Consider the following 47,308-nt stretch of genomic DNA (forward strand, 5'->3'; position numbering starts at 1 on the left):
AAACATCAACAACTGCACTTGTGGTTGGAGAAACGCAACCGTTGGCATCTGTAGCAAATACATCATAGGTAGTTTGTGTGGTTTGTGTAACATACACCGATGATGAAGTTGAAGCTGTACCTGTCCATGTATACGAATATGGAGGCGTACCACCCATACCTAATGCGATAAGATTAAATTCTCCGCCATTACAAGAAGTACCACCTTGAGGAGTCATGATATCGAGTACAGCAGGTTCCTGAACAGTAATAGTTGTATCAGCAAAACATCCATTCGCATCTGCGGCTTGAATGAAATAGGTTCCCGCACACACATTTGTAAATGAACCTGAAGCCTGGAATGTTGCTCCGTTGTCGGTACTGAAACTTGTAGCTGCCGGAGAGGTTACTGTAATTGTTCCGTCGCAAGCCGCATTACAGGTTACATCTGTTACTACAGTAGAAGTAATTATTACCTGAACAGGTTCAGTGATGGTAAAGGTGGTGTCGATAGAACATCCGTTGTCGTCTGAAATGGTAACAGAATAAGTACCATCACAAACTCCTGTTGCAGTTGCCTGAGAAGGACCAGCAATACCGTTCGACCAAATGAAGTGATATAATCCACTTACTGTTCCGCCGGCAGGGAAAGCCTGAATTTGTCCATCGCATACATCAAAACAGCTTGCGTTAACCGTTGCAAAACTTTGGAATACCAATGGAGTTGGTTCACTTACGATAGCCGTTCCTGTTACAGAACATCCATTGTTATCCTGAACTTCTAAGTTGTAAGTTCCTGCAGCAATAAAGTTATTGCTTGGGGATGCTGTAAATGTTGCACCTCCATCAAAACTATATTGATATGGAGCAGTTCCTCCTGCAGCAACTATGGTAAAGCTTCCTGTAAAATCATTATTACAAAGAAGGTTGGTTACGTTACTGCTCATTGTAAGAACAGCAGGATCCGTAAGTGTAAAGTTGAAGTTATCGGTACATCCATTTGCATCAGTAACGGTAGCGGTATGCGCTCCTGCACCTAAACCGGTGATGATATTCGAAGCTTGAGCAGCTCCTCCATCTACTGAAAACTGCAGAGGTGCTGTTCCGCCCGATACAAGAATTTCTGCCTGACCATCGGTTGATCCGTTACATAATGGATTTGTTCCAATCACCCCGGTGAGATCAGGTGAGCCGAGATCTGTTACAGTTACGGTTCCTGTAGCAGGACAGTTATTCGCATCTTCTACAACGATGTTATAGGTGTTTGCTGTTAAACTGTTAAATGTATTCGAAGCCTGGAAAGAAGTTCCGTTGTTGTCTGAATATTGATATGCACCTGTTCCTCCGTTTGCAGTAATCGAAATACTTCCGTTGGCTCCACCGCAAGTGCTGGATGTTGGAGTTGCAGTGAAGGTAACCTGTGTAGGTTGTGAAAGTGCTTGCGGAATCATCAGGTTACAACCATTCACATCTTTAATTACCACAGAATAGTTTCCTTGTCCTAATCCAGTAAACGTAGAAGAAGTTTGGAATGTTAAACCATTATCTGAAGAATACTGGAATGCCGGTGTACCTCCGTTTGCATTTACTACAATAGAACCATCTGTTCCGTTGAAGCAATTTGGATCATCCGGTGTAAGTGTTGCGGTAATGGCAGCAGGTTCAGTGATGATAGCGGTGTTGGTCATTGTACAACCATTCGCATCTGTTACACAAACGGTATAAGTTGCAGCAGCTAATCCAAAGAAAGAAGAGAATGCTTGCGATGTAGCACAGTTATTATTGGAGTATTGGTAAGGTGCAATACCACCCACGGCACCAATCGATAATGTACCGGAGTTGTTTCCGTTACAAGTAAGATTCGTGTGGTTTTCTGATACTACAATTTGTGTTGGTTGTGTAATGGTTGCTGTTGCAGTTTGCAAACATCCATTCGCATCTTTTACCACCAAATTGTAAGTTCCTGCCGCTAATCCTGTAAAGGATAAACCAGCCTGGAAAGTCGTACCTCCATTAATTGAATATTGATATGGAGCAGTTCCTCCACTTGGCGCATTGAACGTGATGCTTCCGTTGCTTCCGCCAAAACAAGATACGTTGGTGGTAGCTTGTGTATAAACGATAGCTGGAGGTGCAGTAACGTTGAACGTAACTACATACACACAAAATCCCTGGTCGGTCATTGCAATCGCATGTGATCCGTCGCAAAGTCCGGAGAAATCTCCCGATCCCAATTGTGTTTGTGATCCATTATCGAGGTCGTAAGAAATGGACCCGAATCCACCGGTTGCTATGGTAGAAACCGTTCCGTCGCAAGCGCCCGGACAAGTAGCATCGGTTACAAAGTTCAATACACCATTCATCTGAATATCGTTTACCCCAACGAAGTAGGTTTCCTGACATCCATGCGCATCGGTAACTAAAATTTCATAAGCACCTGCAGTGAGGTTTTGGAATAATCCGTTTGGATCGGAAAATCCTGCGGTAACGTTATTGTAAGTATAAGGTGCAAATCCGCCTGAAGCTACAACCTGGAAGTTACCATCATTAAATCCACAGTTCGAAGGATCCGTGAAAACAGTATCTACAGTGTAACCGGGAGGATTAGCTAAAGTTAAAGTTGCGGTTTGCTGACAACCATGCGCATCCTGAATAAGCATGTTGTGAACTCCTGCACAAAGATTGGTAAATGATGTGCTGGTTTGAAGTGCACCACCATCAATAGAAAACTGATAAGTTGGAGTACCACCGGTGCTGGTTGCAACAACAACCTGACCATTGCAAATTCCATTACAAATCGGATTGGTTGGTGTATAAGTAGCAGCAAGAACGGCAGGTTGAGTAATACCTACGTTGGAGTTTACCTGACAACCATTCGCATCTTTCACAACGACGTTGATGGTTCCTGCACAAAGATTGGTAAGCACATTGCTCGCCTGGAATGTTGCACCGGCATTTCCTGAATATTGATAAGGAGGCGTTGCATTGGAAGCAGTTACGGTAATCTGACCATTACAATCGCCATTACATAATGCAGCAGTTGCTACCGTTGAAATGGTAAGCTGAGTTGGTTGTGTAATGGTGAATGTTACACTCGAAGTACAGTTGTTTACATCTGTTACTACTACTGTATAGTTTCCTGCAGTTAAACCGGAAAATGAATTCGAAGCTTGTGGAGGAGGGTTAGGACCAACAGCTGGATTTAAATCATAGGTATAAGGACCAGTTCCTCCGGAAATTCCAATCAGTGCTGCGCCATTAACACCTCCAGCACATGAAACGTTGGTTTGTGATGTTACCGTAGCAGTAGGTTGTGCTAAAGCATTAATGGTAATGGTAATTGGTGTTGAAATGGTACAACCATTGGCATCTTTTACAACCACGGTATAACTTCCAGGTAACAGGTTAGGGAAGGTTCCGCTAGATTGAAATGCTCCACCATTAATTGAATAGGTATAAGGAGCAGTACCACCTGAACCTGTAACGGTAACGCTACCATTGGCAAATCCACAGGAAGCAGCAACGGTTGAAGTAACTGTACCCGCAACAGCAGTAGGTTGGGTAATGGTAGAAGTTAAAGTAATCTGACATCCATTCGCATCTTTAACGATGATGGTGTAGGTTCCTGCAGTTAGACCGGTAAATGTATTTCCGGTTTGGAATGCACCACCATTTAAACTGTATTGTAAAGGAGCTGTACCACCAGCACCATTTACTACAATTTGTCCGTTATTTCCACCATTACAAGAAACGGCAGTTGGGGTTGCAGTTGCGGTAACGGCTGTAGGTTGTGTAACAGAAACAGTAGATGTTGCGGTACAACCACCGGTTGCGGTAACTGTAACCGTATAAGTTCCTGCGCAAAGACCGGAAGCTGTTTGAGAGGTTTGTCCACCGGGTGACCATAAATACGTGTAGGGTGGATTTCCACCTGTTGGATTTGCAGTTGCAGATCCGGTACATGCACCATTACATGTAACGGCCACAGCAGATGATGTTGTTGATAATGCAGATGGACCGGTTACGGTAACTGATGCCGTAGCTGTACATCCGTTAGCACCGGTTGCAGTAACGGTATATGTGCCCGGACAAACATTCGTCGGTGCGCCTCCACTTAATCCGCCTGACCATGCAAAGGAATAAGGAGTAACACCACCTGTAGTATTTAAATTAATAGATCCGTTACATCCACAAGTTGCATTAACTACTGTGGGATTTAAAACCGGAGCAGCTCCTGTTGAGGTTACGGTAATAGTTTGAGTAGTATTCGGTGTACAGGAAAGTGGATCCGTAACGGTTACCGTATAGGTACCTGGAGCCAGATTAGAAATAGAGGAGGTGGTTTGTCCACCGGGTGACCACAAATAGGAAAAAGGACCTTGTCCACCCGAAGTTGTAACACCTGCTGCACCATTGCTTTGTCCGCAGGTAGCAGGCGTCATACTTGGTGTTAAAGTAAGTGGAGGAATTACACAAGAGAAACTCTGATATCCCAAAAATAAACCGGAGTCATAATTCTGGTCACCGGCATCGGCAATGATAATTTTGATATGGTAAGTTTGACAAGGAGTTACGTTAATGCTTGCGGTTAATCCGTCAGTATAACCATCATATTGCATCACACCTGTTGTATTGGTGTTATAGTAGGCTGCATTAACTCCACCATTTACGTTATCGATACTTACTAATTGTCCGTTTGGAAGTCGCGCAAAGTTGTAATTGGTATAGTTTCCACCCAATGGATTCGGCCCGGTAATAAACATGCCGAAACCATCATTATACGAAGAAGAAACGAACTCTGGATATTCTTCTGATCCGAATACAAATGCAACATTAAACTGAGCACAGGTTGGAACCATATCAAATTCGAGGATACAGTTGTCGAACGATGGTGCCGGGCTACCTGCACCAGGTTGAGTGGTTAATTGCGGATCCGAAAAATCGAAACCGGCAACTGATGCTCCTGCAGAACCAGAATTGTTTGGTCCATCCGCTGCTGCTGCAGATCCTGTAGTTAAAAGGATACCACCATTGGTCATACCCACACCACCTGCGCCAAGGTTTCCTGACCAGGTTCCGTAGGCCGTTCCACCACAGTTAATGACTACGTTAGAAACTGTAATACCAGCTCCCACCAGGTTACTGATGATGGTATTGGCCGATCCGCCGGGGGTAACTGTAATTTGGGCTTGCGATGTAGGTGCCAATAAAATACCTGCGCTGAGGAATAAAGCAAATTTCATCGCGGAAATTTGCAAGGCACGAGAGAGAAGTCCTTTGACCATGCTTCTTTTTTGGGTTCGTTTGGGGATTTCAAAAGGAGTTTAATCCGCTTGAAATTAAGGCGCAAAATACTAAAGCTTTTGCATAGATAAGATGAGGTAAAGTACTTAAGGTTGCCTGAATTAGAATAAAAAATCAGATAATCTCAGATTCCTAAATCTATTTAGTTGACACTGGAATATTGCGTCTGATTTTTAAGTGGTTGGGTAGATGCAATGACTTACCTTGTTTAGCCTTTTTTTCAAAAATCAGGAATTAATCTACTAAATAACTGTGCTTTATTTAGATTTGAAGGCAATGAGAAAAGGAAATCGCACAGATTGGGAACGTTTTTCGGAGATTATGAACCGGGCATATGCTACAAATCCATCGGTGCTTTGGGTCTTAAAAAATGATTCTGTGTACCCTCGGCGTTTGCGCATCTTAACCCGTTATTGCTTTGAAAAAGGTCTGGCTAACGATGGAATTTGGTTTACCGAAGATTTTGCAGGGGTAAGTGTGGTGTTTGAATTGCAACATGAAAAACAATCCTGGAGATCGCTGTATTGGGAAATAGTATTGGCAATGAAAGGAATTACAATTCCCCGATTAAAAATGGTGATGAAACGCGATGCTCTGATTCGAAAAAAAAGAGATCCCCAAACCGGATTATATTTTTGGATGTATGCAGCTGATCCCGACAAAATGGATGGTGTTGCAGCACGAAAAATGCGTGATTACTTTTTTCATTGGGCAGATGAAAGCGGACAATTCATTTTAGCAGAAACATCGGTGCCCAAAAATGAACGCGTGTACCGTTATTCCGGATTTGAGACTTATGATGAATGGCGCGACGAAAAGAGTGAAATGATCACCTGGATGATGCGTCGTGCTCCACGGCCAAAGCAAAATTAGAAATAAGCGTTACCGGCTTCTTTGGAATTAATAATTAAACAAGGAACCTTCTGTTCATTGGTAATCATCGATTGCGCGAAAGTGTCGAACTGCGGCAATAAGCTATCCGAGAAATAGGCAATGGCATACATATCAGCTTTTGCTTTTTTACCGTATTCTAAAATACCCGTAGCGTTTTTCGATTTTGGAATAAACTCAATGAGATGATTAACATTTCGTTTTTCCATTTGCTTTTTAATCACATCAATGTAAATGCTGATTTTTTTACGCAACACGGCATCTGTTTCATTCGGAGCTAAGATGACCAATTCAGCATTAAAATCGAGTGCCAGATTAGCTGCATCGTTTAAAACCTGCAGACTTTCTGAGGTTAAATCGATGGCTGCAACAATTTTTTTAATGTTATCTACGGGAGTGGAATCCTGAACAATTACAAATGGAATTTCGGTGCTGGTGATAACCTTTATGGCAAAACTTCCGAATACTTTTTGCATTCCTTTTGCACCATGAGTTCCCATTACCACTAGTGAACATCCGAGACTTTTTGCCATGGTTCCGATATCGGTAAAAATAGAACCGGTTTTTACATGCGTTTCTACTTTCGGATCACCAATGCTCAGTTGTAATTTGGGTATTACCTCTGCAAATTTCCGGTTAGCTTCCGCTTTTTCGGAGTCCGACTTCGTTACGTGCAACAAGTGAACAATTCCCTTGGTCTGACGTGCAATCTGTATGGCATGACGGGTAGCACTGTCTGCTGCTGATGTAAAATCATGCGGTACGAGGTAAGATAACTGACTCATGGTGTAACTGTTTTGAACAAATGTAATTTAACAAATTCAAACCAGATAAGAAAGTTTCCTAAGAGTTTTGCCCGTTGGATTGTGAAAAAACTATCGATTTATACCAAAAATCAACGAATTCTTACAATTCTACCGTAATGAAGACGGTTTCCGTTTTTAAATTTATACAGATAGGTCCCCGGAATGCAATTCCCTCCGCGAAGGTTGCTTCCATCCCATGAGATGACCGTACTACCAAATCCTGCCCCTTGCGTATGCGTGTAAACCAGCGCACCTTTTAAATCGTAAATATCGATTGTAACAGATTCCTGCGGATTAAGATTGGCTTTAAAATATACAGTACCATCAGAAGGATTCGGATAAACCAAAACCGGAATTTCAGCATTACTTCTTTCCGAAATACTCAATGCACTTAATGCCATTAAGCTATCGATGTTGAGGTTTTCATCACCTGTGACATAAGGGAGATATTGGTAATAAATTAAAAACATCTCATCGGTTGTGTTTAATCCTGCGCAAACATTTACGGGAGGAAAACTTGGGTTATCCGGATTATTGGTGGTGTTATCGTAAACGCCTTCACCGTAGAGGTGACTTCCCGAAGGTACTTTTACGGGATAGGGAAATTGATAAATACCCTGCCAGTGGAAATCCCAGTTGTTGATGTTGATTAATGGAATTGTGTCGTTGTTGTTTTTTACGGCATAGGATTTAATACTTTTTCCCAATAGATGCATGTGAGGGAAAATTCCAATGATAGAATAATTCCCCGGTGTACCTCCAACTATTGGAGGAAATGATGCAGTGACATATTGCGTATCGTTTGCGGGAACACAAAAACTCCAATTGTAAATTAAATCATCAATGGAAACTTCCCTTACGTTACTAACTGCCGTTGGATAAAAATAAAAATGGACTTTCGTTTGATCTTGTTGTCCACCCGATCCACTCGGATAATGCATGGCCAAAACTACATTTGAACCAGCTTGCATCGTTACCCCCATAAATACATTTCCTCCACCGGGATAAACAATGGGAACACTCCCCGGCGTGAATTCTCCAACGAGAGTTCCGTTATTCGGACCCACACAAACACCGGAAGTATCGGTGGTGTAAGTTCCTGCCTGATCAATAAAAATCAATGCATGATGCACAATAGCAGAATTGCCGGGTTCAACTTCAATGGCTTGAATTTTTCTGTCCTGCAATAAACCGGAAGGAATAGAAAAACACACATAATCATCAACGGTGTATGCCTTGCTGGTATAATTTAAAGAGGTGATGGTTAAATCGGGAGTTCCTAATGTAGGACCAGTGGAATTAAACGTTGGAAATGGAGGAGCGAGTGTAGAGTCTCCTCGTGTTGCACCTGTATTTACCCAGGTTAAAATGGTAGCTGCTTCAGCTTGTGTTAATACGCGTTCATGTCTGAATCGGGTATAGGAAGTATCCGGTGGCCATGGTGGCATTTCACCCATGTTAATCGCATCTTCAATATTTAATTGTTCTCCAAAAACTTCATCATAGGTAATAAGCGACATAGGTGCTATTCCACCGGGGTGATGGCAGGTTGCACATTTGTTGTAAATGATCGGAGCAACATGCTCGGAGAAATTAATGGTTCCGCGATTGTCCGGTTTTACTAAAACATTGCTTTCGTAAAGACTAAATGAAAACAAGCATCCGGCTGATAATACAATGGCCCATTTGGCAGAAATATGCTTCATGTTTTTGGTTTTGGAATTGAAATATAATTCCATTTGTTTACAAAGCCATAAAATGTGCAGCAAATAGTGATAAAAAGAAGGAAAATGGGGATAAAAAAAGTCCGCCTGATCAGAGCGGACTTTTTCTTGGGTTATATCAGGATGCTTGTACGTTACAACAAGGTTGTAGGACAAACATATTCTGTTCTTGGAATTGAAGTTTTCAGTATTTCAGTCATTCCCCCTTCTACATCCACAAAATTATCATAGCCTCTCGCTTTTAAAATGGAAGCGGCGATCATGCTTCGGTATCCACCTGCACAGTGAATGATAAAAGATTTTTCTTTCGGAAATTCGCTGAGGTTATTCATTAAAACATTCAAGGGAACATTTTTTGCATCCACTACATGTTCCGAATCGAATTCGCTCTTCTTTCTAACATCAAACAAAATACTTTCTTTGGTTAAATTCTGCTCTAATTGTTTAGCGGAAATACGTTGAACAGCATCGATTTCTTTACCGGATTTTTTCCAGGTTTCAAATCCGCCTTCCAAATATCCGATGGTATAATCGTAACCCACCCGCGATAAACGAATCATGGCTTCTTCTTCTCTTCCGGGTTCGGTAATCAGTAAAATTTCCTGTTTGATATCGGTAATTAATTCACCTACCCACATAGCGAAACTTCCATCCAAACCAATGTTCATGGAATTCGGAATAAATCCTTTTGCAAAAATTTCAGGTGCTCTGGTGTCTAAAATTAAAGCCCCGGTTTCATTGGCTAATACTTCAAATTCAATTGCATTCAATGCTTTTTTTCCGCGTTCCAAAATGGTATCGAGCGATTCATATCCTTTGATATTCATCAATACATTTTTTGGAAAATATCCGGGAGGAGTCGTTAATCCGGTGAGCAATTCTTTCATGAATTCTTCGCGGGTCATATCGGCACGTAATGCGTAGTTTGTTTTTTTCTGATTGCCCAGCGTATCGGTTGTTTCTTTACTCATTTTTTTACCGCAAGCACTACCTGCACCGTGATTTGGATACACGATTAAATCATCACTCAACGGCATAATTTTATTACGGAGCGAATCATACAAATGCGAAGCAAGTTTTTCCTGGGTTAGATCGGCAATGACGTGTTGTGCTAAATCGGGGCGACCAACATCTCCGATAAAGAGGGTATCACCTGTGATTAAACCATGTTCTTTTCCGTTTTCATCAATGAGAAGATAGGTGGTGCTTTCCATGGTGTGACCCGGAGTATGAATCACTTTCACTTTGTATTTTCCTATTTCAAACAGTTGATTATCCTCGGCAACTATAGCATCGAATCCCGGTTTTGCGGTGGGACCATAAACAATTTTAGCACCCGTTTTTTTAGCTAAGTCGAGGTGACCACTTACGAAGTCGGCATGAAAATGCGTTTCGAAAACGAACTTGATTTTAGCATTATCTTTTGTAGCACGATCAATATAAGGTTGAACTTCACGCAGCGGGTCGAAGATTGCAGCTTCGCCATTGCTTTCGAGGTAGTATGCGGCATGTGCAATACAGCCGGTATAGATTTGTTCGATTTTCATAATTCAGAATTTTTGATTGCGATACAAATTTAGTCGCTTTGGATAGTCTGGAATGTAACAGAAGTTACAGATTTAAAAAACAGACGAAAATCAGTTTTTAGAAAATAGAGAGTTGTCCCGATATCAGATTCACTTCATTATTCTGCAATAAAAACAACTTACTTTCATTGTAACGAGGCGCAATATCAATCCGAACCGACGTTTTTTCGTTTTCGAACAATTGCTGAACCAGTTCCGGAGAATTATTTTCTTTGGAGAGATGCGAAAGAATAAGATGACGTAAGTCAGTTTTTTTATGTTTTCTGAATAATTCAAGCGCTTCCATATTGGAAAGATGTCCCACCTCACTACGGATTCGCTGCTTTAAATAAAAAGGGTATTTACCTTTTAGCAGAAGTTCATCATCATAATTGGCTTCAATAAACGAAACCTGCGATTTAGAAAAATGTTCAATCACATTTTCGCAGGCATGCCCCACATCGGTGATCACACTTATACGAGCGTTACCATGGATAATTGAAAACGAAAAAGGATCTGCCGCATCATGCGATTTGCTAAATGGAATGATTGCTATATTTCCAATTTTTATTTCTTCATGATGAGCGATGGGCTGGGTATGAATATCACTTTTTCCAAAGAAGGAACGCTGCCATGTTCCGGGCGAAATATAAACCGGGAGTTGGTATTTTTTTGCAAGTTTATATACACCGCGAATGTGGTCGGTATGTTCGTGGGAAATGAAAATGGCTCTTAATTTCCGAATATCGAGATTTAGGTTCGACATCCGCTCTTCAATTGCTTTGCAATGAATACCCGCATCGATTAGAATTCCTTCGGTTTCATTGCCGGCATAATAGCAATTACCGTTTGAACCGGAGTTAAGCGAAGCGTAATAAAGCATGAATGCAAATATATCAGTGTTCTGCCTTTTTTAAAAGGCTATTAAGTTTTTCAAGTCCAGTTGCATTCTGTTCATCGCCTTCGCTGTGAAAGAAATCCAGAACAATTTGTTCGCTAGCACTGGGTTCCTGAAATACATCCTCAAGAGCAGTGAGGTCGATGTTTACACTTTCCCATTTTCGTTTTCCGGTGTTAAGATCAAATTCCATGTTTACGGCACCGATACAACACATTGCACAACTTTCATTTCTCACCTGATCGCCGTTATATTCTACATAGGCGAGTAAATCGGACATAGTAATACTTTGACTATAGATCAATTTTTCTTTGGTAAGCGAAGCCGATTCAATTCCATTGTTGCACCTATCGCCACCGGCTATTTCGCGTATTTTTTTCAGTGAATTTCCTTCCAGTTCAAATTCATAAAGGGAAGAAAACATTCCTGTTCCTCCTCCGCAATATAAAATATCGAGGAAATAGTTTCCTCCTTTATATCCAATTACACTGTAACGAAAAAATGGTTCGCGCATCAAAACTTCCTGGTCGGTATATACATATCCGGAACTGTCTTCATCAAACTGTATTTCACCCACCGAAAATTCCGATGTTAAATCGATTTCTTCCTGATCGCCATTCAATAGCATATCGACATACGCCGGATGAAACGGGAGATTATTATTGAACCATGAAATGTAATTTTCGCTTTCGTGCAATTCGAAGGGAAAAGATTTTTTACCTGTGGGATCGGTCCATGTTCCACTGAATGTAGTGCTGTCGCTCCAGCTTCCATTGAATTTACCTGTTTCGGTTACTCCATCGGTGAATTCAGTAAGCACAATTTTTCCATCTTCATGTGTATTTCCTTTGAGGGTAATCATTTCTCCAATGCTGGTATAGAAATATTGTCCAAGGACTTGTTCACCGCCGTTCCTTCTCAAATACATTTCTATGTTCAATTTCCCGTTGATTGTCCCCCGGTATTGCTTATGGAAATGGGAAGGTGGGTGGGAGCTTGGTGATTTCTCTTCAGATGTTTCAGTAGATGATTTATTTGTTTCTGTAGTGGAGCAGGAAATCAGTGAAAAGAATGCAAGAGTCAACAGGAAGATTCGCATAATCAGATTTTATTGAAAAATAATGATTTTAATAAAATCAAGGAATTCTAATTATGTAATAGATGTAAAATTTTTTAATGAAGTAATGTTGGAAATAGTAATAATCAAATGAACCTTGGTTTAATGATATAGGCGTTGATTACTTTTTCACCTCACTCTCGTTGTTCCAAAAATTCAGATCAGCCGTTTATTACTGAAAGTTTTTCCTGAGCCTGACTTAAAGTATTTTTCAAATTCATAAGCCTTGTACTTGTCGGAAAATGCGATATAGGTGATTAATTCTACCGGAAGTTTGGATGAAGTGTAGCTTACTTGTCCTGTTGAATGTCTTTCTTATCGTTGATTTAATTCAGAAGTGCATCCGGTATTTAAAGTGCCGTCATTGCATTTTAAGAAATAAACCAACCACGTGGAGATTTGTGATTGTTGATTTTGGAATGGTGATTAAATAGGTTGTTTTTGTTTTTTCAATTAGAAGCCCTCCTTCGCTTTACTTACTTTGTTCGTAAAGCTTCGGAGGGCGAAGGTGGAGGATGAGGATCTGATATCGAAACTCTTGGTGTGTAACTCGCTGTAATTGTACGTTTTATATTTTTGTGGGTTACTATTAATGATTTCTCCTCTGGCTATTGGTTGCTAAATCTTGTAAAGCTAGAAAACAGAGGAATATTACGCCGGTATCTTTTTTTGAGTTTGAACCATTATCCGCACTTAGTGTGTCCACAGCTTTTACATTTCAGACATCCTTCCTCATAAATCAAACCACTTTCATCACCGCATTCTGAGCATTTGCGTTCTGCTTTTGTGCCATCTGGGATGAATTTTTTCAATGCTCTTTCAACTCCTACTTTCCATGAGTTGATATTGTCAGAATCCAAATTGAGGTTTTCTACGATGTTTATTACGTGTGGTAAGGGCATGCCATGTCTGAGAACACCTGATAATAATTTTGCATAATTCCAATATTCCTTGCTAAAACAACGGGACAGACCTTCAATGGTAACTTTAAAGCCGTCTTTATCTTTGTATTGGAAGTCATATCGTTTTTTACCGTCTTCTGAAATGTTTTTGATAATATGTCCTCTCTCAATCCAATCAGGTATTTCAAATGCATCAATGGCTCTTCCTGTGAAGATTTCATATGGTTTTTGGTTAAGTAAACCAATAACCCCAATCCATTTTTCGTGATGATTGTTAAAACGAATCACCGATGCTTCAAGAGATTTTGGACGTTTTGGTGGCTTGCTTTCGAGGATATCAGATTGTTCTTTTGGTGTATCCGATATTAAAACGCCGCTTCGGGAACCATCTCTGTATACAGTAATTCCTTTTAGACCTTTTTTCCAAGACTGGACATAAATTCGACTTACATCTTCAAGAGTTGCCGTTGAGGGCAAATTAATGGTGGACGATATGGAGTGTGTGGTATACTTTTGTACAATTGCCTGAAGCTCTACTCTTTTCTCCCAATCGATTTCAGGGGCGGTAGATCCTGTATACGGAGATTTGGATTCGTCTTTTTCGCCTGTAATTTCCATCCAATTTTTCATTTTTGGATGGTATACAGTGAATTCTTGCCATGTGTCTCCGAGCTTATCAATGAAATCAATTCGTGCATCTTTATCCATTGCATTGACTTTTTTTCTCCGCTTATATGAGGTGAGAAATACAGGTTCAATACCTGAAGAGGTTTGAGCTAAAATTGATAGCGTTCCTGTTGGTGCAACAGTTGAAATAGAGATGTTTCTTCGTCCGTATTTCATCATGCGCTTGTACAATATGGGAAATTCATCTCTTAACATATCTACGAATTGCGATTGCTTTTCGTATTTGCTGTTGAAACCTGTAAATGCCCCTCGTTCAATTGCCATATCAATGGATGAATCGAATTCTGCCTCGCATTTGCACCTCATAATCTGTTCAATGGCATGAAGTGAATTATCGGAGTCAAATTTTATTCCAAGCGCAGCGATAGCATCAGCCAATCCTGTAAATCCGAGGCCAGTTCTCCTTCCATTTTTTCCATTCTCGTAAAGTAGTTTCCAGGTGTCAATTTCTACCTGTTTAATGGCTAGAGGTTCCGGGTCATTGTTGACTTTTTGTAAAATTCTTTCAATCGCTTCCAATTCAAGGTCAACCAAGTCATCCATAAGCCGTTGCGCTTCATAGGTGGTTTCATAAAGTTTCTCGAAATCAACTTTTGCCTTATTGGTGAATGGGTCTGAAATAAAATTATAGAAGTTAAGCGCGATCAATCGGCAACTGTCACCGCCCTGCATTCCTATTTCTGAACATGGATTGGTGGACACGTTTTTGTAGCCTGGATAAATACTGGATGTAGAATAAAAATGTTGTCTGTCCCAAAATATTACTCCTGGTTCAGCTGTTTGGTGGGCGCACTTAACAATTGTATTCCAAAGTTCTTTCGCATTTACTTCCTTCGAATAAATTGGCTCTGCCGAATCTATGGGCCACCTGAGTGTGTAATTCTTGTTTTTTTCAACCGCTTCCATGAATTCATCTGAAATTCGAACAGAAACATTTGCCCCGGTAATTTTGGAAAGATCCTGCTTAATGGTTACAAAGGCCTCAACATCCGGATGAGCAATGTCCATGGTGATCATTAAGGCTCCCCTTCTTCCATTTTGAGCAACTTCCCTTGTAGTATTGGAGAATCTTTCCATAAAGGATACTGCTCCAGTAGTGCTTCCTGCCGCATTACTTACCAGTGTGCCGGAAGGTCGTAATGTAGAAAGATCGATTCCTACCCCACATCTTCTCTTAAAGAGTTGCGCCATTTGCTGATCAGTGTAGAAAATTCCACCATAGGAGTCAAAAATCTCCGGAAGAACTATACAATTGGAGAGGGAGGCCATCATGTTTGGGTTGCCCAACGAGGACATTACGCTACCCTGTGGTATAACATATTTGAAATCTTTGAATAAAGAATAAATTTTTTCCTCATCCAGTTTGTTTCTGCGTGCTCCGTATGCGGAAAGACCTTCTTTAATGAGTAGATTTTTTGCAGAATATTTTTCTTCAATTCGACCGAATTCCTTGGCCATCCTCCTGTGCATATCATCCGGAGTTAGCTCGCAATAATTTCCTGAATTGTCCTTCATGGCATATTTTCCGAGCCATGTTCCGGCAGCCAGTTCATCGCCATTAAAGTAGTGTAAGCTTGCTTTTAGCACATGTTCCTTAGCATATGTTTTTTGCTCCCGGCTTAATTCGGGTTTTGAAGTTGTAATTGTTGAGTTTTCCATAAAATGAATTTTCGAGATGAAATTAAATCCGGAAAATTTCTACGTAAAAAATTGCATAACGCATTTTATACAATCGTTTTCAACAGGTAGAAAACTCATTTATAAAAAATTTAATAAACTGATGAATAACAGTTTTTCTATACATTGAAATTTGTAACAATTATCGCAGTAATTTTTGTTCTCTTCTCGCTTTTAGTTCTTCCTTTATCATCTGTAGTTCTCGTGAAGACTGTCCGGCAATTGAAGTGTTTTCCATTGCTCTTCTGATTAAATAAGGAAGTGATGATTTTATAGGGCCATATGGGACGTATTTTGTGACATTATAACCTTCGTGAGCCAGGTCATAGGATATGTGGTCGCTCATACCATAAAGTTGTGAGAAGTAAACTCTGTTATCGCTTTTTTCTATGCCATTTTGATGCATTAAGTTGATCAAATTTAATGTGCTTTCTTCATTATGTGTACCTACACAAATCGAAATTTTTTCAATTCGTTTAAGGCAGAACCTTACTGCCTCATTAAAATCATTGTCGACATTTTCTTTATAGGCTGAAATGGGTGAAGCGTATTGCATTTTGTGCGCTCTGTCGTTTTCTTTTTCCATATATGCTCCTCGGACTATTTTAATTCCAAGGAAGAAGTTTTTTTGCAAAGCACGTTCATATAATTTTCGCAAGTATTTCAATCGATCCCATCGATAAAATTGAATTGTTGTATTTACGATGGCTTTTCGTTTGTTATATTTCTCCATGAAGTGCTCCGCAATCTGATCAATAGCATTTTGAATCCAACTTTCTTCCGCGTCAATATAAATTGGAACATCATTATTTAAGCAAAATTGAAATAGCTCATCCAAACGATTCATGGTTTTTTGGAATTCATCTTTATCAGAGGTTGATAATGCTTCCGATTTGCTGATTTTTTCAAGTAAAGAAAAGTTAGCTACACCGGTTAGTTTTATGCTGGTGTAGGGAATCGATTTTTCGTTTGCAGCTAGTTCGATCACTCTTTTTATTTCATCAATAGAAGCCTGAAATTCGGCTGTTGTTCCATGACCTTCTTTAGAATAATCCAATATGGTTTTTATTCCATTTTCCTTTAATTTTACTACAACTTTTGTGCTTTCTTCCAAAGTTTCACCTGCGCAGAAGTGGTTGTAAATGGTGTTTTTTATGTAACATCGAAAGGGACTTATACCTAATAGAAAAAGCTTTGCGGTTTTAGAAAAAATCCATACCAGCCAAAATGAATTCATGGTTGAAAAGAGGAATTTTTCTTTTTTAAGTTGGCGAACTGATTTTGTTTTAAATGCTTTTTTCGTGTCAATACTAATTTTTATCGGTCTATTTTCAAGGTTCTGTGCCATAACAATTGCTTTTTCTTGTTTGCAAATTTGAATTACCGGAGTTTCGAACGTCCAAAATAGAACAGATCAGTCTCATGTTTCGCTTAGCTTCATGATGAAGCAATAATTTGTTATCTTTTATTTCTAAAGTGTTTTTTCCACTTAGCAGTGTTAGCTTGTTTATTGCTGATAAGAATGCCGGATCGTTTATTTCTTCCGTTGTCCATTCTGTTTGCCCTTTTGTCTGAATATTGTGAATATGTTCTCTCGATTTCAATTCTGTTTCAGAATATACTTGAAACCTTAATTTTTCCTTTTTCCCTTTTTTTGTGCTTTCTTCCCAATCCGAGAGCCCCCTGAAGTTTTGCGCTGTAGAAGTCCATAAATCGGAAAGGGCAGCAACTCCAAGACCTATTACATGTTTTCCCGAATGAAATGAATAGCCAAAACTATGGTAACTAAGACCTAGATTTGCCATTTTTCTATAGGACCAGTCCCCCTTCAAAATGTAATGATCCATGCCTAAATAGTAATAGCCTGATTCAATTAGTAAATGATGCGCTAAATCTTTGAGATAGTCTTGCTCAATTGGAATAGGAATATTATCAATGATTTTTTTGTGGCTTGGGCTTTTTACGCTTCTCGCAATAAAATCCTGGAGAATGATTTGATCCGGTTTTATCTCCCTGATTTTGTAGATGGTATCAATAATTGATTTTCTCGTTTGAAAGGGCAAACCGATAATTACTTCCAAGGAGATTGAATTAAATCCTAATCCATGTATAAAGTGAAATAGTTTTTTGAAGTCATCATTTTCCATTTTTCTACCCGTTCCTTTTTGAACTCTTGGATCCAAATCTTGAATGCCGATTTTTATTTCATTTATACCCGCAACTTTTAGAGCTTTAAGTTTTTCCGGATTTATACTGTAAGGATTTACTTCACACCGTAAGGATACATCAGGAGAGAAAATCGTTTTTCTGGATAATCTATTTATTAGGTTGTTTATGTTCCATCCTGAAAAGAAATGTGGGGTGCCACCTCCTAAATAAATTTCATTAATAATTGGTTTCTCATTTAGATAAGCAATGTACTTGTCGACTTCATTGAGGATATTTTCTAAATAATGAACTTCTACTGAATGGTCTCGCGTTATGAGCGGCCCAAAAGAACAAAGTGGGCACAAACTTTCACAAAATGGAAGATGTATGTAAATGGAAAAATTTTTATCTCTTTCGTATGCTTTAGATAATTGACTTTTCCATGTTTCACCGTTAGAATTTTTGTTTTTCCAACTGCTGATTTCAGGAAATGAGGCATAATTCGCTCCTGTTATTCTGGTGAATTTTTGAGCGAAAATTTTCATAGTCTATCCTCCAAAATTTAAGTATCTGTGAAATGGATTTGCAATTCTGTCGAGCTTTTTCGCATCTATAATAACTATTTTTTTTCCGTTAAGTCTGATGATATTCATTTCTTGTAATTCATGAATTATTCGGATCGTAGATTCTGCTGAAGTGCCTGCTAAACTGCCTAATTCACCTCTAGAAAGTGTTGCGTTTATTGTTGCATTGTCAGATTCTAAACCATAAAAATCTCTTAGTCGCAATAGCGATTCTGCTAACCTTTCTCGAACCTGTTTGTGCGCCATACTCACAATTGTTGATTCAGCAACTTTTAAATCATGCGCCAATAGATTTAGAATAAACATTGCAAATGATGCATTCTCTTTTAAATTTTTCAGAAATAATGTCTTTGAAATAAAACAAATTCGACTTTCTTCAATTACAGTGGCATTTGAAAAGTAATTTTCACCGCTTAGAACTGCTCTATATCCAATTACGCTACCCGGGCCATAAAATCTGAGTATTTGTTCTTTTCCATCTTCTCCTATATTGTGGATTTTTACTTTTCCTTCTTGAATGCAAAAAATTCCATGAGGTTGATTTCCTTGTAGAAAGACACTTTGCCCTTTTTTGTAAATACTAAATCCTTTTTCGTCTGAAATTTGTGCAATTTCTTCTCTATCCAAATGACAAAAAAGTGATGATTTCTGTACTGCACAGTTTTGGCATTCGGGTATCTCTCCGAATTTCAAGGCTTTTAATTTCATTGTTTAGGTGTGGAGGTGAATACTTTCTTCAAGATAAGGGTGTTGTTTTGGAACCAATGCCGCTTTGGTTAAGGCAGTTAGTACACTGAAAATGAAAAGTGATCCCGTAAATACAAACATGCCAATTTCTGGAAACCCAAATCCATATTCTTCACCAACAGCTCCAGGCATAGTCATAATGTAAACATCCAACCAATGACTAATAATTAGAATTACACCAATAATCCAGAGAAATACTGGTTTTCTTTTATTGTCTCTTGACATCAACATGAGCATTGGAAAAACGAAGTTTACTGCCATCATTCCCAAAAATAATTCGCGGTAATGATTGAATCTGGTCACATAGTATGTTACTTCTTCAGGGATGTCAGAATACCATATCAACATAAATTGAGAGAACCATAAATAGGACCACAAAAAACTTATCGCAAAAATCCATTTTCCTAAATCATGAAGGTGGTTGTCATTAACTTCAGATAGATGCCCTTCCCCCTTTAAATACAATACAAATAAGGTAATGGCGATTGTTCCGGAAATCCATATTCCGGAAAATGTATACCAACCAAACAAGGTGCTAAACCAGTGAGTGTCAACCGACATTAACCAGTCCCAAGAAGAGGTAGATGATGTTACTGCGAAAAAGGCAATGAATAGCACGGAAAGAGTAATGTTTTTTTTGTGGTATGAAAATCCACCGTTCATGTCCTCTTCAAGTGATCTTTTTCTAAAGAGATGTCTGCAATAGTTCCATATTCCAAAATATAATAATGCTCTAATCCAAAAGAATGTTTGATTCAGGTAGGGTGTTTTGGCAGCAATTATTTTATCATAATGTGTCGAATCAGGATTAGAAACTTCAGAGTCCATCCAATGGTAAACATGATGTAAGTGGAATGTGCCCGCAAGAAAGAAGATGATTAAAATCAGCGATCCAACTGGAAGGTAGGCAGATACTGCCTCAAAAACACGTTTTACTACAGTTCCCCATCCGGCTTGTGCTGCGTAATTGAGCGCAATGAAAAAGGTAGCTGCTAAGGCGATTCCAAAGAAAAAGTATCCTGACACTAATAAATTGGTCCAACTTCTTGCATGGTGATCGGTATGATCTGTAACAAATCCAATAATTGTGAGGATTAACCCTAGGAACATTAGACCAAGAAGAATGTTCTTTGTTTTGGATTGAAATGTAAATTCCATTTTCCTGTTTATTTGGTTTGTAATTCTTTAATATATTGAATGATTTGCCAGCGTTCTTCCGGGTCAAGTTGAGAGGCGTGTGAGCCCATTAATCCTTTTCCATAGGTTATAGAAAAGAACATTTTTCCTTCGGAAAGCTCTTTCAGTTGATTATTAAAGGATGGGATTGGGGGAAATAAATCCAATTTTACGATTTGTCCTTTTCCATCGCCTGTGGCTCCATGACAATGACTGCAGAATGCTATAAACAAGACTTTCCCCTTTTCTTTGTTCATGTTGCTTTCAGGAAGTGGACTTTTTAGTTCTAATCCCGCTCGTTCATATTCAGCTGGATCGTTTTTGTAGTTAAATGGAACTTGATTTTGCGCTATTGACCCTGCCGGAGGTTTTCTTGCGCTTATACCATCTTTAAAAACTGAGGAAGCAGAATATGGTTTATAGCTCTGAGAGCGATACATGTCGGGCATATATTCATAACCCGGACTTTGATTTGACCTTGTACATGAACTCATTCCAAATGTTGCAATAGAGGCAAACATCAACATCTTGAATAAATTAGATGTCCTTATTTTAATATGCTTCGCGGATTTCATAAGCACCATTTTTGTTTAATATGTGATGAATGTTGTTAATCCCTTCAGGGGATTCATTGGTCTCAATTTCAATGGCGAACTTATCATTCGTAGTTTCAGGAAAAGGATTTTTCCGTTTAAAACCAGGAACGAGTTTACTTCGAAGTAGAAAAATAATTACCATACCATGTGCTGCGCAGAAAACGGTTAATTCGAAAATTACAGGAATGAAACTTGGAGAGTTTTCGGCAAAAGAAAAATTTGGTTTTCCTCCAATGTTTACGGGCCAATCCAAAATCAGCATGTAATAGGTCATCCAGATAGCTAGGGCCAATCCGGTTACACCGCAGAGAAAAGAAACTATGCCTAACCTAGATTCTTTTAATCCTAATGCATGATCAAGCCCATGAATCGGAAATGGGGCGTAAACTTCCTTTATTCTTATGTCTTTTGAACGCAATTCTTTAATGCTATGAAGTAGTTCTTCCTCATCATTAAACATTCCGTATATCGTTTTTTGTATCATAATCAATGCGTTTTTTGTGGGTCACGGTGTTGTTGAGCAGTGCTTTTGACAATTGATTTTAATTCGCTTTGAGCGATTACCGGAAAAATCCTTGTAAACAAAAGGAAGCAGGTAAAGAAAATTCCAATTGTTCCCACATATATTCCGATATCAACCCATGTTGGAAAAAACATGCTCCAGCTAGAAGGCAAATAATCTCGATGAATGGAGGTTACAATAATGACAAACCTTTCAAACCACATTCCAATGTTTACAACAATAGCTAGAATAAATGTTGCAGTTAAACTGGTTCTGATTTTTTTGAACCAAAAGAGTTGCGGAGAAATTACATTACAGGTCATCATTGACCAATATGCCCATGCGTAAGGACCTGAAAATCGATTAATAAATGCATAGCTTTCATATTCAACTCCTGAATACCAGGAAATGAAAAGCTCTGTAAGATAGGCTACACCAACTATTGAACCTGTTACGATAATAATGATGTTCATTAGTTCTATATGTTGAATGGTGATATAGTTTTCCAGATGTAGAACCTTCCGCATGATTAGCAACAAAGTCAATACCATTGCAAACCCAGAGAAAACGGCCCCGGAAACAAAGTATGGGGGAAATATGGTTGTGTGCCACCCTGGAATAACAGAGGTTGCAAAGTCCATGGATACAATAGTGTGTACAGAAAATACAAGGGGTGTAGCTAAGCCGGCAAGCACCAATGAAACCATTTCAAAACGCTGCCATTCTTTAGATGTACCTCCCCAACCGAAACTTAATACTCCATATATCCATTTGCGAAATGGCGTTATGGCTCTGTCTCGTATGGTTGCAAAATCAGGTATTAAGCCAATGTACCAAAAAACCAACGATACGGTTAAGTAGGTTGAAATTGCAAATACATCCCATAACAGAGGAGAATTGAAGTTTACCCACAATGAACCAAATTGATTCTTTAAAGGAAATACAAAATACATCAGCCAAGGTCTCCCCATATGAATTACAGGAAATAGAGCAGCACAAATCACAGCAAAAATGGTCATTGCCTCAGCAGATCGATTTATCGACATCCGCCACCTCTGTCTAAATAAAAGAAGTACTGCTGAAATCAATGTTCCTGCATGGCCAATACCTACCCACCAAACGAAATTGGTAATATCCCAAGCCCAGCCAATTGTTTTGTTTATACCCCATACTCCTATGCCTTTTCCTATGGTATAGGCAATACACCCTACGCCCCAAAGAGCGATGGTGAGGGCGATGAGGAAAACGGTCCACCACATTCGACCGGCTTTTCCTTCAACTGATTTGCAGACATCCTCTGTGATGTCTTTGTAATCCTTGTTTCCTAGGATTAGTGGTTCACGTAGAACGGAATCGTGACTCTTCATTGTCAAATGATTTTATGCTTCATTAGAATTTTTATTCCGAATTTTTGTCATGTAGAATACGTTTGGTTTTACACCAACTTCCTCCAATAATCGATAACTCCTTGGATTGTTTTTGTGCAGTGTAATCATGCTACCTTTAAGGTTGATGTCTCCAATAGTAATTGCCTTGGTAGGGCAGGATTGTGCGCATGCGGTTGTTACTTCCCCGTCGCCCATAGGGAGTCTGTTCATTTTGGATTTTAATTTAGTCTCTTGAATTCGTTGTACACATAGGCTACATTTTTCCATTACACCTCTGGTTCTTACTACCACGTCTGGATTTAATACTAGTTTTCCGATGGGGTTATTCATATTAAAATCAAACTCGGAATTGTCGGGGTAATTAAACCAATTGAAGCGACGAACCTTGTATGGGCAGTTATTTGCGCAATATCTTGTGCCTACACAACGGTTGTAAGTCATTTGGTTCAATCCGTCGGTACTGTGACTTGTTGCGATAACCGGACAAACCGTTTCGCAAGGTGCGTGATTACAGTGTTGACACATTACAGGTTGAAAAACAACAGATGGATTTTCTGAAGGGATCTCCAGGTTATCGTAATCGCCTGATTTAGCATCCGAAGAGTAGTAACGGTCGATGCGGATCCAATGCATCTCTCGTCCCCTTCTCACTTCATCTTTTCCAACCACAGCAACATTGTTTTCCGCTTGACAGCTAATTACACAGTTTCCGCATCCAATGCATGAAGAGAGATCGATTGAAAGATTCCAAAATTGCCCAACCTCTTCGTATTTATTCCAGAGATCCAGTTCATCAGTTTTTTTATTTTCCTGATGATGTCCTTCCTTTAGAGGGATTGTAATGTCGGGGTTTCCTGCTTTCGGATTTTTTTTGAATTCTACAAGTGTTGCTTCTTTCACAATTTGCCTTCCCATCATGGTGTGATGAGTTTGAGTTGTGGCTAAATGATATTTTCCAACACTTCCTCCAATTTGAATCCCCCGATATTCATAACTTAAATAATCCACTGCATTCATGACGGTGTAGACATTGCTTCCAATGTTATCTCCGGTTTTTCCACAGTTTTTCCTACCGTAGCCTAATGCAATTCCAATGCTACCGTATGCTTGACCGGGGAGTGATAATACCGGGAGGGTAATTTTTTCCCCGTTAATTGTAATTTCAACTAAGTCCGCCTTTTCCTCCTGTCCTTGATAAATATTAAAGCCCCTTTCTACCATTTGTTTTGGCGACATTGTGATGTAGTTGTCCCAGGTGGCTTTTGTTACCGGATCAGGTAATTCCTGTAGCCAAGGATTATTTGCTTGACGACCTGATCCAATTCCGGCTTTTTGATAAAAGACGATCTCCGTAGCTCCTTCTGTGACTGATTTTGAAAGCAAATTGAATGCGTCATTTGGAAGATTTTTCGGTTCCAATAGCGGATGCAAGGAAGTTTCTGTATTTGGTTGAATTGAATCAGCATCAACTGGGATTACAGGAATGTCATTTAATTCGCAGTAACCTGTGTGTAAGGTTTTTGTCCAAAAATTTTCAAAATCCAAGGTTTCTGATTGTAACTGGAAAAGTTCTGTTTGCCAATATTCTCTGATGTAATCATAAAAGGTAATGTCTTTCTTTAGCCATTTTAGGATACTCTCTTGGCCCTGTCTAGTATTGAAAATCGGATGGATAACCGGTTGGGAAACGCCATAGTAACCCTTAATGGGTTCAACGTCAGACCAAGATTCCAAATAATGATGATCTGTTGCTAATACATTACAAAGAAGTGCAGTTTCATCTAAACGATCTGAAATGGATATTGAAAAGGGTGTTTTTGCCAAACCTTCTTCAAAACCTAAAGATTTTGGTAACGAATAAACAGGATTACAATTCCAAATGATTACGCATCCAACTTTTTCATTTTTCATATCTTCAACCAGTTGAATCAATTTTTTGTCATCTGATTGTTTCAAAAGGCAAGGCTTTTGATTTTCAATTGTTGTTCCGTAATTTCCTAGAAATTCATTGATTTTTAGAATCAAAATTTGCTGATTTATGTCGTTGGAACCCGAAACTACAATCGATTTACCTTTTTGATTCCATAATTTTTCAGCGATTTCCTTTATGTCTTTACTGAACTGTTCTTCTTTTAGAATTTCGGTTTGAACTCCGGATCTTGAAGCGATATTCTGGTATAATCCAGCTATAAACCTGTCGATTTCTGAAGGCTTAAGTGCAATTCTTTTGTCCGCATTTGATCCTGTTAAACTAAGCACTGATTCAATTTGAATATGCTCATTCATTCCATTTTCTGATTCCGGTTTTCTTCCTTCTGCATATTGTGATGCAAACTGAACAGGAGAAATCCAGTTTAAAAGAAAGTCAGCATTAAAACTTACAATGGTTTTGGCAAGGTCAAAGCGAAAATTAGGAAGATTTGATTCTTGTCTGAGTAATTTATGCGCATCTAAAAGTCCTGAATATGAAATGGCATCATACGTAATCACTTCAGTTGATGGATAACTGGTTTTGAATTCCTGCAATAATTTTTTTGTACTTGGACTTATTATTGTGGGGGTAAGAATTCGAATGGAAGACGCTGATGACAATGCAGAAATAACTTCGTTGTCGAGCGTTTCCCAATCTGTATCATTTGCATTTATGACAGGTTCTTTTTGGCGATGGCTATCGTAGAGAGAAAGTAAAGATGCTTGAACTCTAGCATGGGTGCCTCCTCTGGTAATTTTTGCTGAAGGATTCCCTTCAATTTTTATTGGACGACCTTCGCGGCATTTTACCAAAATTTCACAGAAGTCATCTCCATCATAATAATTTGTGGCATAATAATTTGCCACACCTGGTGTTACTTCCTCTGGTTTAACAAGGTAGGGTATCGATTTCTGTATAGGGGCTTCACAAGAGGCCAAACTAACTGCAGCAACAGAAAATCCAAGGAATTTGAGAAAGTCCCTTCTTGTTGTTTGCGATTTTTCAAGTCCACTGTTTTCTAAGAACTCTCCAACAGGAAGTTCTTCAGGGAATTCACGCTCCTTGTTTTTAAGAAAGGATGGAGTGTTGTTTAAGTCTTCAATACCCTTCCAGTATTTTTTATTTTCTTCCATGATTTAACCAATTAATAGTGACACTTGGAGCAGTCGAGACCACCCATTAGTTCAACTGTGATTTTTTTTCCGGGATACTTGCCACTTAATCCTTTGTGAAGATTTTCGTAGTACGGATTGGTTTTCATTCCCGGAACTTCTGTTTCACGGTGGCAATTAATACACCATGCCATTGTTAATGGGGCATATTGAAATACTGTGTCCATTTTCTGAACTTCCCCATGGCATTTGGAGCAATCAACATTTCCTGCAACAACATGTTGCGCATGGTTGAAATAGGAAAGATCTGGAAGATTGTGAACCCTTACCCATTCAATTGGTTTTGGATTCGGACCATACTCACCGGTTTGAGGATCGTAGTCCATTGCCTTATAAATTTTTGCAATTTCCTCTGTTCCGGTTCTCGTTCCTTTTTTTACGTATTTATGACAATTCATACATACATTTCCGGATGGAATTCCTGCCACTTTTCCTTTAAAAGCTGATGCATGGCAATACCTGCAAGAGATTTGATTTTGACCGGCATGAACCGAATGTGAAAATGCAATGGGTTGAATTGGTTGATATCCTTGCGATACACCTACCATGAATGCTGCGTCCCAACATGTTTTCATCCCAAATAGCAAAACGAAGAGTCCCCCAAATATGAACCATTTACGATGACGACCTGCAAATGATTTAAACTGTAATTCTTGATCTTCGTATGCTTTCGTTAATGAAGGTTTATCCTGTACACGTCGAAATTTGTTCCATAAAAACAGAATTATCCCCAGCAAAATAAAGGCAATGAAGATCAATAATAAGATTCCGTTTCCTGTATTCTTTTTTTTTGGTGTAGTAGGGGATACTACTGATGCTTCAGGGGTTGTTGATTCTTCTGCTTTGGCTAGTTTTTCAAGATATCCAATTAATGCATCCATTTCCGCATCCGAAATATTTTGATCCGGCATTACTAATCCGTTGTATTCATCAAATATTTTCTTGGCATCGGCATCTCCGCTATTGATAAGTTCAGTAGAACTCTTGATCCATTTTTTTAGCCATTCTTTTGTACGCTTGGTAGTAACATCCTTCAATCCCGGGCCAACAGTTTTGTCTGTTCCTTCCGAGTGACATGCTTTGCAATATTGTTTAAAAATTGCTGCACCATCAGGTTGTGCATTTAGTTGAATGGAGCTAAACACCAAAACCAAGGAGTAAATTACTCCTTGGTATGTTTTGAGCATCCTCATTCGCAGGGTGTTTTTGGATCCTCCCATGAGTTGTAGTTTATTAGTTATTTCTTGATGGTTTACCTGGGGAAGGCTCTGTGGTGGTTCGAATTTTTTTTCGATCCCAATTCCAAATAACCTGTTGATAGCTTCTCCAAGCGTATTGGATTGGATATACCAAGAAGTGAATGAAGCGTGTAAAAGGAACGAGTGCAATAATCAGGAAGGCTCCAATAACATGGAAATATAGCGACATACTGTTAGTACATGCGTTTACCATTGCGTCTGTTTGAGGATCAAACAAGAAGATAGATTTCAAATAAGGAGATACAATTGATGCAAACCATGAGGAACCCCAACGGCTGAAATATGCTACAAACAAGCCTGTAATCAATTGGGTTAAAAGCAAACCGAATACCACCATGTCCATTTTGCTAGTCACAATTTGAACCCTCCTGGTAGTTAATCGGCGGTAAATTAGCATGCTTAGACCAAAAAGTGCACACAACCCAAATGCAAAGGAGGACACTTCAAGAATTAGAAGCCTCATCGGACTACCATTCCAGGCAAGAATTGTTCGAGGAAACAGGAAAGCAATAAGGTGTCCGAAAAACAGAAATAAAATTCCCCAGTGAAATGGTTGGCTACCCCAAAATAATTTTTTTCCTTCTAAAAATTGAGAAGAAATAGATGATACTGTATACCCGCGGCTGCGGTACCTGTAAATTGTGCCTACAATAAATAACGCAAGGGCTGCGTAGGGAAGGGCAATAAAGATGAATCGGTCGAACATGGTCAGTCAAGTTTATGATTCGTAAATAGGTTCATTTCTTCCACTTTTTCCTGATGGTCATTCTGTGGAGTATTTGTTCTTTTTTGGAAAAAGGATTTGTTTTTATCGAAGTCTTCTTGAAGTGAGGATTTATGATCAGCAATTTCTTTCTTGAAGTCGGCTTCAAGCACAGCCTTTAATGCATGCAACGTATTTACATATACATTGCCGTGGTTCAAATCTTCTGTAATAATTGCCTTGTGGAGTTTCCGCAATACTTTGAGTTTTAGTTCAATTTTCGAACTTGCAAATTCCCCAATCATTTTTTCGACTCCCGGAGCCAGCATCCTAGCTACAAGTTCGCGGACAAATATTGTTGGACCAGATTTTGCAATCAGTGTAAGTATGTTACTGATGTTGTCTGATAAATCTGTTCCACAATCATTTCCGGCCTTTTGTTGTTCCTCCTGCATGTGGAGTAAGAATGCACCTCTTTTGTAGTCTTCACCAAAGATTACATAGCCTAAATCCAGATAACATATGGGTTGTACATCAAATGTTTTTGTGAACAATTCTTCAAGCTCATCATCCTGAGCGGCGGCGACGTAATCGGAAAACGCTTTCATTTCCGCTGCCGCTTCAGGATAATAAGTTTCCAACAACAAATTGCATTCATTCAAGGTTGTCCGGAAATTTTTATCCGGATACCTGAACACGTCTGCCAGTAATTGATAGGTATGAATGTTTTTCATGGCTTAGCTTATAAACCGCGTGCGGGACGTTGACGGAATCCAAAGCCAGTTTCACCTTTGTAATCCGCTGTGTTTTCGAGCATTTCGATTGATTCTTCGCGATGTGCGGCCGGAATTACAAAACGCTCATCAAATGATGCCAAGGCAGTGAGTCGGAAAATAGCGTCTGCGGTTTCTCCATCCATATTTACTTCTTTCATAGCAGCACCAATTTCTTCTTTACTCAAATCACCTACGGTTTCACCGCGACGATGCAAACGCACGGCCATAAGTCGTTTCATTACTTCAACTACTTTTCCTGTGTTCCCAGCTGAGAAAAGTGAAGCCAAGTATTTTATTGGCAATCGACTTTGTTCAATTCCACCCCAAAGTGATTGTGTTGTAGAATCGTAAACACCATCTGCGACCTGGGCCATTCCAGGTAACAATGCCGGTACATAAAACAGGTTCGGTAATGTTCTGAATTCAGGATGGAGCGGTAGTGCAAGTTTCCAAACTTTAAGGAACTTATACACCGGAGATTTTTGTGCAGCCTCAATTGTAGAATCTGCAACCCCATTTGCTTTGGCAGCCTTAATGACTTCCGGATCGAAAGGGTCAAGGTAAATTTCTAATTGACGATCTACTAACTCCTTGTCGTCAGCTCCGGCAATTTTTTCAATTCTGGAAGCATCATATAAAAGAACTCCCAGGTAGCGAATTCGACCAACACACGAGTGGAAACAAGCCGGAGCTTGACCTGATTCTAAACGTGGATAACACAATACACATTTTTCAGATTTTCCAGTATTCCAGTTGTAGTAACTCTTTTTGTATGGGCATGCGGTAACACACATCCTCCAGGCGCGACAGCGATCTTGATTGATAAGAACAACACCGTCTTCACCTCTTTTGTAGAGTGCGCCTGAGGGACATGATGCAACACAAGCAGGGTTTAAGCAGTGATTGCAAATACGTGGTAAATAATGAAAAGTCATTCTTTCCAGTTGAAACATGGCTTCTCGTTCGGCAGGAGAAAGATCTTTTAGGTTGACATCCTGTCTTCCGTAATCGGGTGAACCTCCTAAATCATCATCCCAATTTGGACCTGATTTTACATCAATTGTTTCCCCTGTAACCAAAGAAACAGGACGTGCGGTTGGTTGGTCATTTCCTTCAGGAGCGTTAAATAAATCCTGATATTTATATGTCCAGGGTTCATAATAATCGTCTAACACCGGCATGTGGGGATTATGAAAAATGTTTTTCAATCCACGCAAGCGTCCCGCGCCTTTCAGTGAAACGGAGTCTCCGTTTTTTTCCCATCCACCTTTATATATTTCTTGGTCTTCCCATTTGGTTGGATAGCCTGTTCCCGGCTTGGTTTCTACATTGTTCCACCACATATATTCAGCACCTTTTCTGTCGGTCCAAATATTTTTACAGGCAATAGAACATGTGTGACACCCGATACATTTGTCGAGGTGAAACACCATTGCTACTTGAGATCTTACATCCATGATTTCTTGTATTTAAAATTAGAATACTACTTTTTCCATTTTTCTCACAAGTACGTGAGTGTCTCGGTTTACGCCTACCGGACCCCAATAATTGAAGTGGTAAGAGAATTGTGCATAACCACCTGTCATTAGATTAGGCTTAAGGTGCACGCGAGTGAAGCTGTTGTGGCCACCTGCCCTCCTGTTTCCTCGAACTTGAGATTTTGGAACCGAATAGGTTCTTTCTGGAGAGTGGTAAACAATACAAACACCTTTTGGAATCCTTGCGCTGACACATGCTCGTGTGCAATACACCCCATGGTCATTATAAACTTCAACCCAGTCGTTGTCGTTTACACCAATTTCCCTTGCGTCTTCTTCGCTCATCCAGCATGGTTCCATACCTCGAGAGAGTGTTAACATGCGCAATGTGTCGCCATAAGTTGAGTGGATGTGCCATTTACCATGTGGTGTTAATACATTAAGAATTTTAGCTTTTCCATCGTTTACAGTTTTACGTAGGTCACCATACACTTCAGGAGTTGGTGAAGGCTTATAGGTTGGAAGGTGTTCACCAAAAGCGATGTATCCATCATGATCGAGGTAAAAATGTTGTCTTCCTGTAAGTGTCCTCCAAGGCACCAACTTCTCAACATTGTAAGTGTAGGCAGCGTATGCTCTGCCATTATTCATCAATCCCGACCAAAGTGGAGAAGTGTTATATCGACGAGGTTGTGCTTGCAAGTCTTTATAATCAATTAAGACGTCTTCACTTCCTGCCCCAAGATCAGCTAGAGGCATACCGGTTTTTTTCTCCATGTTTTTGTATGCCCTCATATTTAATTTCCCATTTGTGAGGGTTGAAAGTCGGAGCACTGCATTGATAGCTTCAACATCTTCTTTCAAGGATGGATAGTCCTTGCCTTTAAAAGATTGCACATGCCTCTTGTCTTTTGCCATTTCCAAGTAAACGTCATCTGCCATATAGCTTACACCATGAGCACCAATTGCATTTTTCTCGATGTTGGCACCTAGGCTGATGTATTTGTGATAGATTTCAGTGTAGTTTCTTTCTACAATGGCAATTTTATGCATGGTCTTTCCGGGAATGGCATCACATTCTCCCTTGTACCAATCCAGCATTCTGGGTTGGGAGATTTCATCTATGGAATCGTGAGAAAGCGGGGTATTTACAATATCCTTAACAGTATCAGGCATAAATGATTTTGCCATTTCGCTTACCGTTTTGGCAATTGTTTGAAAAATTTGCCAGTCACTCTTTGCTTCCCAAACTGGTGGAACTGCTGCAGATAATGGATGAATAAAGGAGTGCATGTCTGTTGAGTTGATGTCGGCTTTTTCATACCATGATGCAGTTGGAAGCACTATGTCAGAGTAAAGTGCAGAAGTGTCCATTCTGAAATTAATGTCGACGATTAGGTCCATTTTCCCTTTTGGAGCTTCTCGCCACAAAATTTCGTGTACATGTTTTTCCGCGACTTCATCCGCAATTTTATTTGTGTGTGTGCCCAGATAGTGGTCAAGCATATATTCATGGCCTTTGGCGCTCGACATCAATGCATTTCCTCTCCAAATAAACCAGTTGCGTGGGAAATTGATAGGATTGTCTGGATCCGCTACCGAATAGTTGAGTTTTTTAGCTTTAATTTTTTCAACTACATAATTTCTTATTTCATCATCGGTTTTTGCACCCGATGCAAGAGCCTCTGCTGACAAATCAAGATTGTTCTGATCATATTGAGGATAAAATGGCATCCATCCATTTCGCACTGCAACCACAGTCCAATCGGCAGAATGCATTTGAGAATATTTATTGTCTAGCGGTACTGAGTTGTATTCAACCTGGTTGTTATCATATCGCCACTGGTCTGAATTTATGTAGTGCCAAATCGGACCTTGTTGTAGGCGATTTGCACCTTGCCAGTCTTTTCCAGACATAATGGTAGACCATGAATCCATTGGTGCAAGTTTTTCTTGTCCTACGTAGTGGTTCATGCCACCTCCGTTTACACCATTACAGCCGGTGAGCATTTGTGCCATAATAGAAGCTCGGTACATCAAGTTTCCGTGAAACCAATGGTTGATGGCGGCTCCAACAATGACCATGCACTTTCCGTTGGTTATTTCAGCGGTATTTGCCCATTCATGCGCAAACTTTATGACTGTTTTTCTTCCAACACCTGTAAAGACTTCTTGCCAAGCCGGAGTATATGCTTGCTTATCATCATCGTAGTTTGATGGATATTCACCAGGTAATCCCCGCGCAACACCATATTGACTCATAATAAGATCATAGATGGTAACTGCAGCAATTTTTCCGTTTAGCGTGTCGATGTATCTTACCGGAACACCACGTTTTGCAGTTTTATTTAAACCATATTCTACAAATTCAACCATTTTTACTTCATCATGTTTGTCGATGAAGGTTAATTCAGGATCGAATGTAGTTCCGTCAATCTCATCCTCGAATTTCAGATTCCATTTACCCGGGGTTTTATCCCAGCGATGGCCAATAGTACCTATAGGTAAGACTAGTTTTCCGGTGTTTTTATCAACAGCAAGAAATTTCCAGTCGCCATTTTCAACGTTTTGGTATTTTGAAACTCGATTTGCTCTTACTACACGGCCAGGGCGAAGAACGTCGCCATGTTGTTCCAATTCCACCAGAAATGGAGAATCAGTGTATTTCTTGATGTAATCAATGAAGTAGGGAACCTGACGATCGGCATGATATTCTTTTAGAATTACATGAGTAACTGCCATCCAGAATGCACCATCCGAACCGGCGTGACATGGAATCCATTGGTCAGCATGTTTTGCTACCATGCTGAAGTCTGGCGACATAACCACTGTTTTCGTTCCGTTGTGTTTTGATTCGGAGAAAAAGTGAATATCAGGTGTTCTTGTCATACCAAGATTTGCTCCCATCGAAACACAGAATTTTGCGTTGTACCAGTCGGCGCTTTCGCAAACGTCTGTTTGTTCTCCCCATATTTCTGGATATGCATTTGGTAAATCGCAATACCAGTCGTAAAAACTCAAATTAACTCCTCCCATTAATTGGAGGTAGCGAGCACCTGCAGCATAACTCATTTGCGACATTGCGGGAATCGGAGAAAATCCTATGATTCTATCAGGTCCGTATTTTTTTACAGTGTATAAATTTGCAGCTGCAATGAGTTCTAAAACTTCATCCCATTTGGTCCGTCTAAATCCTCCCTTTCCGCGTGCCCACTGATAGCGCTTTCTCTTTTCAGGGTCGTTTTGCAAATTCTCCCAAGCCTTGATAGGGTCGCCGCCCGTTTTTTCTTTTTCTTTTCTGAATAGATCAAGAAGTGTCCCTCGAATCAGTGGGTATTTCACGCGAATTGGACTATAGAGGTACCATGAGTAGGAAATACCGCGTTGACAACCCCTAGGTTCGTAAGGAGGAAGTGAACTTTCCAGTAATGGATAGTCCAAAGCCTGTGTTTCCCAAACTACAATTCCGTCTTTTACGTGGATGTTCCAGGAACAACCACCTGTACAGTTTACTCCATGTGTGCTGCGTACTACTTTGTCGTACTGCCAGCGATTTCTATAGAATTCCTCCCATTTACGTGTTTTCGGGGAGATGATATCTTCAATCCAGCTCATAACATTAAGTTTTAGATGGTTTAATTACTTGCTTTAGTTTGACGGTCGTATATTTCTTGTTTGACCATTTTGTTTTTCTTGTTGAACCACACCAGTGCAATGATGACAATCAAGACCAGGAAAATTGAAAATCCTCCTACTAACAGTGGGTCACCTTCTGCCGGATTGGTGTATAGGTCGGCTGCATCTACATTACCTAAGAATGCAGTTAAATAACTTATTTCCTCCTCGGTAAGCGGTTTGTCTTTATAGGCTTGGCCCATTGCGGGAAAAGGTGGTGCGGATAATATGGCTTTTATTCCCGGCTCTCCACCAAGTCTTGAATATGCTTTTGTAAGATCCTTTGCCAAAGTTCCTCCTGAAATCATATTTGGAGTACTTACATGATGACAAGTAATACAAGATGCACCTCCATTTTGAAGACGAATTGAGCCGTCGAAAATGAGTCTCCCGTTTTCGGCCAAATTTACAGATGCCAAAGGTTCTTTTCTTTTGGGTGCTTCAGTAACAACAGGCTCTTCTGTGGTGTTTTCGGGTTTTACTTCTTTTGGAGCAGGTTCTCCTTTGCTGGCAATAAAAGTTAATATGGATTTGATTTGCGCATCAGACAAAGCTTGATCTGGCATTACCATTTTGTTGAATTCATTAAAAATGGCATTGGCATAAGCATCTCCTGACTTAACAACTGTTTGAGAACTTTTGATGAATTTAAGTAGCCAATCTTCCTTTCTTTTTGTGGTTACCCCTTGCAAGTCTGGTCCAACAAGTTTTCCGTCTCCAACCGTGTGGCAGGCAGCGCAATTGGTTTTAAAAATTTCTTCGCCACTTTGCGAATGCGCTGTTTGAAATTGAAGAAATGCTCCTCCAATCAGTAGTACTTTAATGCCTTTTCGGGTTCCGTTTCCGAAAATCCAGGGCCATTCGGCTGGGTTTATTTTGATTTTCATAACGCTTTAATTTCTTGTTACAAATATTTAATGGATGGGGCTTTTAAAAAATGAGCCATAACATAAAAAACATTGATGGCAATCATAAAAATAGTACTAATTGAACTGTAAAATGCCTAATATTATTGAGATTTATTGCGCTATTTATAACTCTTCTTAATAAGTAAATAAATATGACAGTAATCATATTTTGAAAAAACACCCAATAGAATTTTTCCTCAGAATCGAGGAATGAATAATTAAAAATGCAACGTCAATCATGTTTCTTAATTCGTATTGGTAAACCGTTGGAGAGGATTGCCCGAAGTAGGCTTTAAATTCATGATTGATTAGTTCTATTTTTTTTAGCGCGGTTCGCAATCCTTCCTCCGAACGGATAGCCCCCGACATACGATCCATAATGTGTTTTAATTCATTTCTAAGATTTTCTATAATGGGTGAAAATTTTTTATGAATCCTAGCATTTGAGTTTGGAAGTTTTACTGAGTATACTCGTGGAGGAAAACCCTGAGAAGAAATGAAATCGGCGCATTTTTTGGCAAAAACCTGTGCTTCAGGTAAAGAGTTTGATGCTAATCGATTTGCGCCATGTAAACCGGTATATGCGCATTCACCTAATGCAAATAGATTTTTTATATTACTTTGCCCATCTGTTGTAGTTTCAATGCCCCCACAACAATAATGGGCTGCCGGTGCAATAGGTATAAGATCATAGATCGGATCTAAATTTCTTTCCTGACAGTTTTTAAGAAAGCCTGAAAATCGTCGCGCTAACTCGTTTTTATCGAGATGTCTGCAATCAAGGAAAACAAATTCCTCACTTGTTTTAAGAAGTTCAGCTTGAATAGCAATTGAAATTACATCTCTGGAAGCAAGTTCACCTCTGACATCAGTTTCAAATAGAAATCTTTTTCCTTTGGCGTTTACAAGATATGCACCGTAACCCCGAAGTGCTTCAGTAATTAAGAAGGTATTGAGGTGGTTGGGGCTATAAAATACGGTTGGGTGAAATTGTATAAATTCCATTCCTTTTATTACTGCGCCTGCTCTATGTGCCATTGCAATAGTGTCTCCAGTAGCAACTATGGGATTGGTGGTGCGGGAATAGACTTGACCGACTCCCCCGCCTGCTAAAATGGTATAGGCAGAATAAACCGGAATTTTTTGTTCAGTCTCGTTATCCAGAAAAATTAATCCGAGACAACTTTTTTTGTCTCCTGAAAGAATTAAATCTATTACAAAGCAATTTTCTAAAAGTGTGATATTCGGGAAATCTAGCGTTTTTCGGATTAAAGATTTGATAATTGCTTCTCCGGTTTTGTCTCCGGAATGTACAATTCTATTCCTACTATGCGCTCCTTCTAAGCCAAGGTGGTATTTCCCATTATCTTCACGGTCGAATTCTACTCCCCACTTTTCTAAGTCACTTAATGCATAGGTTGATTGCTCAGAAACGAACTCAACTACTTTTTTATCATTTAAAAAAGCTCCAGAATTTAGTGTGTCTGTGATATGAAATTCAATATTGTCATTTTCCCCTATGGGAATGGCAAGTCCTCCTTGTGCCAAAAAAGAGTTCGATTCTTTATAGTTGGATTTATTCAGAATGAGAATTCTTTTCCCGGAATTTTTTTCAGCCAAATACAAAGCGGCACTTAATCCTGCTATTCCTGATCCTACTATTACGACATCTGTGGCCAGCATAATTCATGAATGTTGTAACATAAGATTAAGAGGAATTCTTGCTTTTCGAATGAGTTCATCGGGTACATCCACCTGATGTGTTTCATTTTGCAAGCAATTCAGGATTTTTGGTAGGGTAATCAATTTCATGTAAGCACATTCGGAACATGCGCAAGTGTTATTTTCCCGAATGGGGGCAGGAATAAATGTTTTATTTGGACAAGCTCTTCGCATTTCGTCCAGAATACCTGCTTCTGTAGCGATTATGAAAGAACTTTCTTCAGCTGTTTTGATGTAATCTAAAAGCGCAGATGTTGAACCAATAAAGCTTGATATGCGTAAAATGTATGGTGGTGCTTCAGGGTGCGCAATCAGAGGAGTTCCAGGAAAATCCGACAGAATTTTCATTAGTTTTTCCATAGAAAATGCGTCATGTACAATGCATGTACCGTTCCATAGCCACATATCCATTTCTGCAACATTATTTACGTATTGTCCAAGATTAGCATCAGGAACAAATAAAATTTTCTCATTAGGCGAAAACAATTTGGCAATTTTTACCGCATTTGAAGAGGTGCAAATGATATCACTTTCTGCTTTTACTTCAGCAGAACAATTTATATAAGATATGATTTTGAAGTCCGGATTTTTCGAGCGGAATTTTCTGAGATCTTCTGCGCAAATCGAATCAGCCAGAGAGCACCCGGCGAGTGGATCAGGAATCATGACTTTTGCCGTAGGATTTAAAATTTTCACCATTTCAGCCATGAAATATACCCCTGCCATCACGATTTTATCGCACTTCAATTTCTTAGCCTGTTGTGCAAGAAATAGACTGTCCCCAATGTAATCGGCAATTTCTTTGATTTCGGCAGTTTGGTAATAATGAGCAAGTACAATTACTTGCTTCTCTTTTTTTAGCGCAATGATTTCCTTTTTTAAGGTATTGGCTTCCATGTTTGTTTTTTGCAAGAATAGGTACAGTATCATTTTAAGTTTATGATGGCTGTCATATTTTTGTTTTTTTTCATATTCGAAATTTGACAAAAAGAACAATCATGGTATCCTTTGATACAGCAATAAAAAAAATTGGAGATGCAGTCTTCCCTTTCTCCATTGAAGAAATTCCGCTTTCTGATGCCAATCTGCGTTATTTGGCTGAGGAAATTATTTCACCAATAGATTTGCCTCCATTTGACCAGTCGGCAATGGATGGTTATGCAATCATTCAGAATGATATGGAGGAATTGGATTTAATTCAAGGTGAAATAAAGGCCGGCGACTCTGGAAATATTTCAATTTCAAAGGGGCAAGCGATTCGTATTTTTACCGGTGCACCTGTTCCTCCAAATGTAGACATGGTTGTTCCCCTGGAATATACAGTAGTTTTTAGTGATAAAATTGCCTTTGAATCATCCAAATTTAGACAAGGTGCCAATATCAGAAAACAGGGCGACCAACAAAGAGCAAATGAAATAGCTGTTCGTTATGGTACACGAATTACCGCTGCTGTTTCGGGTTACATTGCTGCCCTTGGTATTCGAAAGGTGAAGGTGCGAAAGCAACCTAAAATTGGTGTTATTACAAGTGGAAATGAATTAAAATCTACAACGGGAAAATTAAAAGAAGGAGAAATATTTGAATCTAATTCTTTTACAATAGCATCTTTTTTTAATCAATTAGGTGTACCTATTGCTTTTCATTTGAATTTACCTGATGATGCTTCCAAAACATTATCTACCCTAAAAGCTGCAATAAAAAAAGCGGATGTTCTTATTATCACCGGAGGTATGTCAGTTGGAAATTTTGATTTCGTGTATCCTTCATTGTTGAATTGTGATGTTGAGGAAGTATTCTATAAAGTAGATCAAAAACCTGGAAAGCCTATCTTTTTTGGAAAAAAAGAAAATCATTTAATTTTTGGTCTTCCTGGTAATCCTGCCGCGGTTTTAACGTGTTTATATCAATACGTGTATCCTATGTTTGAGGGGCTGATGGGATCTCCTATTAAGGGTTTGCCTAGGTTGAAGTTTAAATTAAACCAGGACTTGCAAAAGCCAGAATCACAAACAAGATTTTTAAAAGGACTTATCTCAAATCATAAACTTGAGATTTTAGGAGGTCAAGAGTCTCATATGCTCAAATCTTATATAGAAGCAAATTGTTTAGTCCTATTGCCTTCAGGAACAGAACGATTTTATAAAGGTGATGAAGTTGAGGTTCAACTTTTAGTTATATGATGTAAATCATAAAACATATTGAGGGCGGTCATTTATTGATTTACTAAAACCAAAGAGATTTGTAAAAATCACAATTCGTATGCACAAGGTAAAAGGCAACATCTGGATTGAAACCGAAAAAGGAGCCTTTCTTGGTTCAGGTCGTGTTGAATTATTATTGCGTATTAAGGAATGTGGCTCAATTGCAGAGGCGGCAAGAGCTATGAAAATGTCGTACCGACAAGCTTGGGAACTTGTTAAATCGATGAATTTACAATCCCGAAAACCCTTGGTGATTACTTTGACCGGCGGCACAAAAGGTGGGGGCACCATTGTAACTTCTGAAGGTGAACTTGCAATAATTAACTATAAAAAAATTCAGGAAAAATTTTCCGCATTCTGTGAGGCTCAAACCAAGGAATTAATCTTTTGATTTTTTTTGCATGGCGCTATACTTTTTTAACAATAACGGGTAATATGGAAACAATTTTGTTTTTAGCAATTATAGCTTTAGTTGCCTTTTTATATGCAAGTGTTGGGCATGGGGGCGCAAGTGGCTATCTTGCTTTAATGGCGATATGGGGAACACCCATTGGAGAAGTGAGATCTACTGCTTTGGTATTAAACATAATTGTTTCCTCAATTGCTTTTATTCATTATTATAGAGCAGGTTTTTTTCGATGGAATTTGTTTTGGCCTTTCGTTGTATTGAGTGTGCCAATGGCCTTTGTTGGAGCAATGATTCCTTTGGAAGGAAGTGTATATAAAGTTGTACTGGGTGTTATTTTGGCGTTGGCAGTTTTTCGACTTTTTTTTATTTCTGAAAAGAAAGAAACAAAGGAGTTAAAAATACTGCCTGCAATACTATTTGGAGGGGCAATTGGAATGCTTTCCGGAATGATCGGAATTGGTGGTGGAATTATTTTGAGCCCACTAATCATCTTATTGGGATGGTCAAATATAAAGGAGTCATCAGCCATCTCAGCTCCTTTTATTCTCGTAAATTCCATTTCGGGGCTTGTTGCTCTTTTGTATTTCAGTCTTAAATGGAATACAGATATGAGTCTTTGGGTTTTGTTTGGTATTCTTGGTGGATATGCCGGAGCCTATTTTGGCTCAAACTATTTCAATGTTCCAGTGGTAAGAAATATTTTGGCGACAGTTTTATCGATTGCTGCTGTTAAATTAATGCTGGTATGATGAGTTTTCAATTATTTGGCGCGGTTTTGTCGGGTGGTAAGAGCAGCCGAATGGGAAGTGATAAGGCATTGCTTCCGTGGGCAAATTCAAACTTTCTACATTCGGCGATTCATCTAATTAAACCATTCTGCAAAAAGGTTATTATTTGTTCCGCGAATCCAAATCATGATATAGATGGTGAAATTCGAATTCATGATATTGTTCCATCGCATGGACCTGTTTCCGGGATTATTTCGGCATTGTCCTTTTTTTCGGAATACCCTGTTTTAATAGTTGCCTGCGATATGCCTTTTTTAAGTAAAATGGTAATTATTGAACTCTGTAAAAATTATCATTCAAAATATGATGCAATTGTGTTTGTTGAGCAGGGTGAACGAGAGCCGCTTTGTTCCATTTACAATCCTACTTCTCTTTTAAAATTTCAAAAGAGTTTCGATTCTGGAGTTTATAAACTGCAGGAAATATTAAATGGTATGGATGTGAAGTATGTTATGTTGAAACGCAATTTTAATAATTTTTCGGAATCATATTTTCGAAATGTAAATACCATGGATGATTATAAACAATTAATTGAAAAATATTATGAGTAATTGTGAAATCATATTTAACGGGTCGCTTCAAGACCGAACCGGATGCTTAGGTGCATATATTGAAATTCAACCGGGAGATACATTATTGGATGTTCATGTCCAAGCAATAAATCGTTTTCCGGTGCTACGGGGCTTGACATATTCAATTGCTTCTGAGTCTGATTTTATGCATCAGAATGATTTAGTTAGAGAAGGACAAAAGATTCATTTTATGCCACCCTTTGCAGGAGGATGATTTTTATGGAAACGGATGATAGATATTCGCGACAAGTGATGTTTGCTGGTTTTGGTAAACAACGACAGGAAAAATTGCAATTGGCTCGTGTTTTTATTGCAGGTGCCGGAGGGCTGGGTTCTCCTGTAATCCAATATCTTGCAGGATGCGGCGTTGGAGAGTTGGTCATTGCGGATTTTGATAAAGTTGAATTATCCAATCTTCACAGACAAACAATATTTAATGAATCTCAGATTGGTCAATTCAAATCCTTTTGTTCTGCCTTGTGGGTAAAGCAATTTAATGCTTCGATTAAGGTTTCATATATTACAGAAAGAATTACGTCCGATTATTTGAATCTGATGCATGTTAATTTTGACGTTGTAATAGATGCAACGGATAATCTCGAGACCAGATATGTTTTAGATTCATGGTGCGGTAAACGTCAAATACCATTGATTTATGGCGGAGTTTCGGGGACTAATGGTCAATTGTCTGTATTTCATTTCCCTAATTCTCATAATGAGAAATTTTCATTTCAAGATGTATTCCCTATTCGGCATAGTGACTCCATTAATTGTAATTGTGTTACAGAAGGAGTTATAGGAACAGTCCCGGGAATTGTGGGAATATATCAGGCCATGGAAGCGATTAAAATTATAACTGGGATAGGAGAAGTTTTTTCTGGAATTCTTTTACATATAAATACGATTACTGGCGAAAATAAAAGACTCAGAATCCACAAAACGAAACTTGAAAGTGAAAAAATTATGGAGGATACCTGTGTTCAAGAATTGGAGATTAATGAATTTATGAAGGGCTTTGAGCAGGGTATATTTTCTTTTTTTGTTGATGTAAGGGAGGAGAACGAATTGCCTGATTTTCCATTTGAGAATGTTTTACGAATCCCCCTTAGTGAGATTCAAAATTCAGTTCACTTAATTCCGAGTGATGCTAACGTTGTCCTGGTTTGTAATTCGGGATTACGAAGTTTAAATGCTTGCCGTATATTAAATAATCTTGGAAATTTCGAAAAATTATTTTCCCTGAAAGGGGGACTTTTAAAATTGTTATCTGTGAATAAATAAACTGATATCCTATGACTAAATCAATTTTTCAGGAAGGAGCAATTTCGCCATTACAAATTGCTAAGGCAATCGAAAAGCATAGCACAAAACTTATGATTGGCGCCCATGACATTTTTTTGGGTCAGGTGAGATCCGATCAAATAGATGAGAAGAATGTTGTTGCAATCGAGTATTCTGCAAATCCAATGTTCGCTGATAAGGTTATGCAAAATATTCGTGAAGAAACATTTGAGAAATATAGAATTACCTGTATGCATGTTCACCATTCTCTTGGTAGAGTCTCGGCAGGAGAGATTTGTTTATTTGTGTTTGTTTCTGCTGCACATCGTCACACGGCCTTCGAGGCTACCAGATATTTGGTTGAGAGAATTAAAAAAGAATTGCCGGTTTGGGGCAAAGAACTATTTATGGATGAATCATATCAATGGAAAACAAATACTTTGTAAAATGGTCGATATTACCTTAAAAAATTATTCCCTTCGCAAAGCAATCGCTCAAAGCCTTGTTACTGTTAGTAAACAGGAAACCATAGAATTAATCAGGTCGAACCAGATCCCAAAGGGGAATATTTTTGAAATGAGTAAAGTTGCGGGGCTGTTCGGTATAAAACGTACCAGCGATTTGATTCCGGATTGCCACCCTTTACCGGTTGAGTTTTCCTCCATTAAAGGTAGTATTGATGGACTTTCAATTGTCATTGAAGTAGAAGTTCATACTATTTACAAAACAGGTGTTGAGGTTGAGGCAATGACCGGAGCAAGTATTGCAGCGTTGACGATTTACGATATGCTTAAGCCTGTGGACAAAGGTGTTATTATTGAGAAAACATTTCTGGTTGAGAAAAAAGGTGGAAAATCGGACTTTCAAAAAGATATTGATTCTTCTTTGAAGGCAGCAGTGGTGGTTTGTTCAGACACCATTTCTGGCGGGAGCAAGGAGGATAAGGCAGGAAAAGCAATAATTCGTCACCTTGAAAGAAATAAAGTGAAAGTTGCGGATTATTTTATTATTCCAGATGATCCAAATGAAATTGCATCACTGGTTCATCAAATGAACGATGCAGGGTGTAATATGCTCTTTTTTACAGGTGGCACCGGACTTTCAAGACGAGATGTTACTCCTGATGTTGTTAAGCCATTACTCACCAGAGAAATCCCTGGTATTATGGAAATGATTAGAAGTTATGGACAGCATCGATCTCCGTATTCATTTCTTTCAAGAGGGGTTTCAGGAATGGTGAACGACATGCTTGTAATTACTTTGCCCGGTTCTACAAAAGGTGCGGATGAGAGTATGCACGCTATTATGCCTCATATCTTGCATTTATTTAAGGTCATTGATGGTGGGGGACATGAAGGAGGTTATTAAATGTAAAGATGTTTACAAATGGCTTAAGATAATTTAGGGTGTATTGATAGACATTTTCATCGAGTACTAAAAAAATAATCGGGGATATCGCATCAGCAATACCCCCGATTGGTATTCAACAAGCATCGTTATTAAATTGGAAGCTCAAAGGAAGTTTTCCAGATTTCATCTGAAATATTGGATTTTACTTTAAGTTCAAGAAAGGATTCATCACCTGATTTGATGATGCTTCTATCAATGATTTGTCCGTCTTCAGATGTGTTATCACCATGAGATTTTGACATGGTATCACCCAGTCTTGGGAGAAATGGATATAGTAAGGTCAGTTTTTCATCTTCTGTTTTAACTAATTTTGACGCTGCATTGAATAGAAGTTCTTCAAATTTTTCAATGAATACATCTTGTTCCATTTTTTTGGCTTCATCGGCCGGAATTGATTTTGTCCAATCTATAAAGGCACTAATGGCTTCTTTTCCTGAACTTTCCTGAACATAATTTGGAAATGGTGATCTGAAGAACTCATTATCTGTATGCCAATATTTTATGGCTGATAACAACATATCGGCTTCAACAACCTCTAATTCGTTTATTTTTTCTTTAAGTACCATACGATGACTTTTCTTCGAAATTAGAGTGTATTCTTTTTTCTAAATATGATGTATGTCATAATGCTCTATTCTCTTTCAATTCTTTTCCTTTTTCTTTCCAAGGCCAAATCAAATTGCTTTTTTTCTTCTGCTGTACCGGGCTTCACTTGCGGAACCGGAGTGGGTTTTTGGTCGTCATCAATGGCTACAAATGTGAAGTATGCCTCCGATAGTTTTTTTGATCGATTCGTGGTTACGCGTCTAGATTCAGCCTTAACGTGAATTTCCATTGAACTTTGAAAGGATCTCGTTATTTTAGCCCTAATTGAAATGACCTCTCCAACCGTTGCTCCTTCTTTAAAAGTCAATTCTTCAACACATGCTGTAACTGCAATTTTTTCGGCATGAGTTTGTGCACATACGGCACAAGCTATATCCATCCAATCCATGAGCCTTCCGCCTTGTAATATACCCATAGGGTTAGTATCGTTCGGAAATACCACTTGTGTAAATACCGTTTCAGAATCTTTTGGGGGCTTGCTTGTTTTCATACTGCAAAACAATAAAGTGTGATTTTTAAAAACCATGATGGCTATCATAGTTTTTTGAGTATTGATAGAGTTTTATTTGCAAAAAAAATATTATGAAAAAGACTTTGAAAAAAGTTTCATGGGCAGAACCATTCAAAATTAAAATGGTTGAGTTGTTAAATATGACCAATGCTTCTCAAAGAAAGAAAATGATAGCGGAAGCAGGTTACAATACCTTTTTATTGAAATCCCGGGAGGTTTATATTGATCTTTTAACTGATAGTGGAACTTCGGCTATGAGTGACAGGCAATGGGCGGGTTTAATGATGGGTGATGAAGCATATGCAGGGAGTGAAAATTTTTACCACTTAGAGGAGATTGTTAAAGAGTATTACGGTTATAAATATGTTATACCAACACATCAAGGACGAGGTGCTGAAAATTTATTATCTAAAATTTTGATAAAGCCAGGTGATACAGTTCCGGGAAATATGTATTTCACTACAACTCGATTGCACCAAGAACTAGCAGGTGGAACATTTTCTGACGTAATTGTAGATGAAGCGCATGATTCGTTTAACGAAAACCCATTTAAAGGAAATATTGATTTGGATAAGGTGGAATCCTTAATCAAAAAACATGGTCCTTCAAGGATACCCTATATCTGTGTTGCAACAACAGTAAACATGGCCGGAGGACAGCCCATTTCTTTACAAAATCTTAAAGAGCTTCGTGCCTTAACGAAAAAGCATGGAATAAAAATATTTCTTGATATGACCAGAGTAGCAGAAAATGCATATTTCATACAAGAAAGGGAAAAGGAGTATCAAGGATTTTCAATAGCGCAAATTGTTTTAGAGATTTGCAGTCAAACAGATGGAGCCACAATGAGCGCTAAAAAAGATGCTTTGGTTAACATTGGTGGATTTTTGGCAGTGAATGATAAAGAAATTTATGAGGAGGCAAGTAACCTTGCTGTAGTTTATGAGGGGCTGCATACATACGGAGGATTGGCAGGGCGCGATATGGAAGCAATGGCCATTGGTATTGTAGAATCGATGCAAGACGATCATATGCATGCCAGAATTGGTCAAGTTCGTTATTTGGGGCAAAAATTAATAGACGCAGGGATTCCAATTGTACGTCCAATTGGTGGACATGGGATTTTTCTCGATGCCAAAAAATTTCTTCCCCACTTAAAACAAGATCAGTTTCCTGCTCAAGCTCTGGCCGCCGAAATTTATCTTGATTCCGGAGTAAGGACAATGGAGCGTGGAATTGTATCTGCAGGAAGAGATAAAGTTACCGGAGATCATTATTATCCAAAATTAGAACTGGTTCGATTTACTATCCCTCGTCGTGTGTACACTCAGGCGCATATGGATGTAATTGCCGAATCTGTTTATAGAGTTTATGATAGGAAGAAGTCCATTAAAGGACTGAAGATGACCTATGAACCCAAATATTTGAGATTTTTTCAAGCTAGATTTAAACCCTTGAATTGATAATTCCGATTCGTTACTTTGCGATTGAAATACTTATCTTTTTAGTGGTTTGTGATGCTAATATTATTGCAATCATCTCCAATTGAAATTGGTTAGTAACATGCTCATGTGAATTATTTTCCGGGACTATTTCAGGGTGTAAGGTAATTGCAAATTGAGGCCTGTCAATAGAAATGGTAACACCTAAAGTAGCATTTAGTATGGTTATTGGGTTCACTAATGAGTTAATTCATTGGTCATAATAATTACTGGAAAAGAGGAACAATTTTCAGTCGTGAAATATTTAAGTTCCGGTATCTTTGAATAGTAAAATAGAACTTTCGAATTTTGTTATTGTTGATTATTTCGTTTCCAATAACTACAATTTATTAGACCCGGATTTAATAATGGTTGTTCTCTTTAAAAATGAAATGTTGTATAAATGTATTTTTAGAGATTTAAGTTTACGGTAAAATAATATATTCCTCCTATACTTGGCCCTCCAAGTATAGAATAGTAATATTGGTTGAATGCGTTGTTTGCTCCTGCTTTAAAATTTATTTTTCTGTTTTTTGAAATCCATGTTAGGTTTGCATCAATAGTGAAAAACGATGGAACCATTCCGGATACCAAAAATGATATATATTTATAGGAAGTTTGATAGTGAAATTGAACCCCAAATCCAAACCTTTTATAGAAATCGTCCCATTGGGCATTTAAATTTGTCGTAACAGTTGGAGTATTAAATCCATCTTCCAGTCCGTCTCCATTTTCCGTGTTGTACAACTTTGCTATTGAAATATTATGTTTTATCAATATTTTCTCGAAAAGCCTAAGTTGAATTCCAAAACTTCCACCAGCGCTTATGACTCTTGATTTAGAATTTGTCCATAGTCTATATTTTAATTGTTTATTTTTTTCATACAAAAAGAAGGCAATAGAATCAGTATCATTTGTTAATGGAACGCTAGCTTCTACTTGCGCAATAAAATTATCAAAACTTGAAGCGTATCCATCAATATCGATAAAAAGCTTTTCGTGAAAGAATTTTGCCCTAATTCCGCCTTCTATTGATTTAAGATGCTCAGGTTGTAGGTATGTGTATGGATTTATTTTTAATAAATATGTATTAGCAATAATTGCCTGGTCTTGACTTATTCCTAGATTATTCATGTCGGAATTTACCTTGGCTTGAAATTTTTCAATTGAAGATTTTGTATACGAATTTTCAAATATTCCTTCAGACATTATTCTTAATCCGCCAACACGTTTCACACCTCCGGAATTTACGTTTGAGAACCCTTCAAATATGCTTGGGAATCTATACCCGGATTGATAACCGATTCTAAGTTGAATTTTTTTCGGATTATTCCATGAAATTGTAATTCTGGGATTTAATTTCATTTTGAAATAGTCACATTTGTCAATTCGAATTGCACTAGTAACTTTAAGATTGCTCTTGAATGTAGAAGAAGCTTGGATAAAGCCTCCATATTTAGAATAATCTAGGTTCTTTTTTTGGGGATTAGGATTAATAAAATAATTTCCATCCGGTATAATACTGTACCTTCTCCAATCCACTCCGCTTAGAAGTGAGATTTTATTTTTCCCTATGAATAAAGAACATATTTCATTCCAATTCATACCTATTTCTCCGTTAGTAAGAAATGATTTAACTTTTAATGCGGCTCCTAAGTCCCAATTATTAATATTAATTAGAGAGGCTTTCATTT

The 47,308-nt window shown here is 38.7% G+C and carries 35 protein-coding genes (1 of these 35 running past the window's edge); 9 read left to right on the forward strand and 26 right to left on the reverse strand.

Annotated elements, in window-relative coordinates; genetic code table 11:
- Positions 1–5,221: the 5' portion of a choice-of-anchor L domain-containing protein gene (locus K1X56_03340; protein MBX7093731.1), read on the reverse strand. Its footprint begins 1,031 nt before the window's first position; 5,221 of the gene's 6,252 nt are visible here — the first part of the coding sequence; it begins with the start codon at positions 5,219–5,221; the stop codon falls past the left edge of the window.
- A gap of 439 nt (positions 5,222–5,660) precedes the next feature.
- On the opposite strand from K1X56_03340, the gene K1X56_03345 reads away from it, so the two are divergent.
- Positions 5,661–6,155 carry a hypothetical protein gene (locus K1X56_03345; protein MBX7093732.1) on the forward strand — a complete coding sequence of 165 codons (495 nt, stop codon included), beginning with the start codon at positions 5,661–5,663 and terminating at the stop codon, positions 6,153–6,155.
- Here the strand turns inward: K1X56_03345 and K1X56_03350 are convergent.
- From K1X56_03350 to nadA, 22 genes are all read right to left on the reverse strand, one after another.
- Positions 6,152–6,958, reverse strand: a complete 807-nt coding sequence (locus tag K1X56_03350; protein ID MBX7093733.1) for a universal stress protein — start codon at positions 6,956–6,958, stop codon at positions 6,152–6,154. The two genes, K1X56_03345 and K1X56_03350, sit on opposite strands and share 4 nt — an antisense overlap.
- Before the next feature lie 110 nt (positions 6,959–7,068).
- The gene (locus K1X56_03355) at positions 7,069–8,685 is read right to left on the reverse strand and encodes a T9SS type A sorting domain-containing protein (GenBank protein ID MBX7093734.1); all 1,617 of its coding nucleotides are present in this window, start codon (positions 8,683–8,685) and stop codon (positions 7,069–7,071) included.
- Positions 8,686–8,837: 152 nt separating this feature from the next.
- Positions 8,838–10,250, reverse strand: a complete 1,413-nt coding sequence (locus K1X56_03360; GenBank protein MBX7093735.1) for an MBL fold metallo-hydrolase — start codon at positions 10,248–10,250, stop codon at positions 8,838–8,840.
- Between the two features lie 97 nt (positions 10,251–10,347).
- Positions 10,348–11,151: an MBL fold metallo-hydrolase gene (locus tag K1X56_03365; GenBank protein MBX7093736.1), complete on the reverse strand. Its 804-nt coding sequence runs from the start codon at positions 11,149–11,151 to the stop codon at positions 10,348–10,350.
- 13 nt (positions 11,152–11,164) lie between these two features.
- Positions 11,165–12,265, reverse strand: coding sequence for a hypothetical protein (locus K1X56_03370; protein ID MBX7093737.1), 1,101 nt, complete (start codon positions 12,263–12,265; stop codon positions 11,165–11,167).
- A gap of 701 nt (positions 12,266–12,966) precedes the next feature.
- Entirely contained in the window at positions 12,967–15,531 is a 2,565-nt protein-coding gene (locus K1X56_03375; protein ID MBX7093738.1) for an adenosylcobalamin-dependent ribonucleoside-diphosphate reductase, read from the reverse strand.
- 160 nt (positions 15,532–15,691) lie between these two features.
- Positions 15,692–16,897, reverse strand: coding sequence for a proline dehydrogenase family protein (locus K1X56_03380; GenBank protein ID MBX7093739.1), 1,206 nt, complete (start codon positions 16,895–16,897; stop codon positions 15,692–15,694).
- Positions 16,881–18,242, reverse strand: coding sequence for a radical SAM protein (locus K1X56_03385; protein MBX7093740.1), 1,362 nt, complete (start codon positions 18,240–18,242; stop codon positions 16,881–16,883). Before K1X56_03385 ends, K1X56_03380 begins: the two co-directional genes overlap by 17 nt.
- 3 nt (positions 18,243–18,245) lie before the next feature.
- Positions 18,246–18,989 (reverse strand): Crp/Fnr family transcriptional regulator, encoded by a 744-nt coding sequence (locus K1X56_03390; protein MBX7093741.1) that lies wholly within the window; start codon positions 18,987–18,989, stop codon positions 18,246–18,248.
- Positions 18,990–18,992: 3 nt separating this feature from the next.
- Positions 18,993–20,138, reverse strand: a complete 1,146-nt coding sequence (locus tag K1X56_03395) for a quinol:cytochrome C oxidoreductase (protein ID MBX7093742.1) — start codon at positions 20,136–20,138, stop codon at positions 18,993–18,995.
- Positions 20,139–20,194: 56 nt separating this feature from the next.
- A complete protein-coding gene (locus K1X56_03400) occupies positions 20,195–20,779 on the reverse strand; it encodes a c-type cytochrome (GenBank protein ID MBX7093743.1) in 585 nt (194 codons plus the stop codon).
- Entirely contained in the window at positions 20,757–21,284 is a 528-nt protein-coding gene (locus K1X56_03405; GenBank protein ID MBX7093744.1) for a DUF3341 domain-containing protein, read from the reverse strand. The genes K1X56_03400 and K1X56_03405 overlap by 23 nt, the downstream gene beginning before the upstream one ends.
- A gap of 2 nt (positions 21,285–21,286) precedes the next feature.
- On the reverse strand, positions 21,287–22,669 hold the full coding sequence (gene nrfD, locus K1X56_03410; protein MBX7093745.1) for a polysulfide reductase NrfD: 1,383 nt from the start codon (positions 22,667–22,669) through the stop codon (positions 21,287–21,289).
- Between the two features lie 12 nt (positions 22,670–22,681).
- Positions 22,682–25,795, reverse strand: coding sequence for a TAT-variant-translocated molybdopterin oxidoreductase (locus K1X56_03415; protein ID MBX7093746.1), 3,114 nt, complete (start codon positions 25,793–25,795; stop codon positions 22,682–22,684).
- 11 nt (positions 25,796–25,806) lie between these two features.
- Positions 25,807–27,027: a c-type cytochrome gene (locus K1X56_03420; protein ID MBX7093747.1), complete on the reverse strand. Its 1,221-nt coding sequence runs from the start codon at positions 27,025–27,027 to the stop codon at positions 25,807–25,809.
- Between the two features lie 40 nt (positions 27,028–27,067).
- Positions 27,068–27,799 carry a respiratory nitrate reductase subunit gamma gene (gene narI, locus K1X56_03425; GenBank protein ID MBX7093748.1) on the reverse strand — a complete coding sequence of 244 codons (732 nt, stop codon included), beginning with the start codon at positions 27,797–27,799 and terminating at the stop codon, positions 27,068–27,070.
- Positions 27,800–27,801: 2 nt separating this feature from the next.
- Positions 27,802–28,437, reverse strand: a complete 636-nt coding sequence (locus K1X56_03430) for a hypothetical protein (protein ID MBX7093749.1) — start codon at positions 28,435–28,437, stop codon at positions 27,802–27,804.
- Positions 28,438–28,538: 101 nt separating this feature from the next.
- A complete protein-coding gene (narH, locus tag K1X56_03435; GenBank protein MBX7093750.1) occupies positions 28,539–30,029 on the reverse strand; it encodes a nitrate reductase subunit beta in 1,491 nt (496 codons plus the stop codon).
- Positions 30,030–30,047: 18 nt separating this feature from the next.
- Positions 30,048–33,665, reverse strand: a complete 3,618-nt coding sequence (locus K1X56_03440; GenBank protein ID MBX7093751.1) for a nitrate reductase subunit alpha — start codon at positions 33,663–33,665, stop codon at positions 30,048–30,050.
- 20 nt (positions 33,666–33,685) lie between these two features.
- Entirely contained in the window at positions 33,686–34,612 is a 927-nt protein-coding gene (locus K1X56_03445; GenBank protein MBX7093752.1) for a cytochrome c, read from the reverse strand.
- A 183-nt stretch (positions 34,613–34,795) separates the two neighbouring features.
- Positions 34,796–36,316 carry an L-aspartate oxidase gene (nadB, locus tag K1X56_03450; GenBank protein ID MBX7093753.1) on the reverse strand — a complete coding sequence of 507 codons (1,521 nt, stop codon included), beginning with the start codon at positions 36,314–36,316 and terminating at the stop codon, positions 34,796–34,798.
- Positions 36,317–36,319: 3 nt separating this feature from the next.
- Positions 36,320–37,252, reverse strand: coding sequence for a quinolinate synthase NadA (gene nadA, locus K1X56_03455; protein ID MBX7093754.1), 933 nt, complete (start codon positions 37,250–37,252; stop codon positions 36,320–36,322).
- Positions 37,253–37,353: 101 nt separating this feature from the next.
- Between nadA and K1X56_03460 the strand changes: the two genes are divergently transcribed.
- The 7 genes from K1X56_03460 to moaCB all read left to right on the forward strand — a co-directional run bounded on the left by K1X56_03460 (position 37,354) and on the right by moaCB (position 42,974).
- The gene (locus tag K1X56_03460; GenBank protein MBX7093755.1) at positions 37,354–38,535 is read left to right on the forward strand and encodes a molybdopterin molybdotransferase MoeA; all 1,182 of its coding nucleotides are present in this window, start codon (positions 37,354–37,356) and stop codon (positions 38,533–38,535) included.
- 79 nt (positions 38,536–38,614) lie between these two features.
- Complete coding sequence (locus K1X56_03465) at positions 38,615–38,947, forward strand: LysR family transcriptional regulator (GenBank protein ID MBX7093756.1); 333 nt, start codon at positions 38,615–38,617, stop codon at positions 38,945–38,947.
- Between the two features lie 44 nt (positions 38,948–38,991).
- On the forward strand, positions 38,992–39,714 hold the full coding sequence (locus K1X56_03470) for a sulfite exporter TauE/SafE family protein (GenBank protein MBX7093757.1): 723 nt from the start codon (positions 38,992–38,994) through the stop codon (positions 39,712–39,714).
- Positions 39,711–40,304 (forward strand): molybdenum cofactor guanylyltransferase, encoded by a 594-nt coding sequence (locus K1X56_03475; protein MBX7093758.1) that lies wholly within the window; start codon positions 39,711–39,713, stop codon positions 40,302–40,304. Before K1X56_03470 ends, K1X56_03475 begins: the two co-directional genes overlap by 4 nt.
- A gap of 240 nt (positions 40,305–40,544) precedes the next feature.
- Entirely contained in the window at positions 40,545–41,606 is a 1,062-nt protein-coding gene (locus K1X56_03480) for a HesA/MoeB/ThiF family protein (protein ID MBX7093759.1), read from the forward strand.
- A gap of 11 nt (positions 41,607–41,617) precedes the next feature.
- Entirely contained in the window at positions 41,618–42,052 is a 435-nt protein-coding gene (locus K1X56_03485; GenBank protein MBX7093760.1) for a molybdenum cofactor biosynthesis protein MoaE, read from the forward strand.
- 1 nt (position 42,053) lies between these two features.
- Positions 42,054–42,974 carry a bifunctional molybdenum cofactor biosynthesis protein MoaC/MoaB gene (gene moaCB, locus K1X56_03490; protein ID MBX7093761.1) on the forward strand — a complete coding sequence of 307 codons (921 nt, stop codon included), beginning with the start codon at positions 42,054–42,056 and terminating at the stop codon, positions 42,972–42,974.
- A gap of 131 nt (positions 42,975–43,105) precedes the next feature.
- Here moaCB and K1X56_03495 read toward each other — a convergent pair whose 3' ends face one another.
- Together K1X56_03495 and K1X56_03500 are read right to left on the reverse strand one after the other, a co-directional pair.
- Positions 43,106–43,582 carry a hypothetical protein gene (locus K1X56_03495; GenBank protein MBX7093762.1) on the reverse strand — a complete coding sequence of 159 codons (477 nt, stop codon included), beginning with the start codon at positions 43,580–43,582 and terminating at the stop codon, positions 43,106–43,108.
- Between the two features lie 65 nt (positions 43,583–43,647).
- Positions 43,648–44,160: an acyl-CoA thioesterase gene (locus K1X56_03500; protein MBX7093763.1), complete on the reverse strand. Its 513-nt coding sequence runs from the start codon at positions 44,158–44,160 to the stop codon at positions 43,648–43,650.
- A gap of 44 nt (positions 44,161–44,204) precedes the next feature.
- On the opposite strand from K1X56_03500, the gene K1X56_03505 reads away from it, so the two are divergent.
- The gene (locus K1X56_03505) at positions 44,205–45,596 is read left to right on the forward strand and encodes a tyrosine phenol-lyase (protein MBX7093764.1); all 1,392 of its coding nucleotides are present in this window, start codon (positions 44,205–44,207) and stop codon (positions 45,594–45,596) included.
- Between the two features lie 429 nt (positions 45,597–46,025).
- On the opposite strand, the gene K1X56_03510 is transcribed toward K1X56_03505, so the two are convergent.
- Positions 46,026–47,308: TonB-dependent receptor (locus K1X56_03510; GenBank protein ID MBX7093765.1), on the reverse strand; the 1,283-nt coding region annotated here is incomplete at its 5' end.

The sequence above is a fragment of the Flavobacteriales bacterium genome (genome assembly GCA_019694795.1).
Lineage (GTDB): Bacteria > Bacteroidota > Bacteroidia > Flavobacteriales_D > UBA2798 > UBA2798.

Coding starts and splice junctions, on each gene's coding strand:
- K1X56_03365 (MBX7093736.1), bottom strand. CDS start 11,151: ATGCTTTATTACGCTTCGCTTAACTCCGGTTCAAACGGTAATTGCTAT.
- nadB (MBX7093753.1), bottom strand. CDS start 36,316: ATGCTGGCCACAGATGTCGTAATAGTAGGATCAGGAATAGCAGGATTA.
- K1X56_03390 (MBX7093741.1), bottom strand. CDS start 18,989: ATGAAATTAAAAGCCTTGAAATTCGGAGAGATACCCGAATGCCAAAAC.
- K1X56_03465 (MBX7093756.1), top strand. CDS start 38,615: ATGCACAAGGTAAAAGGCAACATCTGGATTGAAACCGAAAAAGGAGCC.
- K1X56_03395 (MBX7093742.1), bottom strand. CDS start 20,138: ATGTTCCTAGGGTTAATCCTCACAATTATTGGATTTGTTACAGATCAT.
- K1X56_03480 (MBX7093759.1), top strand. CDS start 40,545: ATGGAAACGGATGATAGATATTCGCGACAAGTGATGTTTGCTGGTTTT.
- nadA (MBX7093754.1), bottom strand. CDS start 37,252: ATGGAAGCCAATACCTTAAAAAAGGAAATCATTGCGCTAAAAAAAGAG.
- K1X56_03420 (MBX7093747.1), bottom strand. CDS start 27,027: ATGAGGATGCTCAAAACATACCAAGGAGTAATTTACTCCTTGGTTTTG.
- K1X56_03440 (MBX7093751.1), bottom strand. CDS start 33,665: ATGAGCTGGATTGAAGATATCATCTCCCCGAAAACACGTAAATGGGAG.
- K1X56_03500 (MBX7093763.1), bottom strand. CDS start 44,160: ATGATAGCCATCATGGTTTTTAAAAATCACACTTTATTGTTTTGCAGT.
- K1X56_03415 (MBX7093746.1), bottom strand. CDS start 25,795: ATGGAAGAAAATAAAAAATACTGGAAGGGTATTGAAGACTTAAACAAC.
- K1X56_03385 (MBX7093740.1), bottom strand. CDS start 18,242: ATGAAAATTTTCGCTCAAAAATTCACCAGAATAACAGGAGCGAATTAT.
- K1X56_03400 (MBX7093743.1), bottom strand. CDS start 20,779: ATGAAATCCGCGAAGCATATTAAAATAAGGACATCTAATTTATTCAAG.
- narI (MBX7093748.1), bottom strand. CDS start 27,799: ATGTTCGACCGATTCATCTTTATTGCCCTTCCCTACGCAGCCCTTGCG.
- K1X56_03475 (MBX7093758.1), top strand. CDS start 39,711: ATGATGAGTTTTCAATTATTTGGCGCGGTTTTGTCGGGTGGTAAGAGC.
- moaCB (MBX7093761.1), top strand. CDS start 42,054: ATGGTCGATATTACCTTAAAAAATTATTCCCTTCGCAAAGCAATCGCT.
- K1X56_03445 (MBX7093752.1), bottom strand. CDS start 34,612: ATGAAAATCAAAATAAACCCAGCCGAATGGCCCTGGATTTTCGGAAAC.
- K1X56_03360 (MBX7093735.1), bottom strand. CDS start 10,250: ATGAAAATCGAACAAATCTATACCGGCTGTATTGCACATGCCGCATAC.
- nrfD (MBX7093745.1), bottom strand. CDS start 22,669: ATGAAGAGTCACGATTCCGTTCTACGTGAACCACTAATCCTAGGAAAC.
- K1X56_03375 (MBX7093738.1), bottom strand. CDS start 15,531: ATGGAAAACTCAACAATTACAACTTCAAAACCCGAATTAAGCCGGGAG.
- K1X56_03350 (MBX7093733.1), bottom strand. CDS start 6,958: ATGAGTCAGTTATCTTACCTCGTACCGCATGATTTTACATCAGCAGCA.
- K1X56_03460 (MBX7093755.1), top strand. CDS start 37,354: ATGGTATCCTTTGATACAGCAATAAAAAAAATTGGAGATGCAGTCTTC.
- K1X56_03370 (MBX7093737.1), bottom strand. CDS start 12,265: ATGCGAATCTTCCTGTTGACTCTTGCATTCTTTTCACTGATTTCCTGC.
- K1X56_03405 (MBX7093744.1), bottom strand. CDS start 21,284: ATGATACAAAAAACGATATACGGAATGTTTAATGATGAGGAAGAACTA.
- narH (MBX7093750.1), bottom strand. CDS start 30,029: ATGGATGTAAGATCTCAAGTAGCAATGGTGTTTCACCTCGACAAATGT.
- K1X56_03495 (MBX7093762.1), bottom strand. CDS start 43,582: ATGGTACTTAAAGAAAAAATAAACGAATTAGAGGTTGTTGAAGCCGAT.
- K1X56_03505 (MBX7093764.1), top strand. CDS start 44,205: ATGAAAAAGACTTTGAAAAAAGTTTCATGGGCAGAACCATTCAAAATT.
- K1X56_03355 (MBX7093734.1), bottom strand. CDS start 8,685: ATGAAGCATATTTCTGCCAAATGGGCCATTGTATTATCAGCCGGATGC.
- K1X56_03485 (MBX7093760.1), top strand. CDS start 41,618: ATGACTAAATCAATTTTTCAGGAAGGAGCAATTTCGCCATTACAAATT.
- K1X56_03470 (MBX7093757.1), top strand. CDS start 38,992: ATGGAAACAATTTTGTTTTTAGCAATTATAGCTTTAGTTGCCTTTTTA.
- K1X56_03380 (MBX7093739.1), bottom strand. CDS start 16,897: ATGGCACAGAACCTTGAAAATAGACCGATAAAAATTAGTATTGACACG.